A 56,013-nucleotide genomic window follows, 5' to 3' on the forward strand; every position below is an offset into this window, starting at 1 on the left:
CCTGCAGGCGCTGACCTGGGCCGCCTTCCTGGTGTGGCTGGCGCTGGGGCTGGTGATCTACTTCGCCTATGCGCGGCGCAATGCCGTGCTGCATAACCACGGTGGCTGAGGGTCAGCGCGCGCCGCGCTCCGCTGCCGCCTGCATGAATGCCACCGCGCGCGGCTCGTTGGCATAGGCGGCGTTGATGCGGATCCAGGCCGAGGTCTCGCCGCCCGGGCGGAAGTAGTTGCCCGGTGCCAGCGTCACGCCGAACTGCTCGCCCAGCGTCACCAGCTCGCGTGAGTCCTCGATGCCGGGCGGACGCGCCCACAGGAAGTTGCCGCCGGAGGGCTGGCAGAACACCTCCCAGCCGTTGCCGTGCAGCTGCCGCACCGCGTTGGCGACGGCTTCGCGCACGCGCAGCCGCAGCCGCTCCACGTACTTGCGGTAGCCGCCGCGCTCCAGCAGCGCCGCGGTCACCGCCTCGGCAAAGTGCGAGCCGGCCACGCTGGTCAGCACCTTCACGTCGACCAGGTCCTTGACCAGCGCCTTGTCGGCCACCAGATAGCCGATCCGCAGCGAGGCCGACACCGTCTTGGAAAAGCCGCCGATGTAGATCACGTGCTCGAGCTGGTCGAGTGTGGCCAGCCGGTCGGTGAAGTGGGTCTGGAAGTCCGAGAAGATATCGTCTTCGACAAAGCGGAAGCCATGGCGGCGCGCCAGCTCCAGCAGCCGGAACGCCACCGGCGGCGCCAGCGTCGATCCGGTCGGGTTCTGCAGCACGCTGTTGGTGAAGAACAGCTTGGGCTTGTGCTGGCGCAGCAGCGCCTCGGTGGCATCGGGGTCGGGTCCGTCGGGCGTGTGCGGCACGCCCACCAGCTGCACCCCGTGCAAACGCAGCAGGCCGAACAGGTTGTAGTAGCCGGGGTCTTCGACGAACACCGTGTCGCCCGGCTTGAGCAGGTGGCGCACCACCAGGTCCAGCGCCTGGCTGGCGCCGGTGGTGATCAGCACCTGCGGCAGCTCCGCCGCAATGCCCAGCTGGCGCACGCGCAGCAGCACCTGGCGGCGCAGCTCCGGATGGCCCATCGGCGTGGCGTAGTGGATCACGCTGTCGATCTCGTTGCGCGAGATCGCGCGGATCGCCTGGGTCAGTCCCTCCACGTCGCGCCAGTTCTCTGGGACGAAGCCGCCCGCCAGCTTGAGCGTGCCGCTGGGGTGGTTAAACTGCTCGAGGATATGGTCGGACAGGTCCTCGGCCAGGCTGGGGTCCGACCAGCCGCGCGCCGAGCGCCCCGCCAGCGGACTGTCCGCCACATAAAACCCCGAGCCCTGCCGCGAATCGAGCAGCCCCTGCGACACCAGTCGGTCATAGGCCTCGATCACCGGGAAGCGGCTGATGCCGTTCTCCGCCGCCAGCTGCCGGATCGACGGCAGCCTCGCGCCGGGGCGCGCCTCGCGGTTGCCGATCCACGCCTTCACGCCGTCGACGATCTGCTCGGTCAGTGGAATTCCGGTGGAAGCATCTAAGATGAGTTTCATGGGGGGAGCTGCCGGTGAGCTGCCGGTGCGGGGCGGTGGGCAGGCAACTGTCAGGAAAAACTACTGAACAGTCCATCGAAAACTGTTCACAACTGTACATGGGATTGTAGTGAGGGATGCGAATAATGGAAGCGTGGCGGACGAAGGCGCCGGCATCCGCATCCAGGATGCTCCGGCACCTGCGCTGACCGCCGGGCTGACAAGGAGTGCAACATGCGCGAACTACGGACTTTCGAACTGGACCAACCCGGACTGCCGGTGAGCTGGCGCGCCGGTTACGGGCAGACCGTCTGCGCGGTGGCGGGCAAGCTGTGGGTGACGGTGGAAGGCAATCCCAACGATATCTGGCTGGAACCGGGCCAGGAACTGGCGCTGCCCGAGGGCTATCGGGTCTGGCTGTCCGGCGATGGCGCGGGGGCACGCTTCACGCTGGCGCAGGTGCCGGCACCGTGGTCGATGCAGCGGCTGGCCGCGTGGCTGCGCGCGCTGCGGCATCGGGTTGACGAGCACAGCACCGATGCCTTCGGCGAGTGCCCGCGGATAGGAGCGCTGTGCCGGTGAATCGGCAGGCAGTCAATCAGGATGCGCCGCAAAGGCCACCGACACGGTGGCCTTTTGTTTGTCCGTAGCCCGCGGACACCTACTCTTATAAGGACGCCGGCGCCCTGCCGTCCGGGTTCCGCCCCATTGATTTACGTTAACGTCAACGTCATACAATCGATCCGCCCCAACCCCGGGGCGCAGCCCGCGCGTTTCCAGCCAAGCCGGCACAGAACGGCGCCGGCGGACGCCGCGGTCGCAGCCAACACCCCGACACGGTGGAGACAATGACCGACCTTTCCGATGTCCATGATGTGCGCCGCGGCGCGCCCCAGCCCAAGCCGGTGCAGCCGGGCACCGGCCCGGCCAACAAGGTGCGCTTCGTCACCGCCGCATCGCTGTTCGACGGCCACGACGCCTCGATCAACATCATGCGCCGCATCCTGCAGTCGCATGGCTGCGAGGTGGTCCACCTCGGCCACAACCGCTCGGTCGAAGAGATCGTGACCGCGGCGCTGCAGGAAGACGCGCAGGGCATCGCGATCTCCAGCTACCAGGGCGGTCATGTCGAGTACTTCAAGTACATGGTCGACCTGCTGCGCGACAAGGGCGGCGAGCACGTGCAGGTGTTCGGCGGCGGCGGCGGCGTGATCGTGCCCGACGAGATCCGCGAGCTGCAGGCCTACGGCGTGGCCCGCATCTACAGCCCCGAGGACGGCCAGCGCATGGGCCTGGCCGGCATGATTGCCGACATGGTGCAGCGCTGCGACCTCGACCTGAGCCGCTACGCGCCGACCTCGCTCGACCCCGTCGCCGCCGGCGACCGCCGCGCGCTGGCGCAGCTGATCACCGCGCTCGAAAACGGCAAGGCCGATGCGGCGCTGGTGGCGGCGATGCACGCCCAGGTGCAGCAGGCATCGATTCCCGTGCTGGGCATCACCGGCACCGGCGGCGCCGGCAAGTCGTCGCTGACCGACGAGCTGATCCGCCGCTTCCGGCTGGACCAGCAGGACGCGCTGTCGATCGCCGTGATCTCGATCGACCCGTCACGGCGCAAGTCTGGCGGCGCGCTGCTGGGCGACCGCATCCGCATGAACGCGATCAACCACCCGAACATCTTCATGCGCTCGATGGCGACGCGCGAGGCGGGCTCCGAGATCTCGCAGGCGCTGCCCGACGCGATCGCCGCGTGCAAGGTGGCGGGCTTCGACCTGGTGATCGTCGAGACCTCCGGCATCGGCCAGGGCGACGCCGCGATCGTTCCGCACGTCGACCTGTCGCTGTACGTGATGACGCCCGAGTTCGGCGCCGCCAGCCAGCTCGAGAAGATCGACATGCTCGACTTTGCCGACTTCGTCGCCATCAACAAGTTCGACCGCAAGGGCGCGCAGGATGCCTGGCGCGACGTGGCCAAGCAGGTGCAGCGCAACCGCGAGCAGTGGCACGGCAAGCCGGAGGACATGCCGGTGTACGGCACGCAGGCATCGCGCTTCAACGACGACGGCGTCACCATGCTGTACCAGGGCCTGCGCGAGGCGCTGGCCGGCCATGGCCTGAAGGTGGGTGCGGGCACGCTGCCGGTCCTGGCGGGGCGCATCTCCACCGGCCAGAACGTGATCGTGCCGCCGGCGCGCAGCCGCTACCTGGCCGAGCTGGCCGACACCGTGCGCGCCTACCATCGCCGCGTGGCCGAGCAGAGCCGCATCGCGCGCGAGCGCCAGCAGCTGCGCGAATCCAGCCGCATGCTGCAGGCCGCGCAGGGCGATGGTACCGCGCTGGACGCGCTGGCCGCGGAGCGCGACAGCGCGCTGGGCCAGGTCGAGCGCAAGCTGCTGGCAATGTGGCCGCAGATGCGCGAAGCCTACAGCGGCGACGAATACGTGGTGAAGATCCGCGACAAGGAAATCCGCACCGGGCTGGTCACCACCACGCTGTCGGGCACCAAGGTGCGCAAGGTGGTGCTGCCGCGCTTCGAGGACGACGGCGAGGTGCTGAAGTGGCTGATGCGCGAGAACGTGCCCGGCAGCTTCCCGTACACCGCCGGCGTGTTCGCCTTCAAGCGCGAGAACGAAGATCCCACGCGCATGTTCGCCGGCGAGGGCGATGCCTTCCGCACCAACCGGCGCTTCAAGCTGGTGTCCCAGGGCATGGATGCCAAGCGCCTGTCGACCGCGTTCGACTCGGTCACGCTGTACGGCGAAGACCCGCACGTGCGTCCCGACATCTACGGCAAGGTCGGCAACTCGGGCGTGTCGATCGCCACGCTCGACGACATGAAGGTGCTGTACGACGGCTTCGACCTGACCAGCCCGAGCACCTCGGTGTCGATGACCATCAACGGCCCGGCGCCGACCATCCTGGCGATGTTCATGAACACCGCCATCGACCAGCAGCTCGACAAGTTCCGCGCCGACAACGGCCGCGATCCCACCGCCGACGAAGAGGCCAAGATCCGCGCGTGGGTGCTGCAGAACGTGCGCGGCACGGTGCAGGCCGATATCCTGAAGGAAGACCAGGGCCAGAACACCTGCATCTTCTCCACCGAGTTCTCGCTCAAGGTGATGGGCGATATCCAGGAGTACTTCGTGCATCACCAGGTGCGCAACTTCTATTCGGTCTCGATCTCGGGCTACCACATCGCCGAGGCCGGCGCGAACCCGATCTCGCAGCTGGCCTTCACGCTGTCCAACGGCTTCACCTATGTGGAGGCCTACCTGGCGCGCGGCATGCATATCGACGATTTCGCGCCCAACCTGTCGTTCTTCTTCTCCAACGGCATGGACCCCGAGTACAGCGTGCTGGGCCGCGTCGCGCGCCGCATCTGGGCCGTGACCATGCGCGACAAGTACGGCGCCAACGAGCGTAGCCAGAAGCTGAAGTACCACATCCAGACCTCGGGCCGCTCGCTGCATGCGCAGGAGATCGACTTCAACGATATCCGCACCACGCTGCAGGCGCTGATCGCGATCTACGACAACTGCAATTCGCTGCACACCAACGCCTACGACGAAGCCATCACCACGCCCACCGGCGAATCGGTGCGCCGCGCGCTGGCGATCCAGCTGATCATCAACCGCGAATGGGGCGTGGCCAAGTGCGAGAATCCCAACCAGGGCAGCTTCCTGATCGAGGAGCTGACCGACCTGGTGGAAGAAGCGGTGTTGCAGGAGTTCGAGCGCATCGCCGAGCGCGGCGGCGTGCTCGGTGCGATGGAGACCGGCTACCAGCGCGGCAAGATCCAGGAGGAATCGCTCTATTACGAGCAGCTCAAGCACGACGGCACGCTGCCGCTGATCGGCGTGAACACCTTCCGCAATCCGGACGGCGACCCGGTGCCGCAGAAGCTGGAACTGGCGCGTTCGAGCGAGGCCGAGAAGCAGAGCCAGCTCGAGCGCCTGCAGGCGTTCCAGCAGGCGCATGCCGACGAAGCCCCGGCGATGCTGCAGCGGTTGCGCCAGGCGGTGATCGACAACCAGAACGTGTTCGCGGTGCTGATGGACGCGGTGCGGGTCTGCTCGCTGGGGCAGATCACGCATGCGCTGTTCGAGGTCGGCGGGCAATACCGGCGCAATATGTAGAGCCCGATCCACGCGCTGACCGGTAATCGCGCAGGGCGGCCGCGGTGAAGGGCCGCCCTGCGTTACACTCGGATGCTGCGCCGCATCCAAGCGCAACATAGCGCTGGCGGCAACCAATCCCGAGACAACCGCAACACAAGACCATGGACACCCAGTACAACCCGAACAATATCTTTGCGAAGATCCTGCGGGGCGAGATGCCCTGCATCAAGGTGTACGAGGACGACGACACCATCGCCTTCATGGACATCATGCCGCAGGCCGACGGCCATACGCTGGTGGTGCCCAAGGAAGCCGCGGTCAACCTGTTCGACCTGTCGGAGCGCGGCGCCCAGGCCGCCATCGTCGCCACCCAGCGCGTGGCGCGCGCGGTGCGCGCGGCCTTCAACCCCGACGGCATCTCGATCGGCCAGTTCAACGGCGCCGCGGCGGGCCAGACCGTGCCGCACATCCATTTCCACATCGTGCCGCGCTACAACGACCAGTCGCTGCGCGGCCACGCGCGCGACATGCAGGAGCCGGAAGTGCTCAAGGGGCATGCCGAGCGCATCATCGCCGCGCTCGCCCAGCAGCAAGGCTGACACCAGACATCGATCAATAACTACCAGAAAGAGGAAGAGAAGATGGCAATCAAGACTGTAGGCATCGTCGGTGCCGGCACCATGGGCAATGGCATCGCCCAGGCCTGCGCGGTGGTGGGACTGAACGTGGTGATGGTCGACATCAACGACGCCGCCGTGCAGAAGGGCGTGGCCACGGTGTCGGGCAGCCTGGACCGGCTGATCAAGAAGGAAAAGCTGACCGAGGCGCAGAAGGCCGACGCGCTGGCGCGCATCAAGGGCAGCACGTCGTATGACGATCTCAAGGCCGCCGACATCGTGATCGAGGCGGCCACCGAGAACTACGACCTCAAGGTCAAGATCCTCAAGCAGATCGACGGCATCGTCGGCGACAACGTCATCATCGCGTCGAACACCTCGTCGATCTCGATCACCAAGCTCGCCGCCGTGACCGCGCGCGCCGACCGCTTTATCGGCATGCACTTCTTCAACCCGGTGCCGGTGATGGCGCTGGTCGAACTGATCCGCGGACTGCAGACCAGCGACGCCACCCACGCCGCCGTCGAAACGCTGGCCAAGGAACTGGGCAAGTACCCGATCACGGTCAGGAACAGCCCGGGCTTCGTCGTCAACCGCATCCTGTGCCCGATGATCAATGAGGCCTTCTGCGTGCTGGGCGAAGGCCTGGCTTCGCCGGAAGAAATTGACGAAGGCATGAAGCTGGGCTGCAACCATCCGATCGGACCGCTGGCGCTGGCCGACATGATCGGGCTGGACACCATGCTGGCGGTGATGGAGGTGCTGTACACCGAGTTCGCCGATCCGAAGTACCGTCCGGCCATGCTGATGCGCGAGATGGTGGCTGCGGGGTATCTGGGGCGCAAGACGGGGCGTGGGGTGTACGTGTATAGCAAGTAAATCGGACCGGGACCGGCCCGTGCAATGGGCTGGTCTGGTCTGAGCGAGGCCGGCGGCTGGACTTGGGTCAGCGCCGGCCTTTTCGTTTGTAGTGCCCATCGACACGGTATCGGCACACTCTGCAACAAACCGGGCGATGCCTTCGGGTAGTCTATGGGGTCGTTCGCGATGACGCGATCAAGGAACTGGTAGAGGAATCCCGCCTATGCGTACTGGCGAACTCATCTTGTACACCACCGAGGACGGGGGGGCGCGGATCCGGCTGCGGGCCGAAGGTGGGACGGTCTGGCTGTCGCAGCTGGAGATGGCGGATCTGTTTCAAACGTCTGTTCCCAATATCAATATGCACGTCAAGAACGTGCTTGAAGAGGGCGAGCTAAGTGAGTCAGCAACTATTAAGGAATCCTTAATAGTTCGTCAGGAAGGCACCCGGCAGGTACGGCGCGCGGTCAAGCTCTACAACCTCGACATGATCCTGGCAGTAGGCTATCGGGTTCGCTCCCATCGTGGCACCCAGTTTCGCCAATGGGCCACCACCCACCTGCGCGAATTCCTGGTCAAGGGCTTCGTCATGGATGACGAACGGCTCAAGGACCCCGGCGGCTGGGATTATTTCGATGAGCTGATCCAACGGATCCGGGACATCCGGGCCTCCGAAAAGCGGTTCTACCAGAAGATTCGCGATATTTATGCGACGGCCGTCGATTACGACGGCACTACCGAACAGGCGCAGCGATTTTTCGCCAAGACCCAGAACAAGATGCTCTGGGCCATTACCGCGAACGTGAGGTCCTGACGCATGCCGGGAGGGTCTCAGCGGAAATGGCTGAGCAGTTGGCGCTCGAGCGCTATACCGAATTCGAGGCAAAACGGCGCGACGCCGAGCGCCTGGCCGCCGACGCCGAGGATGTCGCGGCGCTGGAACGACTCGAGCAGCAGCTTGAGGGTACCGTGGTCAAAAAACCGTGACCATCGCCTTTTCCCCAGGCTCGCCGTAATCCCGCTTACACCGCGTTATATACCGAAACAATCCGCCGCATCTGGTAACAGGAATGCGCGGTACAGTGCACCCATTCCTTTTACGACGACACCGCATCATGGCTCACCCGGTTCTCTTTGCAGCGCTGCTCGCTGGCGTTATGTCCCTGCTGGCGGCGCGTTCGGCGATGGCGCATGTGGATGTGGGGGTGCATATCGGCGCACCGGTCTATGCCGCGCCGGCGCCGGTCTATGTGGCGCCGCCGCCTCCCGTGGTGTACGCGCCGCGCTATCACGGCTGGCATGGCGACCGTTACTGGGACGGCCGGCGCTGGTATGGGCGGCATGAATGGCGCGGCCGGCATCACCATTACCGGCACCATCACCACCGGCATCACCACTATCGCCACCATGGCCATGGGCATCGTGGCCATCATGGTCACCATGGCCATCGCGGCCACGGGCATTGAACGTCCGGACGGCCGGCGTTGACCGGTCCAGCCGCCGCGGTTAGCGCAACAGCACCAGTCGCGGCACCGCGTCGGCGCCGCTCCACACGACGGCGTTCTGCTGGTAGGCCTGGCCCAGGGCCCGCGCTTCGGCCAGCGCCAGCCCGGGCACCAGGAAGCTTGGTTCGGCGGGCCAGCCGTTGTCGGGATGCTCGCCAGCGGCTTCGATCGCGCGCCGCCCAAGCGCGCTAAGTTCCTGCGCCAGCGCCTGTTGCCGGCACGCGTTGGCGGTATCGTCGCAGCGCTGGCTGAAGGGGTTGGCAGCGGTAATGAAGGCGCTGCAGTCCACGCCCAGCGCGCGGTGCAGCGCGGCCAGCGCGGCGCTGGGCTGGTCGATGCGCAAGGTCATCGGCGTGTCGCCCAGCACCCGGTAGTGCGTTTCGCGATACGCCCGCAGGGTCTCGGCGTCGATGGCGCTGGCCACCTTGTTCCCCACCTTACTCCCCGTACTGCCGTAGTCCGTCGAGGTCCAGCACCTCGATCACGCCGTAGTCCACCCGCACCAGGCCTTGCTGTTCCAGCACCTTGAGCGCCTGGTTGGCGCGCTGGCGCGAGATGCCCGCGAGCAGGCCGATTTCTTCCTGCGAGATCTCCAGCGTCTTGCCGATGCCCGGATACAGGTGCTCGTTGAACAGCGACGACACCGCGCGCGCCACGCGCGAATCGATGTCGAGCAGCCGTTCATATTCCACCGCCGCGATGAACTGCCCCAGGCGCTCGTTGAACTGCGTCAGCAGGAAGCGGGTGAACGGCAGGCTGGTATCCAGCAGCCACTGAAAAGTGTCGCGCGGCAGGAAGGCGATGGTCGAGCGGCGCAGCGCCATCACGTCGTACTTGCGGATCTCCGACTTCAGCACCGCGCCTTCGCCGAACCAGCCGCCGGTAGGCACGCCGGTGAAGGTGACCGACTTGCCCGACGGCGACACCGTGGTGATCTTGACGATCCCTTCGAGCACGCCCAGCCAGTGCTCGGCCTTGTCGCCCTTGTGGCAGACGTAGTCGCCCTGGCTGTACTCGTGCACGAACATGGCGCGGCGCACGCGCTCGCGCTGCTCCGGACTCAGGTCTGCTGCCCACACGCAGCGGTCGACAAAATCGTTCAGCATGGCCTTGCGGAAGCTCCGGTAGGGATTAACCCGGAATTGTCACCGGCGTGACAACCGGGGGTGTTGGCATGGGCTATCGTACGATCACAACGGAACCGCGGGTGCCACCAGGGGCACGCCGGGAAGGCAGAAGACGCTTCTCCCGGCCCCTCAACACAAGGCACAGACGGGCTTGATGCGATGCGGCAGATGCCGCCGGGCAAAGCAAGCCAAGTATAACGACCGGACCGGCGCTTGACACCGGGCGTGGACCCCCACGCCGGAGGGACAGGAGACAGCGATGCAGGAATCGTCGGCGACGACCTTCCCGCGATGGCTGCTGGCGCACGCCCAGCAGCGGCCGGAGCATCCGGCCTACCGCGAGAAGGATCTCGGCATCTGGCAGACATACAGCTGGGCCCAGACGGCACAGCAGGTGAGGGCGCTGGCATGTGGTCTGGCCGCGCTCGGCTTCAAGCGCGGCATGAACCTGGCAGTGGTGGGCGACAACCGTCCGCGCCTGTACTGGGCCATGACCGCGGCGCAGGCTTTGGGCGGCGTGCCGGTGCCGCTGTACCAGGACGCCATCGCCAACGAGATGGTCTACGTGCTCAACGATGCGGAGATCGAGTTCGCCATCGTCGAGGACCAGGAGCAGGTCGACAAGCTGCTCGAGGTCGAGGCGCAGCTGGCCGAGTCCGGCCGCGCCGTGCGCCACGTCATCTTCGAAGACCCGCGCGGCCTGCTCGACTACGACCATCCCTCGCTGATGTCGTACGAGCGCCTGCAGGAACTGGGGCGCGAGTTCGACCAGGCCCATCCGGGCTTCTATGACGAGGCCATCGCCGCCGGGCAGCCCGACGACACCGCGATCATCCTCTATACGTCCGGCACCACCGGCAAGCCCAAGGGCGTGTGCCATTCGCACCATGGCCTGATCGGATCGGCGCGCAACGGCTGCGCCTTCGACAAGCTCAACGCCGACGACGACGTGCTGTCCTACCTGCCGATGGCGTGGGTCGGCGACAACCTGTTCTCGTATGCGCAGGCGATGGTGGCGGGCTTTACGGTGAACTGCCCGGAATCGCGCGAAACGGTGATGACCGACCTGCGCGAGATCGGACCCACCTACTACTTCGCGCCGCCGCGCATCTACGAAGGCCTGCTGACGCAGGTGATGATCCGCATGGAGGATGCCGGCTGGATCAAGCGCAAGCTGTTCCACTGGGCCATGGACGTGGCGCGCCGCTGCGGCACCGCCATCCTCGACGGCCAGCCGGTGCCGCTGGCCGAGCGCGCGCGCTATGCGCTGGGCGAAGCGCTGGTCTATGGCCCGCTGCGCAATGTGCTGGGCATGAGCCGCATCCGCGTGGCCTACACCGCCGGCGAGGCGATCGGCCCGGACCTGTTCCGCTTCTACCGCTCGATCGGCGTGAACCTGAAGCAGTTCTACGGCCAGACCGAGACCTGCGCCTATGTGTGCCTGCAGCCCGACGGCAAGGTCAAGTTCGATTCAGTCGGCCCGGCGGCGCCGGGCATGGAAATCCGCATCGCCGACAACGGCGAGGTGCTGGTGCGCGGCGTGGGCCTGCTCAAGTCCTACTACAAGCGCGAGGACGCCACGCGCGAGGCCATCAACGACGAGGGTTATTTCATGACCGGCGACGCCGGCGTGATCGACGCCGACGGCCACCTGAAGATCATCGACCGCGCCAAGGACGTGGGCAAGCTGGCCGATGGCTCGATGTTCGCGCCCAAGTACATCGAGAACAAGCTCAAGTTCTTCCCGTACATCAAGGAGGCGGTGGCGTTCGGCAACGGCCGCGACCAGGTCTGCGCCTTTATCAATATCGACTTCGAAGCCGTCGGCAACTGGGCCGAGCGCCGCCACCTGCCGTATGCGGGCTATGTCGACCTGGCCGCGCAGCCGGACGTGCTGGAGATGATCGGCGAATGCGTGAACCAGGTGAACGCAGACCTTGCCAACGACCCGATGCTGGCCGGATCGCAGATCGCGCGCTTCCTGGTGCTGCACAAGGAGCTGGACCCGGACGACGACGAACTGACCCGCACGCGCAAGGTACGGCGCGGCTTTATCGCGGAAAAGTACGGCGTGCTGGTCGACGCGCTCTATGCGGGCAAGTCGGAGCAGTTCATCGAGACGCGCGTCAAGTTCGAAGACGGGCGCGAGGGCAGCGTGTCGGCCACGCTGAAGCTGGTGGATGCCAGGCGGCTGCCGGTAGCGGCGCGCGCGGCATAACGGCCATAACAGCACAGGTGGAGGCAGCAACATGACACAAGTGGCCTGGCAAGGCGCCGGCAAGCGCGAATGGACCGCGGCGGCACGCACCGATGCGAGCGGAGCCGGCGGTGGCGGGGCGATGGCGCCCGCAGGACCGCTGCCCCCGGCGGGGCTGGCGGATGACAGCGGCGTGCCTCCCGGTACGCGCCATGCGCAGCGCACCGGCGCGCAGGCGCGCACCGGCGGCGAGGTGATCCTGGACCTGCAGCATATCTCGCTGTCGTTCGGCGGGGTCAAGGCGCTGACCGATATCTCGTTCGACGTGTGCGAGCACGAGGTGCGCGCCATCATCGGCCCGAACGGCGCCGGCAAGAGTTCGATGCTGAACGTGATCAACGGCGTCTACCACCCGCAGCAGGGGCGCATCGTGTTCCGCGGCGAGGAGCGCAAGCAGATGCACCCTACCGCCGCGGCGCGCCAGGGCATTGCGCGCACGTTCCAGAACATCGCGCTGTTCAAGGGCATGACCGTGCTGGACAACATCATGACCGGCCGCAACACGCAGTTCCGCACCTCGTGGTTCGCGCATGCGCTGTGGTGGGGCCCGGCGCGCAACGAGGAGATGCGGCACCGGCAGAAGGTGGAGGAGGTGATCGACTTCCTCGAAATCCAGTCGATCCGCAAGACCCCGGTGGGGCGCCTGCCGTACGGCCTGCAGAAGCGCGTCGAGCTGGCGCGCGCGCTCGCCGCCGAGCCGTCGATGCTGCTGCTCGACGAACCCATGGCCGGCATGAACGTGGAAGAGAAGCAGGACATGTGCCGCTTCATCCTCGATGTGAACCGGCAGTTCGGCACCACCATCGTGCTGATCGAGCACGACATGGGCGTGGTGATGGATATCTCCGACCGCGTGGTGGTGCTGGACTATGGCAAGAAGATCGGCGACGGCACGCCGGAAGAGGTCAAGGGCAACCCTGACGTGATCAAGGCATACCTGGGCACTTCGCACTGAGGGTCTGAACCATGACGTTCTTCTTTGAAATCCTGCTCGGCGGCCTGCTGTCGGGACTGATGTACTCGCTGGTGGCGCTGGGCTTCGTGCTGATCTACAAGGCCTCGGGCGTGTTCAACTTTGCCCAGGGCGCGATGGTCTACTTTGCCGCGCTGGCGGTGGTCGGGCTGATGGACAAGGGCATGCCGATGTGGGCCGCGGTGATCGGCGCCTTCGTGGTGATGATCCTGGTGGGCATGAGCACCGAGCGCTTCGTGCTGCGCAAGCTGGTCAACCAGCCGCCGATCACGCTGTTCATGGCGACCATCGGGCTGTCGTTCTTCCTGGAAGGGCTGGGGCCGCTTTTGTTCGGCAATGAAGTGCGCCCGATCAACCTGGGCATTGTCGACGAGCCGATCGAATCGATCCTGACCACCTTCAACATCGTCATCTCCAAGTTCGACCTTGCCGCCGCGGCCATCGCCGGCGTGCTGGTGGGATCGCTGGCGCTGTTCTTCCAGTACACCAAGGTCGGGCGCGCGCTGCGCGCAGTGGCCGACGACCACCAGGCCGCGCTGTCGCTGGGCATCCCGCTGCAGAACATCTGGGCCATCGTCTGGGGCGTGGCGGGTTTCGTCGCGCTGGTGGCGGGCATGCTGTGGGGCTCGCGCAATGGCGTGCAGTTCGCGCTGACGCTGACCGCGCTGAAGGCGCTGCCGGTGCTGATCCTGGGCGGCTTTACCTCGGTGCCCGGCGCCATCGTCGGCGGGCTGATCATCGGTGCCTCGGAGAAGCTGGCCGAGATCTATATCCCGCCGGTGTTCCAGTCGATGTTCGGCGGCAACTTCGGCGGCATCGAGGGATGGTTTCCGTATGTGTTTGCCTTGCTGTTTCTGCTGGTGCGGCCGGAAGGGCTGTTCGGCGAGAAGCATATCGATCGCGTCTGACCGACTTCGCACAGGAGAGTTGCCATGTTTTATCGTGAAGCCGGCCAGTTCAAGACCAGCTACGTTACCGACAGCCAGATCTTCCCGATCCGCCAGGACCGCATCGGCTTTGCGGTGCTGATGGCGATCGCCTTCGTGGCGATCCCGTTCATCGGTTCGGAATACTGGTTCTCGGCCATCCTGATCCCGTTCCTGATCTTCTCGCTGGCGGCGCTGGGGCTGAATATCCTGACCGGCTATGCCGGCCAGCTGTCGCTGGGCACCGCGGCCTTCATGGCAGTAGGCGCGTATGCGGCCTACAACTTCCAGTTGCGCATCGAAGGCATGCCGGTGCTGCTGACCTTTATCCTGGCGGGCCTGTCGGCGGCGCTGGTGGGGGTGGCGTTCGGGCTGCCGTCGCTGCGCATCAAGGGCTTCTACCTGGCGGTGGCGACGCTGGCGGCGCAGTTCTTCGTGGTGTGGGCGCTGACCAAGTTCCCCTGGTTCTCCAACAACAGCTCGTCGGGCGTGATCACGGCGCAGCGGCTGGACCTGTTCGGCTACGCCATCGACACCCCGGTGAAGAAGTACCTGTTCGTGCTGGCCATCGTCACGGTGCTGGCGCTGGCGGCCAAGAACATGGTGCGCTCGGCCACCGGCCGCGCCTGGATGTCGGTGCGCGACATGGACGTGGCGGCCGAAGTCATCGGCATCCCGCTGATGCGCACCAAGCTGCTGGCGTTCGCGGTCAGCTCGTTCTACTGCGGCGTGGCCGGCGCGCTGTATGCGTTCTGCTACCTGGGCTCGGTCGAGCCGGACGGGTTCTCGCTGGACCTGTCGTTTCGCGTGCTGTTCATGATCATCATCGGGGGCGTGGGCAGCATCATGGGCTCGTTCCTGGGCGCCGCCTTCATCCTGCTGTTGCCGATCTTCCTGGACAACGTGCTGCCGCCGCTGGCCTCGCTGCTGCACCTGCCCTTTACCAATGCCACCGTGTCGCACATCCAGCTGATGGTGTTCGGCGGGCTGATCATCTTCTTCCTGATCGTCGAGCCGCACGGGCTGGCCCGGCTGTGGCAGATCGCCAAGGAGAAGCTGAGGCTGTGGCCGTTCCCGCACTGACGGAGCGGGGTCTTATTGTCTGAACGCAGGTCCTGAGTGAAGTACTGAAGCCTACGCATAACGAAACGCTCCACCGAGGGCGAAGGAGACTGTCATGACCAACCTGATCCGCAATGTGCAACGCGCCGCCCTGGTGGTCAGCGCCGCGGCTGCACTGCTGGCGCCGGCGGTGCCAGCACTGGCGCAAAGCAACGAGCAGTTCATCGCGCTGCCGAGCTATCGCGTGGGGCCCTATGGCGCCAACGGGCAGTCCTGGTATGGCGGCTTCATCGACTACCTCAACTACGTCAACCTGAAGGACGGCGGCGTCAACGGCGTCAAGCTCAGCTGGGAAGAGTGCGAGACCGAGTACAACAACGCCAAGGGCGTGGAGTGCTACGAGCGGCTGAAGTCCAAGAACGCCACCACCAAGGGCACCGCCTACCATGCCATGTCGACCGGCATCTCGTACGCGCTGGTGGACAAGACCGCCGCCGACAAGGTGCCGCTGGTGATGATGGGCTACGGCCGCACCGACGCGGTCGACGGCTCGGTGTTCCCGTACGCGTTCCCGCTGGTGACCACGTACCAGATGCAGGTCTCGGCCATCGTCAAGTACCTGGCCAGCAAGAGCGGCGGCTCGCTGGCGGGCAAGAAGATCGTCTACCTGTACCACGACTCGGCCTATGGCAAGGAGCCGATCGTGGCGCTGCAGGCCGAGGCGCGGCTGGGCAAGTTCAACCTGGTCGAGATCCCGGTGGCGCACCCCGGCAACGAGCAGGGCGCGCAATGGCTGAAGATCCGCCAGGAGAACCCTGACTACGTGATCTTCTGGGGCTGGGGCGTGATGAACCAGACCGCGCTGAAGGCGGCGCAGAAGGTGGGCTTCTCGCGCGAAAAGATGATCGGCTCCTGGTGGGCAGGCTCCGAGGAAGACACGGTGCCGGCCGGCGATGCCTCCAAGGGCTACATGAGCGCGACCTGGAACGTCGCGGGCAAGAGCGTGCCGCTGATCGCCGATATCGAGAAGGTGGTCTACGGCGCTGGCAAGGGCAACATGCAGGACAAGAACAAGGTCGGCTCGGTGCTGTACAACCGCGGCGTCTCGGCGGCGGTGGTGACGGTGGAGGCGGTGCGCGTGGCGCAGGCCAAGTTCGGCAAGGGCAAGCCCATGACCGGCGAGCAGATGCGCTGGGCCTTCGAGAACCTGAACCTGACCAATGCCCGCCTGCAGCAACTGGGCGCCACCGGCCTGCTGCCGGAAATCAAGACCAGCTGCGAGAACCACGAGGGCTCGGGCAAGGTGAAGATCCAGCAGTGGGACGGCAGCAAGTGGGTGGTGGTGTCGGACTGGATCGAGGGCAACAAGAGCCTGATCCACCCGCTGTTCAAGGCCACCGCGGCGCAGTACGCGAAGGAGAAGGGCATTACGCCGGGGTGTTCGAAGAGCTGATGCCGCACCAATCCCGATTGGTTTCTCCCCTCTCCCACTGGGAGAGGGGCGGGGGAGAGGGCAGCGCATCAACAGAGTGAGTGCCGTCGCCATGGCGAGCTCCTGCCCTCTCCCCCGGCCCCTCTCCCGCAAGCGGGAGAGGGGAGCAAACCGCCGCGACTGTGAAGTCCTAAGTTACCGCCACACCAACCCGAGCCGCACCATGAGCCTCCTGTCCGTCAACAACATCGAAGTCATCTACGATCACGTGATCCTGGTGCTCAAGGGCGTTTCGCTCGAAGTGCCGGAGGGCAAGATCGTGGCGCTGCTGGGCGCCAACGGCGCGGGCAAGACCACCACGCTCAAGGCCATCTCCAACCTGCTGCAGGCCGAGCGCGGCGATGTCACCAAGGGTTCGATCGAATACCGCGGCGACCGCGTCGACCAGCTCACCCCCAACGACCTGGTGCGCCGCGGCGTGATCCAGGTGATGGAAGGGCGCCACTGCTTCGCGCACCTGACCATCGAGGAAAACCTGCTCACCGGCGCCTACACGCGCGGCCTGTCGCGCGGGCAGACGCGCGACGAGCTGGAGAAGATCTACGAATACTTCCCGCGCCTGAAGACGCGCCGCAAGTCGCAGGCGGGCTACACCTCCGGCGGCGAGCAGCAGATGTGCGCGATCGGCCGGGCCATGATGGCCAAGCCCGCGATGATCCTGCTGGACGAGCCGTCGATGGGGCTGGCGCCGCAGATCGTCGAGGAGATCTTCGAAATCGTGCGCGGCCTGAATTCGCGCGAGAACGTCAGCTTCCTGCTGGCGGAGCAGAACACCATGGTGGCGCTGCGCTACGCCGACTACGGCTACATCCTCGAGAACGGCCGCGTGGTGATGGATGGCGACGCCGAGTCGCTGCGCACCAACGAGGACGTCAAGGAGTTCTACCTGGGCGTGGCCGCCAACGACGCCGACGGCCCCGGCCGCAAATCGTTCCGCGACGTCAAAAGCTACCGCCGCCGCAAGCGCTGGCTCGCCTAAAAGCGACCGTTTTCCACCCGGCTTGTCACCACGCGCACCCCGGCGCGGGGCAGGCCGCATCCCTTTCCCTGACGCACAGCACCATGCCAGAACACTTCGATCCGCTCGAAACCCGCGCGCCGGAAGTCCGCGAGCAGGCGCTCCTTGCCGCCCTGGCACGCCAGGTGGCCCACGCGCGCGACCAGGCGCCATACTTTGCCGAACTGCTGGATGGCGTCGATCCGCGCCTGCTGACCTCGCGCGCGGCGCTGGCCCAGCTGCCGGTCACGCGCAAGTCTGACCTGACCGCGCGCCAGCGCGCGCTGCCGCCGCTGGGCGGGCTCAACGCCACGCCGCTGGGCAAGCTGCGCCACGTGTTCCAGTCGCCCGGCCCGATCCACGAGCCCGACGGCCACGACGCCGACTGGTGGCGCACCGCGCGCGCCATGCACGCCGCCGGCTTTCGCGCCGGCGACCTGGTCTACAACACCTTCTCCTACCACTTCACGCCGGCCGGCATGATGATGGAAAGCGGCGCCCACCGGCTGGGCTGCTGCGTATTCCCGGCCGGCGTCGGCCAGACCGATTCGCAGGTGCAGGCGCTGGCCAGCCTGCAGCCGGCCGCTTATGCCGGCACGCCGTCGTTCCTCAAGCTGCTGCTCGAGCGCGGCGATGAGCTCGGCACGCCCTGCACCAGCCTGGCCAAGGCGCTGGTCTCGGGCGAGGCCCTGCCGCCGTCGCTGCGCAACTGGTTCCGGGATCGCGGGGTGCGCGTGCAGCAGATGTACGGTACCGCCGATGTCGGCCTGATCGCGTATGAAACCGAAGGCGGCGACGGCTGGGTGGTGGACGAGGGCGTGCTGGTCGAGATCGTCGAGCCCGGCGGCTCGCGCCCCATGCCCGAAGGCGAGACCGGCGAGGTGGTGGTGACGGTGCTGGGCAACGGCGACTACCCGCTGATCCGCTTCGGCACCGGCGACCTGTCGGCGGTGGTGCCGGCGTCGTCGCAGCGGCCCAGCCCGTGCGGCCGCACCAATATCCGCCTCAAGGGCTGGCTCGGGCGCGCCGACCAGGCCACCAAGGTCAAGGGCATGTTCGTACATCCCGGCCAGGTGGCCGACGTGCTGCGGCGCCATCCGGAGATCCGCGCGGCGCGGCTGGTGGTGACCGGCGATCCGGGTGCCGACGTGATGACGCTGCGCTGCGAGGCGACGCGTGAGGATGCCGAGTTGCAGCGCGCGGTGGCGGAGTCGCTGCGCGAGGTGATGCGGCTGCGGGGCGAGGTGGCGTTCGTGGCGGCGGGCTCGTTGCCGCAGGACGGGCGGCTGATCGAGGATGCGCGCAAGTACGATTGAAACTAATGGCGGCTGACGGCCAGACCTTGTTGATGCGCCGGCCCTCTCCCCCGGCCCCTCTCCCGCAAGCGGGAGAGGGGAGCAGACCGTCCGCCGGCGAGGGCGTTAGCGCTTGCCAGCACCCCACGCAATCGCTCCCCTCTCCCGCGCGCGGGAGAGGGGTGGGGGAGAGGGCAGGAGCCTCCACGAAGTAAAGGCCATCGACAGACCCCAACCCCTCAAGTCTTCCCGCCCCCAGCCGGCCGCGTCGGCAGCCGCACCATCCACACACTCACCCCCACCGCGCACGCCAGCAACGCCGCCGACACCAGCGGCCGCCCGCGCAGCAGCCACGCCGTGGTCCCCATCGACAGCCACATCATCGACAGCGCCAGGCATTTCGCCTTGAACGGGATGCTGCGGTGCCGCTGCCAGTCGCTGACCAGCGGACCGAAGCGCGGATGCCCCAGCAGCCATTCATGGAAGCGCTGCGAGCCGCGCGCGAAGCAGGCCGCGGCCAGCAGCACGAACGGCGTGGTCGGCAGCACCGGCAGGAAGATGCCGATCACGCCGAGCAGCAGGCACAGCCCGCCCAGTGCCACCCAGGCGGCGCGCAGCACGCGCTGGCGGTGGCTCGGCACGGCGTCAGGATCGGGCGAAAGGTCGGGGTTGGAAGGCGGCAATGGTCGGACAAAGGGCCGCCACGCGGCCCGGTGAGGGATCGGTCAGCGCGCGATGCCCAGCCGCGCCTTGGCGGCATCGTACTCCGACTTCATGCGCGCGACGATCTCGCCGGCGCTGGGGATGTCGTGGATCTGGCCCACGCCCTGGCCGGCGCCCCAGATATCCTTCCACGCCTTGGCCTTGGAACTGCCGCTGGAAAAGTCCATCTTGCTCTTGTCGGCCACCGGCAGGTTGTCCGGATCCAGGCCCGCGTTGCTGATGCTTTCGCGGATGTAGTTGCCGTGCACGCCGGTGAACAGGTTGGTGTAGACGATATCGGCGGCGGCCGAGCTGGTGATCGACTGCTTGTACGACTCGGCCGCGTGGGCCTCCTGCGAGGCGATGAAGCGCGTGCCTACGTAGGCAAAGTCGGCGCCCATCGCCTGCGCGGCCAGCACCGCCTCGCCGGTGGCGATCGAGCCCGACAGCGCGATCGGGCCGTCGAAGATCTTGCGCACCTCGCCCACCAGCGCGAATGGCGACAGCATGCCGGCATGGCCGCCGGCGCCCGCCGCGACCAGGATCAGGCCGTCGACGCCGGATTCGATCGCCTTCTCGGCATGGCGCAGGCTGATCACGTCATGCAGCACGATGCCGCCATAGCTGTGCACCGCGTCGATCAGCTCCCGGGGCGGCGCGCGCAGCGAGGTGATGAAGATCGGCACCTTGTGTTCGACGCAGACCTTGATGTCATGCTCCAGGCGCGCGTTGGAGGCGTGCACGATCTGGTTGACCGCGACCGGGCCCACCGGTGCGCCGGGATTGGCGGCCTTGAACGCGGCCAGTTCGTCGCCGATCCGGGTCAGCCACTCGTCGAGCAGCTCGGCCGGGCGTGCATTGAGTGCGGGGAACGAGCCGACGATGCCGGCCTTGCACTGCGCCAGCACCAGTTCCGGGTAGCTGACGATGAACATGGGCGAGGCAATCACGGGCAGGGCCAGGTTCTGCAGGGCCTGGGGCAGTTGCTTGGCGGCGGGCATGGTGTCTCCTGGACTACTGGCGGGCACGTCGTCGTGCCCTAAATGAACGGTCGTTCGATTATAGGGAGTTTCAGCGCGATCACGTTAGAAGCCCAAGTCTATGCCGGTCCGGCCGGCGTGGGGCTTTACGCCGCCGGCAGCACCAGCTCGGCCAGCGCGCCGCCGCCCGGGCGGTTGGCCAGCGTCACGTCGCCATGATGCAACGTTGCCACCTCGCGCGCAAAGCACAGGCCGAGGCCGGTGCTCTTGTCCGCACCATGCGGGCGCGGCAGCGAGTAGAAGCGCTCGAACACGCGCGGCAGCGCGTAGTCGGGAATGCCGGGGCCCTGGTCGGCCACGGCAATGGCGAGCGCGTCGCCGCGCCGCTCCAGCCGCACCGTGACCGCGGTGCCGGGTGGGGCGAAGTCGATGGCGTTGTCGAGCAGGTTGGCGATGGCCTGGCGCAGCAGGAACGGGTCCCCGGCGACGTGGCCGGCCTCGGTGCCGGCCTCGCACTGCAGCGCGACGCCGCGCTGCCGCGCGCGCGGCTCAAGTTCGGCGCACAGCTGCGCCAGCAGCGGCGCCAGCGCCACCGGCTCGCGCACTTCCAGGCGCTGGCGCTGTTCCACCTCCGCCAGCGCCAAAAGCTTGCGGATCATGGTTTCCAGCCGCCCGGACTGGGTGCGGATATTGGCGACGAAGCGCTGGCGGTCGGCCGCCGGCATCTCTTCCTGCAGCAGTTCCGCCGCGCCGCCGATGGCGGCCAGCGGGCTCTTCATCTCGTGCGTCAGCGTGTGGATGTAGTGCTCGACATACTGCTTGTCTTCCAGCCGCTCGCGCATGCCCTGCACCGCGCGCCCCAGCTCGGCCAGCTCGCCCGCGCCGCGCAGCGGCATCTCGGCGCGCTCGCCGGCCGCCACCGCGCGCGCGTAGCCGCGCAGGCGGCTCAGTCCATGCATCAGCCACAGCGTGCAGGCCAGCCCGATCACGCAGGCGGTGCCGATCAGCAGGCCGCCGTAGAGCAGGATCTTGCGCTGGCTGCGCGCGATGAACGGCGCCATCGCCGCATTGGGCTTGGCCACGGTCAGCACGCCGATGATGCGCTCGCCATTGCTGTCGACGTCGCGCACCGGCGCGGCCACGTGCATCACGGTGCTGGCTTCGTCGGCGGGGTCGGCGCGCGTGCTGCGCGCGCCGTACTTGCCGCGCAGCGTCAGGTAGACGTCATTCCAGCGCGAATAGTCGCGCCCCACGTCGGTGCCGGTGGAGTCGAAGCGCACGATGCCGTCGGCATCGGTGACGTAGACGCGGTAGCCGATGCTGTCCTTGTGCAGCCCCGAGACCTCGGCATTGACCGGCACCTCGCGCAGCGCCGCCATATGCCGCGCGAAAGCGCCGTCGGCGATGCGGCCCGCCTTGAGGTCGTCGGCGGCCAGCGCGGCCAGCACGTGCGCGGTATCGATTAGCGTGTCTTCCATGGCCTGGCGCACGCCCGGCTTGACCTCCTGCACGAACACGCGCAGCGTCAGCACCGTGGCCAGGCCCACGATCAGGAAGAAACCGAAGAAGATGCGCAGGCCGATATGCATGGCGCGCGCTCAGGGCTCCAGCGAATAACCCATGCCGCGATGGGTGCGGATGCGCTCGGCGCCCTCGGCAGACACCTCGCGCAGCTTGGCGCGCAGGGTCTTGATATGGGTGTCGACGGTGCGGTCGCTGGTGTCGAGTGCGCCGGCCCACACCGCGTCCATCAGCTGCGCGCGCGAGTAGATCCGCCCGGGATGCGCCACCAGCAGGGCCAGCAACAGGTATTCGTAGCGCGTCAGCGCCAGCCAGTGGCCATGGTAGGCCAGGCGCGCGCCGTCCTGATCGTGGGTGAAACCAGCGGCCTCGCCTTGCTTTGCCGTGGCGGCGCCGCGCGCCCGGCGCAGGATGGCGCGCACGCGCGCGGCCAGCTCGCGCGGCGAGAACGGCTTGACCACGTAATCGTCGGCGCCGATCTCCAGCCCGACGATGCGGTCGATTTCTTCGTGGCGCGCGGTCAGGAAGATCACCGGCGCATCGCTGAAGGTGCGCAGCGTGCGGCAGACCTCGAAGCCGCTCAGGTCCGGCAGCCCCACGTCCAGGATCACCAGGTCGGCTTGCGCGGCGCGCAGGCACGCGAGCGCGTCGCCGCCCAGCGTGCAGTGCTCGGCCAGCATGCCGTCGGTGCGCAGGGCATAGAGGATGGTGTCGGCGATGGCCTGCTCGTCTTCCACCACCAGGATGCGCGGTTGTTCCATGCCCGGCATTCTAGCCCGTCAGGCGCTGGCCGCCGCGCGCGCCGGCGCTGCCGGTTCCGCGCCGCGCCGGTGGAAATAGATCTGCTCCGCGGCCCGGCGCAGCGGCGGCGAATACAGCATCAGGTCGAACGGCCAGTCGCACTGGAAGCGCTCGAACATCCAGCGCAGCGCGCGCTTGGCGCGAAAGCGCGGCGCGCTGGCGCTGGCCACGGCTTCCGGCGCGGGCCCGCCGCGCAGCAGGTGCGCGGCCACGGCTTCGCCGACCGACTCGCCGTGGGCAAAGGCATAGTGGATGCCGCCCGCGGTCAGCGGCGACACGATGCCCGCGGCATCGCCGGTCAGGATCACGCCGTCGCGCGCCAGCGGCGACACCGGGCCGCCGCACGGGATCAGCCCCGCGCGCGTCGTCGCCGGCTGCGTCAGCTGCGGCAGGCCGGCGCGCTCGCGCACGTGCGCCAGCAGCCCGTCCAGGTCCGGCGCGCGGCCGCGCCGCGGCAGGTAGCGCAGCGCCAGCCCGGCCTGCACGCCGGTGGGGTTCTGCGCGATCCAGCCGATATAGCCGGGCGCGAAGCGGCGCGTGATGAAGCAGTGCAGCGCGTTCGGCTCGGGCAGTGCCAGTCCGGGGAATTCATATTCGACGCCGTACAGAAAGCTGTGCACGCGCCCGAGCCCGGCGCATTGCGCCACGCGCGATTGCGCGCCATCGGCGCCGACCAGATAGCGCGTGTGGCCGACGCCGGTGACATGCCAGCCGCCGTGACGCGGCACCGCGCCGACGAAGGCCTGGCCCAGCCGCAGCTCGACCCGGTGGCGCACCAGCTCCGCGGCCAGCCAGCGCATCAGGCGCGGCGTGTCGGTGGTATGGAAGTAATAGCCCGGCGCGCTGAGATCCAGGCTGCGCAGCCGCGGCGAGTACAGCTTCACCTGCTCGACGCGATGCACGCAGTCGGCCGGCGCCTGACCCAGCCAGGTCTGCTCGATCGCTTCCCTGACCAGGATGCCGGTGGTGTGGAGCTTGTCGCCCGGATCGGCCTTGCGTTCCAGCACCAGCACGCGCAGGCCGGCGCGCGCGGCGGCCAGGGCGCAGGCGGCGCCGGCAAAGCTGGCGCCGGCGATGACGAGGTCGTAGTCGAAGGAGGGCATGGCGGTTCCCGGAGAGCGAAGGGCTCCAGTCTGGCCAGCCGGGGTGAGGGCAATGTGTGGCGGGTGTGAAGCGGCGCGGCGGCGCCAGATCCGACCCGACCGCGCAAAAAAACGCCCCGCATGCGCGGGGCCATCAATTACCACGAAGACTGATACACACGGCGGGCACCTGCCAATGCCGCAGCCGCACACGAAGCATAGGCCGCCAATGTGACGGCGCCGTGGCAGCGCGATGAAGCGCGCATGACATCACAGCCCGTAGCGCTTGATCTTGTCGTAGAGCGTGGCCTTGCCCACCTGCAGCAGGTCCGCCGCCTGGCTGACCGCGCCGCCGGTGCGCGCCAGCGCGTCGGCAATCACGGCGCGCTCGAAGTGCTCCATGCGCTCGCGCAGCGGCGCGCCCTCGTCGGGGCCCGCCGCCTGCGCGCCGGCCTGGCCGCCCTCGGGCACGCCCAGCACCATGCGGTCGGCGGCATTGCGCAGCTCGCGCACATTGCCCGGCCACGGGCGCTGGGCCAGCGCCTGGCGCTGCGCCTCGGACAGGATGGGCGCGGGCCGCTGGTAGCGCACCGCTGACACCAGCGAGAAATGCTCGAACAGCGGCACGATGTCCTCGCGCCGCTCGCGCAGCGGCGGCAGCGCGATGGTGACGACGTTGAGCCGGTAATACAGGTCTTCGCGGAAGGTGCCTTGTGCCACCAGCGCATCCATGTCGCCCTTGGCCGCGGCGACGATGCGTACGTCGATCTTCACCGAAGCGTTCGAGCCCAGCCGCTCCAGCGAGCCTTCCTGCAGCACGCGTAGCAGCTTGACCTGCAGCGCCAGCGGCATGCTCTCGATCTCATCGAGGAAGAGCGTGCCGCCCGAGGCATGCTCGAGCTTGCCGATGCGGCGCTTGCCGGCGCCGGTGAAAGCGCCGGCCTCGTGCCCGAACATTTCGCTCTCGAAGATGGCCTCGGGCACCGCACCGCAATTCAGTGCGATAAAGGGACCCTCGGCGCGCCCGGACAGCGCGTGCAGGCTGCGCGCGACCAGTTCCTTGCCGGTGCCGGTTTCGCCGTTGATCATCACCGGCACGTCGGTGGGCGCGACATTCGCCACCAGCGCACGCACCTGCTCGATCGCGGGCGAGCGGCCGATGATGCGCGTGCCGGCGGCGGGCCCGGCCAGTTCGCGGCGCAGCGCCTGGTTCTCCAGCTCCAGCGCGCGCCGTTCGAGCGCGCGGCGCACGGTGTCGGTAAGGCGATCGGCGCCGAACGGCTTTTCGATGAAGTCATAGGCGCCTTCGCGCATCGCCTGCACCGCCATGGTGATGTCGCCGTGGCCGGTCACCAGGATCACCGGCACGCCGGGCGCGGCGTTGCGGCAGTGCTGCAGCAGGTCCAGCCCGCTGGCGCCGGGCAGGCGCACGTCGGTCACCACCACGCCGGCAAAGGCGCCGTGCAGGTGCGGGATCGCGGCCTCGGCCGAGGGCAGCGCCAGCACGCGGAAGCCGGCCAGCTCCAGGCTTTGCGCGGTGGCCTGCCGCACCAGCGGCTCGTCTTCGACAAACAGGACACGCAGACCGTCTTGCATCGCAGTACTCATGGTGACGCGGAAACCGAGGGCGCGGGATCGATGGCGGGCGCGCGCGCCAGCACCAGCGTGAACTGCGCGCCGCCGCCGGGGACGTTGGCGACGCTGAGCTGGCCGCCGAACTCGCGCACGATCGACGACGAGATCGCCAATCCCAGACCCAGGCCCTGGCCGGTTTCCTTGGTGGTGAAAAAGGGTTCGAACAGGCGCGGCAGCGCTTCCGGCGCGATGCCGGTGCCGTTGTCGCGCACGACGATGGTGACGGCGTGCTCGCCGGCCTGCACTTCCAGGTCGATGCGGCCGAGTTCCGGAGCGGCCGGCGCGGCCGCGGCGATGGCATCGAGCGCATTGCCGAGCAGGTTCAGCAATACCTGTTCCAGCTTCAGCTCGTCGGCGCGCACGGCGAGGCCAGGCACCGCATCCAGGCCAGCGAGGTGGATCGTGACCGCGCCCAGCCGCGGCGCCAGTAGCGCCAGCACGTGGTCGACGGCCGCGCGTAGCGCCACCGGCCGCTGCACCGGGCGCGCCTTGCCGGCAAACAGCTTGAGCTGGCCGGTGATCTTGCCCATGCGCTCGGTCAGGTCGGCGATCGCCGTCAGATTGCCTTCGGCCGCGTCCAGCTGGCCGCGCGCCAGCAGCACGCGGGTGTTGTCCGAGAACGTGCGCAGCGCCGCCAGCGGCTGGTTCAGCTCATGCGTGATGCCGGCCGCCATCTGCCCGAGCGCGGCCAGCTTGCTGGCCTGCACCAGCTCGTCCTGCGCCGCGCGCAGCTCGCTTTCGGCGCGGGTGCGCTCGGCCACTTCGTCTTCCAGCTTTTCGTTGATCGCCATCAGGTCGGCGGTGCGGGCCTCGACGCGGCGCTCCAGCTGGTCGTAGGCGGCCTCGAGCAAGCGGCGGCTGTACTGCATGTCGCGCGCGCGCTGGCGGCGCTGGCGCCAGTTGACCAGCAGCAGGCAGATGCAGGCATAGGCCAGCGCCGCGGCCACGGTGGCGTTGCGCGCGTTGGCCAGCACCGGGTCCAGCGGCGCCATCACCTGCATGGTCCAGCCGGCCGGGCCGACGGTGCGGTTCAGCGCCAGGTAGCGGTCGGCGCGCTCGGCGCCGTCCGGCGCGAAGGTGGTGCGGCCGGCCGCGCCCTCGTCGCGCACGCGCACCAGGCGCGCGCCGTGCGCCAGCGTGGTGTCGGCCAGCCAGCGCGTGAGCGGCGACGCCAGCGGTTCCAGCGGCAGCGGCGTGACCGCGCGGCCGTGGTACTGGCGGGTCCGCTCCATCTCCGCGCGCAGCGCCGGCGGCAGCGGGCGCAGCGTGCGGTACTGCCACGCCGGTACCGACGACAGGAAGATCACGCCGTGGTCGTCGCTGACCATCAGCGGCTCGGCGCCGCTGCCGGCGCGCTGGAACCACTCCAGGTTGAGCTTGACCACGGTCACGCCGATGACCTTGCCGCCGGTTTCGATCGGCTGCGCGATGTAGTAGCCGGGCTCGTCGCTGGTAATGCCGATGGCGTAGAAGCGCCCCATCTTGCCGCCCGCGGCGGTCTGGAAATAGGGGCGGAAGCGGTAGTCGGTGCCGACGAAGCTGCCGGGCTGGCCGTGGTTGCTGGCCGCCAGCGCGATGCCGTTGGCGGCGATCACGTAGGTGGCCGACGCATGCGCGCGCCGGTTGACCTCGGCCAGGTACTGGTTGGCGGCGGCGACGCGCTGCGCGTCGTCGGGCGCGGCGAGCAGCCCGCGCACGAAGGGATGCAGCGACACCAGCGCGGGCAGGAACTCGTAGCGGTCGAGCGTGCTTTCGAGCGTGGCGGCGTAGCGGTCGGCGCGCGTCGCGGTGCCTTGCTGCAGGCTGGCCAGGCCGCGCTGGACCGAGACCAGCCAGGTCAGCGCGCACAGCAGCAGCAGGCCCGCGGCGAGGGCGACGGCAAAGCCCCACCAGCGCCCGCTGCCAGCCGCCGGCGCGTGCACCGGGCGGGTGGCGGCGGGGTCATGCACGGCGAGAAAGTCGTCGGAGTGTGGCATCGGCGCGCGAGGGTGTCGCGCCGATGATACCCGCTGGCGCGCGGCCGCGAGTGGGGCCGTTTCAGGCGGCGCGCTGGCCGGCTTCGCCAAGCGCGTCGGCATCGTCGCCGGCACCGTGCTGCAGCACGCGCGCCAGGCGCTTGCGGTCCAGCTCGCGTTCCCACGCCGACACCACCACCGTGGCCACGCCGTTGCCGATGATGTTGGTCAGCGCGCGGCACTCGCTCATGAAGCGGTCGATGCCGAGGATCAGCACCATGCCCGCCACCGGGATGGTCGGCACCACCGCCAGGGTCGCCGCCAGCGTGATGAAGCCCGAGCCGGTCACGCCGCTGGCGCCCTTGGAGGTGATCATCGCCACCGCCAGGATGGTCAGCTGCTGCATCAGCGTCAGCTCGATGCCGGTGGCCTGGGCGATGAAGATCACCGCCATCGTCATGTAGATATTGGTGCCATCGAGGTTGAACGAGTAGCCGGTCGGCACCACCAGGCCCACCACCGACTTGGAGCAGCCCAGCTTCTCCAGCTTTTCCATCATGTGCGGCAGCGCCGCCTCGGACGAGCTGGTGCCCAGCACGATCAGCAGCTCTTCCTTGATGTACGAGATAAAGCGCACGATGCTGAAGCCGGTCATGCGCGCGATCGCGCCCAGCACCACCAGCACGAACACGATGGCGGTGAAGTAGAAGGTGCCGATCAGCTTGAGCAGCGGCACCAGCGAGCCCAGGCCGTACTTGCCGATGGTGAACGCCATCGCGCCGAAGGCGCCGATCGGGGCCACCTTGGTGATCACGTGGACGATGTGGAAGAACACCTTCGAGACCTGCTCGATCAACTGCACCACGATGCGGGCGCGTTCGCCCAGCACCGCCAGCGCGGCGCCGAAGAACAGCGACACCAGCAGGATCTGCAGGATGTCGCCGTTGGCGAAGGCGCTGAACACGGTGTCGGGGATGATGTGCATCAGGAACTCGACCGTGCTCTGGCCGTGCGCCTTCGACACGTACTGGGCGATGGCCTTGGTGTCGAGCGTGGCGGGATCGATGTTGAAGCCCACGCCCGGCTTGAGCAGGTGCGCGGCGCCCAGCCCGATCAGCAGCGCGAAGGTCGACACCACCTCGAAGTACAGCAGCGCCTTGCCGCCGACGCGGCCGACCTTCTTCATGTCGCTCATGCCGGCGATGCCGGTGACCACGGTACAGAAGATGATCGGGCCGATGATCATCTTGATCAGCTTGATGAAGCCATCGCCCAGCGGTTTCATGGCGACGCCGGTGTCGGGCCAGAAGTGGCCGAGCAGGATGCCGATGCAGATGGCGAACAGGACCTGCACGTACAGGATCTTGTAGAAGGGTTTCCTCATGATGTCGTCCTCGGTGTTGACCGTACCCGAGCGGGTCCGCGCGGGCGCGCGCCGTCACGCTTGCGGCGCGTTCAGGGGCGGGAATTCGCAACCGGCATGCCAGTCCAACCGGTATTGCTAACTGGTTGATTCACAAGGAAAGGCTGGCCGCGGGCAGGCGCCGGGCCTCCGGGATTCCGGAATCCCCGACGGGGCGGCTCCGGCGATCCGGAATGGCGGGCGGGCACAGGGTGCGCGAGGCGCCACCTGGCAGGGCCCCGGGGTGGATGGCAGTGCGCGCAAAGCTGCCGCATATCGCGGCCCGCCGCTCGCAACGCCGTATAATTCCGAGCTTCCGTTCAATGCCGTCCGGGCCGTGCCGCCGTCCGGGGCCGTCTTCACACCGTACGCATGCGCAGCTACTACCAGCACCACGTCTTTTTCTGCCTGAACCAGCGCGAGGCCGGCGAGAACTGCTGCGCCAACTACAACGCCAAGGCCATGCAGGAATACGCCAAGAAGCGCTGCAAGGAACTGGGCATCGCCGGCGGCGAAGGCCGCGTGCGCATCAACAAGGCCGGCTGCCTGAACCGCTGTGAACTCGGCCCGGTGCTGGTGGTCTACCCCGAGGCCATCTGGTACACCTATGTCGACGAGCATGACATCGATGAAATCATCGACAGCCATCTGCTCAAGGGCAAGCCGGTCGAGCGGCTGATGGTGGACCGCTGAACGAGAACGAAGTCCGCGGCGCTGCCGATGCCGCAGCGCCGATGCCAGACCCCGCCGCCCGCACGCCGGACGGTTTTTTCATTTTTGCCCCGGGATTTCCGGGCCTGAGCCAGCCGGTTCATCGCCATCCAGACCGCCCTATGAACGCGCATACCCAGGTACTTTCCATCGCCGGCCCCGTCGGCGCGATCGACGTGTCGGTGGACCTGCCGCAAGGCGAGCCCCGAGGCCTGGCGCTGGTGGCACATCCGCATCCGCTGTTCGGCGGCACCAAGGACAACAAGGTCGCGCAGACGCTGGCACGCGCCTTCGTGCAGCTGGGCTATGCCACCGTGCGCCCCAACTTCCGCGGCGTCGGCGCAACCGCCGGCGAGCATGACAACGGCATCGGCGAACAGGACGACCTGCTCGCCGTGGCGGCGTGGATGCGCCAGCAGACCGCGTGGTCGGCGCAGGCCGCGACGCTGCCGCTGGCGCTGGGCGGGTTCTCGTTCGGCAGCTTCGTCAGCACCCATGTGGCGCGGCGCCTGGCCGAGGCCGGCACGCCCGTGCAGCGCCTGGTGCTGGTGGGCACCGCCGCCAGCCGCTGGGAAGTCGCGCAGGTGCCGGCCGACACCATCGTCATCCATGGCGAACAGGACGACACCGTGCCGCTGGCCAGCGTGTTCGACTGGGCCCGCCCGCAGGAGCTGCCGGTGATCGTGATCCCCGGCGCCGACCATTTCTTTCACCGCAAGCTGCACCTGATCAAGCAGCTCGTCGTCAATGCGTGGGACCGGTAAGGCCGGCACGCCCGCCATCCCGGAATTTCCCGCGCCACCTTCTTACCGTCGGAAAAACAGAAACATGCTGAATCGAGCCACGACACGCCTTTCGTCCGCCTTTGCTCCCGCCGCCATCGCCGCCGCCATCGTGCTGGCTACCGCGCCCGCCGCCGTGCTGGCGCAGGGCGTGCCGATGCCGCAGGTCGCAGCCAAGTCGTGGATGCTGTATGACGTCACCAGCGGCCAGGCCCTGGCCTCGCAGAACGCCGATGCGCGCATCGAGCCGGCCTCGCTGACCAAGCTGATGACCGCCTACCTGGCGTTCGAGGCACTCAAGGAAAAGCGCCTGACGCTGGACCAGGCGGTGGTGCCGACCAACCTGGTGCTCAAGGTCAAAAGCGATGAGTCGCGCATGTTCATCGAGCCCAACAAGCCGGTCACGGTGCAGGACCTGCTGCTGGGCCTGATCGTGCAGTCGGGCAACGACGCCGCGCTGGCGCTGGCCGAGGCCGTCGGCGGCTCGGAAGAGGGCTTCGTCGCGATGATGAACCGCGAAGCCCAGCGCATGGGCATGAAGAACACCCACTTCACCAATACCGACGGCATCCCCGACCCGAACCACTACACCACCGCGGTCGACCTGGCGACGCTGACCACGCGCCTGATCAAGGACTTCCCCGAGTACTACAGCATGTACTCGCAGAAGGAGTTCACCTATAACAAGATCAGGCAGCCCAACCGCAACCGCCTGCTGTATATCGACTCGACCGTCGACGGCGTCAAGACCGGCCACACCAAGTCCGCCGGCTATTGCCTGATTTCGTCGGCCAAGCGGCCGCTGGCCAACGTGCCGGACGGCTCGCGCCGCCTGATCTCGATCGTGATCGGCACCACCACCGAACAGGTGCGCACCCAGGAAAGCCTGAAGATCCTCAACTACGGCTTCCAGTTCTTCGACACGCTGCGCCTGTACGACAAGGGCCAGGTGCTGGCCACGCCGGACATCTACAAGGGCAAGAGCGGCACGGTCAAGATCGGCGTGCAGAACGAGACCTTCGTCACCGTGCCCAAGGGCACCGGCGGGCGCCTCAAGCCGGTGCTGGAGCGCCAGGAACTGCTGATCGCGCCGATCTCGGCGGGCCAGCAGGTGGGCATGGTCAAGCTGATGGACGGCACCAACAAGGTGGCCGAATTCCCGGTGGTGGCGCTGGAAGAGGTGCCCGAGGCCGGCTTCTTCGGCCGCCTGTGGGACACCATCCGCCTGTGGTTCAAGCGCAAGTGACCTGAATGCGCGCGAGCCGGAGCGCCACGCGGCGCGCCGGCCTCGCGCCGGAGAATCCGAGATGACGACCGACAACCAAGGCAGCGGCAACAAGCCCGGCGATATTCCGCCGGAGCAGTCGCTGATCGAATACCCGAGCCATTTCCCGATCAAGGTGATGGGCGCGATGCAGGACGGCTTCGCCGAAGCCATCGTCGCGCTGGTGCAGGAGTTCGATCCGGACTTCCACGCCGGCAAGATGGAAATGCGCCCGTCGAGCAAGGGCAACTACCTGGGCCTGACCGTGACGGTATGGGTCACCAGCCGCGAGCAGCTGGATGACCTGTACCGGGCGCTGACTGCGCATCCGATGGTGAAGGTGGTGCTGTAAAGCGCCGGCGTTTGTTCCCCGCTCTGTTTGCTCCCCTCTCCCGCGCGCGGGAGAGGGGATGGGGGAGAGGGCAGGCGCGCGCATACTGACGCGCTTCACTTCGTCTGAAGCTTCTACCCTCTCCCCCAACCCCTCTCCCGCAGGCGGGAGAGGGGAGCCTTCCGCAGCCCTCGCAACGTGTCGGCTGCGGCATGCCAATTCCCATACCAACATGAACACCATCACCCTGAAACCCGGCAAGGAAAAATCCCTGCTGCGCCGGCACCCGTGGATCTATGCCACCGGCATCGCCACCACCGAAGGCCGCTGCGAGCCGGGCGCCACCGTGATCGTGCGCGCCGCCGACGGCCGCTTCCTGGCCAAGGCCGCCTACAGCCCCGAATCGCAGATCCGCGCGCGCGTGTGGACCTTCGACGAGAACGAGCCGGTCGACCACGCCCTGTTCAAGCGCCGCGTGGCCGCGGCCATCGCCTACCGGCGCCAGTCGGTGCAAGACAGCGACGCGGTGCGGCTGATCTTCGGCGAATCGGACCGGCTGCCCGGCCTGATCGTCGACTACTACGGCAACGGCGCCACGGGCCAGCTGGTGTGCCAGTTCAACTCGGCGGGCGTCGAGCACTGGAAGACCGCGATCGTGCAGGCGCTGGTCAAGGAGACCGGCTGCCCCAACGTCTATGAGCGCTCCGACGCCGCGGTGCGCCAGCGCGAGGGCCTGGAGCTGGTGACCGGCGTGCTCGCCGGCGCCGAGCCCGACCCGGCGCTGTCGGTAACCGAGCATGGCGTGCGCTATTACGTCGACGTGCGCAACGGCCACAAGACCGGCTTCTATGTCGATCAGCGCGACAACCGCAAGCTGGTCGGCGATCTCGCCGAAGGGCGCGAGGTGCTGAACTGCTTCTGCTATACCGGCGGCTTCTCTCTGGCCGCGCTGCGCGGCGGGGCGAAAGCGGTGACGTCGATCGATTCGTCCGGCGAGGCGCTGAAGATCGCCGCCGGCAACGTCACGCTGAACGGCTTCGATCCCGAGCGCGCGGCCTGGCTCGACGCCGACGTATTCAAGACGCTGCGCGAATTCCGCGCCGAGGGCCGCCAGTTCGACCTGATCGTTCTGGACCCGCCCAAGTTCGCGCCGTCGGCGCAGCATATCGACCGCGCCGCGCGCGCCTACAAGGAAATCAACCTGGTCGGCACGCAGTTGCTGCGCCCGGGCGGGCTGCTGTTCACGTACTCTTGCTCCGGCGCGATCAGCATGGAGCTGTTCCAGAAGATCGTCGCCGGCGCGGTGACCGATGCGCGGGCGGATGCGCGCATCCTGCGGCGCTTGTCCGCCGGCACGGATCACCCCATGCTGGCGGCGTTTCCAGAAGGGGAATATCTGAAGGGGTTGCTGCTCGAGAAGGTGGCCTGAGCTGAAGACTAACGAGCGGCGATGGCCTTAAGCCGACCGCTTGTTTTCTCGCCTCTCCCGCTTGCGGGAGAGGGGCGGGGGAGAGGGCAGGAGCTCCCACGAAGTGAGGCGCCTCATGGTTTCCACACGCCGGCCCTCTCCTCCCAACACCTCTCCCGCGCGCGGGAGAGGTGAGCACACCCGGGGAACGTTGAGCCTCACCGCCACATATTCCGCATCCGCCCAGCCAGGTCCACCGGCGCCAGCGCGGGTTTGACCGCGCCTTCCCCCGGCATCGGCGGCGGCGGCCACGAGCGGCTGTAGAAGTTCGGCATCACCTTGTTCGGCAAGAACCGCGTGCGCGACGCATACACATGCCGGTCGCCGAAGCCCACCTGCTGGTGCACATAGAACCGCTGCGGCACGATCACGTCGAGGTGGTCCCTGGCCCGCGTCATCGCCACATACAGCAGCCGCCGCTCTTCCTCGATCTCTTCGGTGGTGCCGGTGGCCAGGTCGCTCGGCATGCAGCCGTCGACGGCATTGAGCACGTAGACCGCCTTCCACTCCTGGCCCTTGGCCGAATGGATGGTCGACAGGATCAGGTAGTCCTCGTCGCGCGAGGGCACGCCGGATTCATCGCTCGAGGCACTGGGCGGGTCCAGCGTCAGCTCGGTCAGGAAGCGCTCGCGCGCGCCATAGGTGGCGGCGATGCGCTCCAGCTGCTGCAGGTCGGCATGGCGCGCGGGGGCATCGTCGTGCAGGCGTTCCAGGTGCGGCGCGTACCAGGCCAGCACCTGCTCGAATTCCGACGGCCATGGCGAGGTCGGCGCCATCAGCGCGCGCGCCAGCCCCAGCAGGTCGGCCCACGCCGGCGCGGCGGCCGGCGGCGGCTCGAATTCCTGCAGCGAAAACAGCGGCTCGGTCGCCAGCGCCATGGCATCGAGCACGCGCGCCGCGGTCTTGGGGCCGATGCCGGGCAGCAGTTGCAGCGTGCGGAAGCCCGCCATGCGGTCGCGCGGGTTCTCCAGCCAGCGCACCACCGCCAGCACGTCCTTGACGTGGGTCGATTCCAGGAACTTGAGGCCGCCGAATTTCACGAACGGGATATTGCGCCGCGCCAGCTCGATCTCGACCTGCGCGCTGTGGTCGGCGGCGCGGAACAGCACCGCCTGCGCCATCAGCGCCAGGCCGGCCTCGCGCCGCGCCAGCACCTGCTCGACCACGTAGCGGGCCTGGTCGGCCTCGTCGTTGACCACGATCACGCCCGGTTTTTCGGCCGACTGGCGGTCGGACCACAGGTCCTTGGTATAGCGCTCTGCCGCGAGCCCGATCACCGCGTTGGCGGCCTGCAGGATCGGCTGGGTCGAGCGGTAGTTCTGCGACAGCGTGACCTGCTGCGCCGCCGGCGTGAACTGCGCGGGGAAATCGAGGATATTGCGCACCGTGGCGCCGCGGAAGGCGTAGATCGACTGCGCGTCGTCGCCGACCACGGTCAGGCCGCGGCCATCGGGCCGCAGCGCCAGCAGGATCGACGCCTGCAGCGCGTTGGTGTCCTGGTATTCGTCGACCAGGATATGGTCGAAGCGCGCGCCCATGTCCTGCGCGATGGCGGGCTCGGCCATGGCCTGCGCCCAGTACAGCAGCAGGTCGTCGTAGTCGAGCACGTGCTGCTTCTGCTTGGCCTCGACATAGCCGGCGAACAGCGTGCGCAGCGCATCGGCCCACATCGCATAGCGCGGGAACTGCTGCCTGAGCACGTCTTCCAGCGGCGCCTGGGTGTTGACCACGCGCGAATAGATGGACAGGCAGGTTTCCTTCTTCGGGAAGCGGCTGGCAGTTTCGGATAGGCCCAGGTCGTGGCGCACCACGTGCATCAGGTCGGCGGAATCGCCGCGGTCGCTGATGGTGAAGGCCGGCGACAGGCCCAGCGTCTCGGCGTATTCGCGCAGCAGCCGCGCGCCGATGGCGTGGAAGGTGCCGGACCACTGCAGCGCCGCGCGCCCGGCGCCGGTGCTGGTGCCCAGCGCCTGGTCGACGATGCGCTCGACGCGCCGGCCCATCTCGGCGGCGGCGCGGCGCGAGAACGTCAGCAGCAGGATGCGGCGCGGGTCGGCGCCGCCCAGCATCAGGTGCGCGACCCGGTGTGCCAGCGTATTGGTCTTGCCCGAGCCGGCGCCGGCAATGATCAGCAGCGGCGCCTCGCTGCCGTGCTCGACCGCGGCGCGCTGCTCCGGGTTGAGCCGGGACAGGTAGGCGGGGAGCGCTGCGGCTTCGGGTGATGTGGCTTCGGCGGCTTCGGCGGCGGGGGCAAGGTCCAGGGTCACGGGCGGGGCGGGCAGGAAAGGCTCGGAAATGACTGGCGCCAACTGTATATCCATACAGCCCGCCGGCGCAACCCGCCGCGCGCCGGATCGCGTCAGCAAAGAAAAAAAGGTGCTCGATGAGCACCTTTTGTCGTCTGTTCGCAGCGCGGATGTTACACAGACTTTGCCAGCGCGCCGTCGAGCAGCTTGTGCAGCGCGTCCCATTCGGGCTCGCCGACATAGCGCTTCAGGATGCGGCCTTCCTTGTCGATCACGAAGGTGGTCGGCGTCAGACCCACATTGCCGAAGGCCTTGGCCGCGCTGCCGTCGCTGTCCATCGCCACCTTGAACGGCAGCCCGCGGGTCTTGGCGAAGTTCATCACGTACATGGGCGGGTCGTAGTTCATCGCCACCGCGACGAATTCCAGCCCCTTGCCCTTGAACTGCTCGTAGGTCTTGACCATGTCCGGCATCTCCTTGATGCAGGTGGCGCAGCTGGTGGCCCAGAAGTTGACCAGGTAGACCTTGCCCTTGAGGTCGGCGGTGCTGACCTTTTCGCCGGACAGCAGCGTGAAGGTGGCGGCCGGCGCGGTACCGGACGGCGACAGCGCGCGGTAGCCGAACCAGCCCAGCAGCGCCAGCACCACCACGGCGGCGACGATGGGCCAGGGCTTGCGGGAAGTCTTCGAGGCGGGGGTAGTGGTCATGGGAATCCGGCTGGAGCCGCTTTATTCGTGCAGGTAGGACCGGACAGGGCCGGTCAGCAGTGGGACATTCTAATGCGGCAGGCGTTCGCGCGCTGTGCGGTACCGCCTTGCGGCCACGTGCTGGAACCCTTTCGTCACTTGCGCGCGGCGACGGCGGCGCGCGCCTGCGCCAGCGCCTGCTCCAGGTAGGCGCCGTAGAAGTCGGTCTGCATGCCGCGCAGCGGGCTGGCGGCGGCGCGGCCGTGGCGGTCCAGGAACAGCACCGTCGGCGCCACCCTGACCTGGTGCGCGCGGGCCCAGGCGCGCGCGGTGGTCTGGCTGCCGTCGGCATCGCGCAGCGGCGTGTCGGCGGTCATGTCGAGCTCGCGCACGGCGATCTCGCCGGCGGCCGCCTGCGGGCCCAGGTAGTTGCGGCGCACCGCGTCGCAGTAACTGCAGCCCGGCATCGACACCAGCACCACCAGCGGCTCGCCGCGGCGCGCGGCGTCGGCGCCGTGGGCGGCGAGGTCGGTGGCCGGCGGCAGGTGCGGCGGGCTGGCGGCGGACACGCCGGCCACGACAGCCAGCAGCGCGCCCGCGGCCAGCCAGTGCAGGCAGGAGCGAGAGGTGGCAGCTCGGGCGAGGCGGGACGCAGGCATGGCGGATGTGGGGAGAAGGAGGCGGCGCGGCAAGCACTGGCGCGCCGCTTCCGGGATAATACCGGTTTCCGCGCGCCGGCGACCGCGCCAGCGCGCGCCGTCCCGAGCCTGTGCTTCCGTCCCGTTTTCCATGCGTCCCGTGCTGCCCCCGCCGAGTCCTGCTGCCGCGCCCCGCTGGTCCCTGACATGCTGTGCCGCGCTGCTGGCGCTGGCCCTGTGCGCCTGTTCGCCGCGCTATGACTGGCGCACCATCCAGTCGGGCGAGGGCGGCTACGCCGCGCTCTATCCCGGCAAGCCCACCAGCGCCGCGCGCGACGTGACCATAGCCGGGCGCAAGCTGCCGATGACGATGGAGGCCGCGCGCATCGACGACACGCTCTTCGCCGTGGGCGTGGTGACCCTGCCAGCAGACGACGAAGCGCTGCGGCGCGAGGCCGTGGCGGCGATGCAGGCCGGCCTGCTGGCCAACCTCGGCACGCTGTCGGGCGAGCCGCGCACGCGGCCGGTCACCATCATGAGCGCGGACCGGCCGGGCCGCCCGTTGGCCGGGCTGGAGCTGCAGGCCAGCGGCGTGTCGCCGCAGGACCAGTCGCCGCGCCGGCTCAGCGCGCGGCTGGTGGCGGTGGGCACGCGCGCCTTCCAGGCCGTGGTGCTGGAATCCGGCGAGGCCGCGCGCGACGCGCGCCAGGCCGAGCAGGTCGAGCAGTTCCTGGGCGGGTTCCACCCGTTCTGAGGCGCCGCCGCGCCGCAGCGAATCACAGATGCCGGGGGGCGATGCGCTGCCCCGCATGTTGCAGTCATAGGAGAGTTGAAATGCGTTGGGAAGTCTGGTTGGCCTATTTCGCCGCGTGCTGGGTGATCGCGGTGTCGCCGGGTTCAGGTGCGGTGCTGTCGATGAGCCATGGCCTGTCGTACGGGCTGCGCCGGACCACCACTACCATCTTCGGCCTGCAAGCCGGGCTGGTGATCGTGCTGCTGGTGGCCGGCGGCGGGCTGGGCGCGCTGCTGCTGGCCTCGGAGCAGGCCTTCATGGTGGTCAAGACCATCGGCGCGCTGTACCTGATCTATCTCGGCATCCAGCAATGGCGTGCCCGCGTGGAAGTGGATGCAGCACAGGACGGCGGACCGGTGCGCGTGGCGGTGATGAGCCGGCGCCGCCGTTTTGCGACGGGCTTGCTGACCAATGTGACCAACCCCAAGGGCATCATCTTCATGGTCGCGGTGCTGCCGCAGTTCATCGACCCGAACCGGCCGCTCGCGCCGCAGCTGGCGATCCTGGCGGCGACCATGTGCTGCGTCGACCTGGTGGTGATGCATGGCTACGCGCTGCTGGCGTCGCGTATGCAGGGGCTGTTCCGCAATGCCCGCGCGGTGCTGTGGCAGAACCGGTTTTTCGGCAGCGTGCTGATGGCGGTGGGTGCGGCGCTGTTCTTCGTGCGCCGCCAGCACGCCTGAGCGGCGCGGCATCCGCACTGGCGCGCGCGGGTGGGGTTTGCTTCAATGAGGAAGTAACCCCGCCACGGAGTCCCCGCATGCCTGCCTCGCTGAACCCGATCGCCGGTGCGCGCCTGCAGCCGCGCCATACCGTGCCCCCGGTGGAAGAGCCCGCGCCGCCGGGCGTGCCGCCCGATGTGCCGCTGTCGCCCGAGGACGACCCGCCCCCGCCGCCGGTGGAACCACCGGTGGCCGGCGCCGCCGGGCGCTATTGCTTCAGTTCGTAGAAGTCGTTCAGGCAGTACGCGTCGGTCAGCTCGACCGGCTTGTCGCCATGGGTGTAGCCAGTACGGTGGATATGCAGCAGCGGCTCGCCCGGCGCGATGCCCAGGCGCGCGGCCAGTTCCGCCGTGGCGACGACCGCGCGCAGCGTCTCGGTGACGCGCAGCACCGGCTTGCCGATCCGCTCCAGGTAAGCGTAGAGCGATTCGCCGATGGCGCTGGCGTCGGGCACCACGGCCAGCGCCAGCGTGGTCACATCCATCCAGTAGATCTGCCCGTCAGCCTTGCGCAGCCGCGTCAGCCTGACGATCTCGTCGCCCTCGGCCAGGTCCAGTTCCGCGCTTTCCTGCGCCGTGGCGCGGCGGCGCTCGAACCCCACCAGCTCGCTCGCCGGCGTCATGCCGCGCCGGCGCGCCAGTTCGCTGAAATTGTCAAGCCGCGCCGGCCTGGGCTCGGCGCGCGGGGCGATAAAGGTGCCCGCGCCGCGGTTGCGCGTGATGGTGCCTTCCTCGGCCAGCACCTGCAGCGCGTGCCGCGCGGTGACACGCGAAATCCCCAGCGAATCGACCAGCGTGCGCTCCGACGGCAGCGCATCGCCCGCCCGCCATTGCCCCGCCTGGATGGCGGCAGTGAGCTTGCGCGCTACCTGCAGGTAGATCGGCGTGGCATCGGCCTCGTTGGGCCGCAGCGCCTGCAACCTTTGATCCATGCGACTCGTCATGGGTACCAAAAGCCTGATGTCGGTGATACCACTTTAGGACTTTTAATCGCGTTGCGGGGAATCCTGCGCAGAGGGTGACGCCCGTGCCATGCGCACGGTATCCGTCAATTGGTACTGCATAGAGGCGCGTGCCCTGACGGTCTCTGCAGCCGTGCGCGTGCCGACGGCAGCCCTGCGGTTCGCGCACCTCTGTTTGGAACCGAACTTTCGCCCCAAGGCCTGCTGTGATATTGCCGCAGACGCGCTCGTTGAATACCAGATCGATACATCGTTGCTGAAGTGGCTCGTACCGGTATCCCCTTTTTGGCACGAACCGTTCATCGTTACGCTGAACCGGGCAGGAGTGGCGTGCCCCGACCGCTTGCGCCGGCCGTGTTCATGGCACGGATGATGCGGATGGTCCGATTGGCGTTTGCCGCTGTGCCGGCCGGCCAGCCGCAATACCTGCGCAACGTGACCGAGACATGCTGATCCGGCAGACTGCACGAACAACGCAAAACAATGCCGGCTTGCCCCTCCCCCGGCCAACCTCATCCGCCCATCGGCACGCAAGGAGCCCGTCATGCCAACCAACCGCACCGTCTCTGCTTTCGGCACTGCCGACGCCCGGCCGCTCGACCTCGTCATCTTCGGCGGCGCCGGCGACCTGTCGGCACGCAAGCTGCTGCCGTCGCTCTACATGTGCCACCGCGACGGCAACCTGCCCGAGGGTACCCGCGTCATCGGCGTGGGCCGGCACCGCTGGGACCGCGAGGCCTTTGTCAATTTTGCCGACGAAAGCGCACAACCGTTTGTCGATGCGCGCTATATCGAGCCCGCCAAATGGCAGGCCTTCCTGCAGCGGCTGGACTTCGTCCATCTCGACGCCGCGCAGGCGGCAGACTACCCGGCGCTGGCCGCGCAGCTGCGCAGCGACGCGCTGCGGATCTACTACATGGCGATGCCGCCGGGGCTGTTCGCCGCCACCTGCGACAACCTCGCCAGCCATGGCCTGATTGCCGACGATACCCGGCTGGTGCTGGAGAAACCGCTGGGCGTGGACCTGGCCTCGGCCATCGATATCGGCGAGGTGGTCAGCCGCTATTTCAGCGAGGACCGCACCTACCGCATCGACCACTACCTCGGCAAGGAGACGGTGCAGAACCTGATGGCGCTGCGTTTCGGCAATTCGATCTTCGAGCCGCTGTGGCGCACGCCGTTCGTGCGCAGCGTGCAGATTACCGTGGCCGAGACCGTGGGCGTGGGCACGCGCGGCGGCTTCTACGACGAGGCCGGCGCGATGCGCGACATGGTGCAGAACCACCTGCTGCAGCTGGTCAGCATCCTGGCGATGGAGCCGCCGGCGTCGCTCAACTCCGACGCGGTGCGCGATGAAAAGCTCAAGGTGCTGCGCTCGCTGCGACCGATGTCGCCCGAGGACGTGCGCCGCAACACCGTGCGCGGCCAGTACACCGCCGGCGCCATCGGCGGCGAGCTGGTGCGCGGCTACCTGCAGGAAGAGGGCATTCCGCCCGACAGCCGCACCGAGACCTTTGTCGCGATGCGGGCCGAGCTTGGCACCTGGCGCTGGAACCAGGTGCCGTTCTACCTGCGCACCGGCAAGCGCATGCAGGAGCGCGTGACCGAGGTGGTGATCCACTTCGCCGAGGTGCCGCATTCGATCTTCGACCCGGGCAGCACGCTGCAGCCCAACCGCATGGTGATCCGGCTGCAGCCGGAAGAATCGGTGCGGCTGACGCTGATGGTGAAGCAGCCGGGCGAGGGCATGCGGCTCAAGCCGCTGAGCCTGGCGCTGAATCTCGACTCGGCCTTCACCACGCGTCGCGCCGAGGCCTACGAGCGCCTGCTGCTCGATGTCATCCGCGGGCGGCTGGCGCTGTTCGTGCGGCGCGACGAGCTGCAGGCCGCCTGGACTTGGGTCGATCCGATCCTGGAGGCATGGCGCGCGCAGGACGAAGGCCCGCGGCCCTATACCGCGGGCACGTGGGGACCGGCGGCCTCGTCGGCGTTCATGGCGCGCGAGGGCGTGCAGTGGTCGGAAGAGGCCTGAGGCGGGGATCGCCCTAGCCGGCCATCCGCAGCGCGCGCCGGTACTGGATCGCCTCGCCCACGTGCGCGGCGTCCAGCACGTCGGCGCCGGCCAGGTCGGCAATGGTGCGCGCCACCTTCAGCACGCGGAAGTACGAGCGCGCCGACCAGGCCAGCCGCGTCATCGCGCCGCGCAGCAAGGCTTGCGCCTGCGGGTCCATGGCGCAGTGCTGCTCGATCTCGCGCCCGCCCAGCTCATTGTTGGGCTTGCCCTGGCGGGCCAGCTGCCGTTCGCGCGCGGCCAGCACGCGCGCGCGCACCGCGGCGCTGGCTTCGCCGGGCGGGCCGTCGAGCATTTCGCCCTGGTCCTGCGCGGGTACCTCGACCTGCAGGTCGATGCGGTCGAGCATGGGCCCGGAGATGCGCGACTGGTAGCGGCGCACCTGGTCGGGCGTGCAGCGGCAGGGCCGGTCGGGGTGGCCGAGGTAGCCGCACGGGCACGGGTTCATCGCCGCCACGAACTGGAAGCAGGCGGGGAAGTCGGCGTGGCCGTTGGCGCGGGCGATGGTGATGCGGCCCGATTCCAGCGGCTCGCGCAGGACTTCGAGCACGCGGCGGTCGAACTCGGGCAACTCGTCCAGGAACAGCACGCCGTGGTGCGCGAGCGAGATCTCGCCCGGGCGCGGATTGCCGCCGCCGCCGACCATGGCCGGGCCCGACGCGGTGTGGTGCGGCGCGCGGCAGGGACGCACGCCCCAGGCCTCGGCGCGAAAGCCGCCAGGGGTCAGGCTCATCACCGCGGCGGCTTCCAGCGCCTGCTGCAGCGACATCGGCGGCAGCAGGCCGGGCAGGCGCTGCGCCAGCATCGACTTGCCGGTGCCGGGGGGACCCACCAGCAGCACCGAATGTTGTCCGGCCGCGGCCACTTCCATGGCGCGGCGCGCCTGCGCCTGGCCGCGCACCTCGCGCATGTCGGGGCCGCGCTCGGCGGCGGCGGGCAGCAAGGCCGGCATGGCGCGGGGCAGCCGCGCCTCGGTCACGGGACCGAGGTGGTCGCAGGCCTGGCGCAGCGTGGCGGCCGCATGCACCGCCAGGTCTTCGATCAGCGCGGCTTCGGCGCCGTTGCCCGCGGCGACCAGGAATGCGCGCGGCGCCTCGCCCGAGCCGGCGCGGGCGGCATTGTCGCGCGCCAGCCCCATCGCCATGGCCAGCGCGCCGCGCACCGGGCGCAGCTCGCCGGACAGCGACAGCTCGGCGGCAAATTCATGCGCGTCGAGCGCGTCGGCCGGAATCTGCCCGCTGGCGGCCAGGATGCCCAGCGCGATCGCCAGGTCGAAGCGGCCGGATTCCTTGGGCAGGTCCGCCGGCGCCAGGTTGACGGTGATGCGGCGGTTGGGAAACTCGTAGCCGCTGTTGAGGATGGCGGCGCGCACGCGCTCGCGGCTTTCGCGCACGCCGGTGTCGGCCAGGCCGACGATGGTGAAGGCCGGCAGGCCGTTGGCCAGGTGGGTCTCGACCCGCACCGGCGGCGCGGCGATGCCGGTCAGGGCCCGGCTGCGTAGGACGGCAAGGCTCATGGCATCGAACCGCACGGAACTGTTAACGAAAAAGGCCGCCAGGACTGGCGGCCTTCAGGCAGGCTGGGGGATGGCGGCGGGACCGGCGTGCTCACGCGCCCCCGGTCGAATCCACCGAACCGGCGCCGGGCGGGATGCCGGCGCGGCGCTCCAGCTCGGCCACGCGGCTTTCCAGTTCCTCCAGGCGGGCGCGGGTGCGCGCCAGCACCTGTGACTGGACGTCGAATTCCTCGCGCGTGACCAGGTCTAGCCGGGCAAAGCCCTGGGTCATCATGCTGCGCACGTTTTTCTCGATGTCCCTTGCCGGCGAATTGCGCAGCGCCTCGCTGACCTTGTTCTGCAGGTCGTTGAAGAGGTCGGTCGGTTTCATGGTTTCTCCTTTGCGCACCTGACTGGTGCCAATCCGGTTGGGCATCTGGCGTATGGCGCGCTTTCGCACAGGAATTGGGCGCCCTGAATGCGGGCGGTTCCCGTGCGCGCTGGCCCTACGCAGCCACTGTCAGATCTCGATTATCGCCCCTGCGGCACGCCGGCGAAAGCTCCGGCGCCGCGCCGTTCACACCTTTTAACCCGATCTGGCGTCGCTGCGGGGCCGATTCAAGCCCGCGCGCGATGCTGGCCGGTGCGGACCGTGGCGCATGGACCGCTGCTTACGGTGGGGTGGCACGGCAGTTGCAGTAGTGAGGGCGAGCTGCCTCAAAGCTTTACCGGAATCCAACGAAACGAAATCCGAGCCACAGGAAAAGGAGAAAAACCCCATGAAGAAGTTGGCCCTTGCAGTCAGCGCGATGGTCCTGGCCAGTGCCGCCGGCGGCGCCCTGGCGCAGAGCACCGACGCCGCGGCCCCGGCTGCCGCGCCGGCCTCGCCGCATACGTTCACGGCCAACGTGTCGCTGGTCACGGACTACCGCTATCGCGGCATCAGCCAGACCAACCTGCGCCCGGCGATCCAGGGTGGTTTCGACTACGCGCACGAAAGCGGCTTCTACCTGGGCAACTGGAACTCCAGCATCAGCTGGCTCGAAGACGCCAACCCGGCAGTCTCGGCGCCGGTCGAGATGGACTTCTACGGCGGCTTCAAGAACACCTTCAAGGTGGCCGGCACCGAATTCGCCTATGACCTGGGCGTGCTCGAGTACTACTACCCGGGCGGCTACAACAACCCGCGCCCGTACACCACCGAGCTGTATGCCGGGGTTGGCTGGGGCCCGGTGTTCCTGAAGTACTCGCACTCGGTCACCAACCTGTTTGGCTGGGCCGACAGCAAGAACAGCTACTACGTCGACCTGAGCGCCAACGTGCCGCTCAACTTCTGGGACCTGACGCTGAACGCGCACGTCGGCTACCAGGGCGTGAAGCACAACAGCGACGCCTCGTACACCGACTGGAAGATCGGCCTGACCAAGGACCTGGGCAAGGGCTTTGCGCTGGCGGTCGCCTATGTCGACACCAACGCCAAGGAAGTGGCCTACACCAGCGCCAACCGCGGCCGCTACCTTGGCAAGGCCGCGGCCTGGGCCTCGATCACCAAGACTTTCTAACTCTGAAGCAGCCCGGGCGGGCTGATGCCGGTCCGCTCCCAGGAGAATCCTGATGAAACTCATCATCGCAGTCATCAAGCCGTTCAAGCTCGACGAGGTGCGCGAAGCGCTGTCGGACGTGGGCGTGTCCGGCATCACCGTGACCGAAGTGAAAGGCTTCGGTCGCCAGAAGGGCCATACCGAGCTGTACCGCGGCGCCGAATACATCGTCGACTTCCTGCCCAAGGTGAAGATCGAGGTGGCGGTGCCCGACGACGTGGTCGAGCGCGCCATCGAGGCGGTCGAGAAATCGGCCCGCACCGGAAAGATCGGCGACGGCAAGATCTTCGTGGCCCCGATCGAGCAGGTCATCCGCATCCGCACCGGCGAGACCGGCGGCGATGCCCTGTGACCCAAGACAGCATAGAGACAAAGGTGAATTCCATGAAAACCTGGATCAAGCGATTCCTGGCGGCGGGCGCGGTGGCGCTGGCCGTCGGCACGGCCGGCGTGGGCATGTCGACCCCGGCCGCGGCGCAGGACAAGCCGGCCGCCGAGGCTTCGGCCGCCGCCACTTCCGCGCCGGCCGCCGCAGCGGCTGCGGCGGCTCCCGCTGCGGCCCCGGCAGCGACCCCTGCAGCACCCCCCGCCGCGGCCGCACCGGCTGAAGCGGCCGCCGCGCCGGCCGCGCCCGTGCCCAACAAGGGCGACACCGCGTGGCTGCTGGTCTCGACCGCGTTCGTGATCCTGATGACGCTGCCTGGCCTGGCGCTGTTCTATGGCGGCCTGGTGCGCTCCAAGAACATGTTGTCAGTACTGATGCAGTGCCTGGTGATCTTCTCGCTGGTGGCGCTGCTGTGGGCCATCTACGGCTACAGCTTTGCCTTCACCGAGGGCAATGCCTTCTTCGGCGGCACCGACCGGCTGTTCATGAAGGGGCTGACGGTCGACGCCGTGGCCGCCACCTTCAGCAAGGGCGTGGTGCTGCCGGAACTGGGCTACTTTGCCTTCCAGTGCGCCTTCGCCTGCATCACCTGCGGCCTGATCATCGGCGCCTTCGCCGAGCGCGCGCGCTTCTCGGCGGTGCTGGTGTTCGTGGTGCTGTGGTTCACCTTCGCCTACCTGCCGATCGCCCACATGGTGTGGTTCTGGCCGGGCCCTGACGCCTACACCGACGCCGCCGCCGGCACCGCCGCAACGGCCAAGGCCGGCTGGCTGTTCCAGAAGGGCGCGCTGGACTTTGCCGGCGGCACCGTGGTGCACATCAATGCCGCGGTGGCCGGCCTGGTGGGCGCCTTTATGTTCGGCAAGCGCATCGGCTTCGGCCGCGAGGCGATCCGTCCGCACAGCCTGACCTTCACCATGGTGGGTGCCTCGCTGCTGTGGTTCGGCTGGTTCGGCTTCAACGCCGGCTCGGCGCTGGAAGCCAACGGCTCGGCCGCGCTGGCCTTCGTCAACACGCTGCTGGCGACCTGCGCCGCGGTGCTGTCGTGGACCTTCGGCGAGTGGATCGGCAAGGGCAAGCCGTCGATGCTGGGCGGCGCCTCGGGCGCGGTCGCCGGCCTGGTGGCAATCACCCCGGCCGCGGGCTTCGTCGGCCCGATGGGCTCGATCGTGATGGGCCTGGTGGCCGGCCTGCTGTGCCTGTGGGGCGTGACCGGACTGAAGCGCATGCTGGGCATGGACGACTCGCTCGACGTGTTCGGCGTGCACGGCGTGGGCGGCATCGTCGGCGCGCTGCTGACCGGCGTGTTCGCCGCGCCCAGCCTCGGCGGCACTGGCATCTACGACTACGTCGCCAACAAGGTGGCCGACGACTATTCGATCGCCGGCCAGCTGTGGGTGCAGTTCGAAGGGGTGCTGACCACCGTGGTGTGGTCCGGCGTGGTGGCCTTCGTCGCCTACAAGCTGGTGGACATGCTGATCGGGCTGCGCGTGCCGGAAGACGAAGAGCGCGAAGGCCTGGATATCACCTCGCACGGCGAGACCGCGTACGAAGGCTGATCGCAAAGGTGTTGTGCTGGAGAGCTGATTGGGAATCTGCTCTCAGGAGTTTTGCCCGGCTGCGTGCCGGGCTTTTTTACTTTGTTGCGTTGAGCGGGGTTGCAGACATTTGCCTGCGGCCAACAGACGTCGCACGCGCGGACAGGGCCCATCACGACGCTCATCCCAATTGCCAGTGAAACCCGCTAGCCCAGTGCCGGCGCGGGCAAGCCGGCAATCCCGCGCGCCGCGCGCGGGCTTTTCGCAAAGTGCTTAACTCCGATCTTAAAAAGCTTCAATTGTCTTTAATGTGCGGCGCACATACATTGCCATTGAGGCAGTTTCCTCCACCTGCAGAACGCTCCCCGTATCTGTCAGGCCATTTAAAAGCGCGGCATCGCCGCGCTTTTTTTTTGCCCGGACGCGGTCGCCGGCGCGGCCTCTTTATTTCGCGCCGCCCATCCCCATATGGTTATCCCTTATGCCAGGCGCTGCATATCCTTATAAAGGGTGCGCCAGCGCCTGGTTGGACGTTCCTCTACAATCGGGGCGAACGATTAAGACGATCTATAGGATGGATATGGTCCCGCATCTCATCACCGCGCTGAACGGTCCGCTGCTCGAACTGGAAAAGAAGATCCTGGACGCGACGCCGTCCATCGAGCGCTGGTTCAGGCTGGAATGGCAGGAGCATACGCCCCCGTTCTATTGCTCGGTGGACCTGCGCAACGCCGGCTTCAAGCTGGCGCCGGTCGATACCAACCTGTTCCCGGGCGGCTTCAACAACCTGGCCCCCGAGATGCTGCCGCTGGCGGTGCAGGCGGCGATGGCCGCGATCGAGAAGATCTGCCCGGATGCCAAGAACCTGCTGCTGATCCCGGAGCGCCACACCCGCAATATGTTCTACCTGCAGAACGTGGCGCGGCTGTCGCTGATCATGCGCCAGGCCGGGCTGAACGTGCGCCTGGGCTCGCTTTCCGAGGAAATCACCGAACCGACCCCGATCGAACTGCCCGACGGCCAGACCCTGGTGGTCGAGCCGCTGGCGCGCCTGGGCACCAAGGGCCGCCGGCTGGGGCTGAAGGACTTCGACCCCTGTTCGATCTTGCTCAACAACGACCTGTCGGCCGGCATTCCGCCGATCCTGGAAAACATCAACGAGCAGTACCTGCTGCCGCCGCTGCACGCCGGCTGGTCCACGCGCCGTAAGAGCAGCCACTTTTCCGCCTATGACGAGGTGGCGAAGAAGTTCGCCAAGCTGATCGACATCGACCCGTGGATGGTCAACCCGTACTTCGCCCGTACCACCGGCGTGAATTTCCACGAACGCGTGGGCGAGGAGGAACTGGCCGACGCGGTCGAAGGCGTGCTGAAGAAGATCGCCAAGAAGTACCGCGAGTACGGCATCAAGGAGACGCCGTACGTGGTGGTCAAGGCCGATGCGGGCACCTATGGCATGGGCATCATGACCGTGCGCGACCCGTCCGAGATCAAGGGCCTGAACCGGAAAGAGCGCAACAAGATGAGCGTGGTCAAGGAGGGCCTGGAGGTCAGCGACGTCATCATCCAGGAGGGCGTGCACACCTTCGAGAAGGTCAACGAGGCGGTGGCCGAGCCGGTGGTCTACATGATCGACCGCTACGTGGTGGGCGGCTTCTACCGCGTGCACACCGGCCGCGGCAACGACGAGAACCTGAACGCGCCGGGCATGCATTTCGTGCCGCTGGCGTTTGCGCCCAACGGCATTCCGGACAGCCACGCCAAGCCCGGCGCGGCGGTGCCGAACCGCTTCTACATGTATGGCGTGGTGGCGCGGCTGGCGTTGCTGGCGGCGTCGCTGGAGCTCGAGAAGACCGACCCTAACCCGATCATCTGAACGCCGCCATGCGCATCCTTTTCATCACCGATCCGCTGGAGACCTTCAAGACCTACAAGGACTCCACCTACGCCATGATGGCCGAGGCCGCCGCGCGCGGCCACGAGCTGTACTGGTGCCTGCAGCCGCAACTGGCGCTGTCCGGGCGCACGGTCGAGACCGTGGCCACGCGCCTGCACCTGACCGGCGACGATGGCGGCGAACGCGGCGCCTGGTACCGCGAGGGCAACAGCGCGCTCGAGCCGCTGTCGGCCTTCGACGCGGTGCTGATGCGCAAGGACCCGCCCTTCGACATGGAATACGTGACCAGCACCTGGCTGCTGGAGCTGGCCGAGGCGCAGGGCGCGCGCGTCTTCAACAAGCCGCGGGCGATCCGCGACCATTCCGAGAAGCTGGCGATTGCGCAGTACCCGGAATTCATCACGCCGACGCTGGTCACGCGCGACCTGGCGCGTATCCGCGATTTCCACGCCGAGCATCGCGACATCATCGTCAAGCCGCTCGACGGCATGGGCGGCATGGGCGTGTTCCGGGTCGGCGCGGACGGCATGAACCTGGCCGCGATCGTCGAGACGCTGGGCCAGGACGGCGCCCGCTCGCTGATGGTGCAGCGCTATATCCCGGCGATCAAGGACGGCGACAAGCGCGTGCTGCTGATCGGCGGCGTGCCGGTGCCGTATTCGCTGGCTCGCGTGCCGATGGCCGGCGAAGTGCGCGGCAACCTCGCCGCGGGCGGCACTGGCCGTGCCCAGGAGCTGAGCCGGCGCGACCGCGAGATCGCCGAGGCGCTGGCGCCGGGGCTGTGGGAGCAGGGCCTGCTGCTGGTCGGCCTGGACGTCATCGGTGACTACCTGACCGAGGTCAATGTGACGAGTCCGACCTGTTTTCAGGAGATCACGCAGCAGACCGGCTTCCATGTCGCGGCGATGTTCATCGACGCGCTCGAGCACGCGGTCGGCGCTGCCGGCAGCTAGGCCCGACCCGCCCGGGCGGGCAGCGGGAGCGCCGGGGGGCGCCTGCTACAATCGGGGCAATCCAACGGATTCACCATCATGGCAGGCATCCTGATCATCGCGCACACCCCGCTGGCGTCAGCCCTGCGCGATTGCGCCGCCCACGTCTACTGTGGCCAGCCGCAGCGGCTGGAAGCCATCGACGTCCTTCCCGATGCCGATCCCGCCGCCGTGCTGGCCGAGGCCAGGCGCCGGCTGGATGCCATCTGCGAAGACAACGGCGCGCTGGTCCTGACCGACATCTTCGGCGCCACTCCCGCCAATATCGCCGCGCGCCTGGCCGAGCCGGGCCGTGTGCGCGTGCTGGCCGGCGTCAACCTTCCCATGCTGGTCCGTGCCATCTGCTACCGGGCCGAGAAGCTGGACCAGCTTGCCACCAAGGCGCTGGCCGGCGGCTCGCAGGGCGTGCTGCAGGTCGGCACCACCACCGTCCAGAATCAAACCGCCAATCATCCCGACAAATATGCTGCAGAGGGACACCACCATCATCAATAAACTCGGACTGCATGCACGCGCGTCCGCCAAGCTGACCCAGCTCGCCGGCAGCTTTGTCAGCCAGGTCAAGATGTCCCGCAACGGACGCCAGGTCGATGCCAAGAGCATCATGGGCGTGATGATGCTCGCCGCCGGGATCGGCTCGACCATCACCATCGAAACCGAGGGTCCCGACGAACAAGAGGCGATGGACGCGCTGCTGGCACTGATCGCCAACCGCTTTGGTGAAGGGGAGTGAGGCCGGCGGCCTTGACCCGAATTGATAAACGTTCCTGACGGAGCGGTACATGCCTTTCGCCTTGCACGGCATCCCGGTCTCGCGCGGCGTCGCCATCGGGCGCGCGCACCTGCTTGCGCCCGCGGCGCTGGACGTGTCGCACTACCTGGTCGATGAAGAGCAGCTCGACGCCGAGGTGGAACGGCTGCGCGCCGCGCGCGCCGCGGTGCGCGCCGAACTGGCCGCGCTCAAGCGCGACCTGCCGCGCGACGCGCCCGAAGAGATGGGCGCCTTCCTCGACGTGCACGCGATGATCCTCGACGACGAGGCGCTGGCGCGCGAGCCTGAGGCGCTGATCCGGGGCCGGCGCTACAACGCCGAATGGGCCCTGACCACGCGCCTCGAAGAGCTGATGCGCCAGTTCGACGAGATCGAGGACGAATACCTGCGCGAGCGCAAGGCCGACATCCAGCAGGTGGTGGAGCGCATCCTGAAGGCGCTGGCCGGCGCCCCGGTGCTGGTGCCGGCGCCGGTGCCCGCGCTGGCAGCCGACGGCGAGCCCGCGCCCGGCGTGATCGTGGTGGCCCACGACATCGCGCCGGCCGACATGCTGCAGTTCCGCCACACCGTATTCCACGGCTTTGTTACCGACCTGGGCGGACGCACCTCGCATACCGCGATCGTCGCGCGCAGCCTCGACATCCCGGCCGCGGTCGGCGTGCAGAGCGCAAGCGAGCTGATCCGCCAGGACGACTGGATCATCATCGACGGCGACGCCGGCCTGGTGATCGTCGATCCCACCGCCATCATCCTCGAGGAATACCGCCACCGGCAAAGCGAGCGCGTGCTGGAGAAGAAGCGCCTGCAGCGCCTGCGCCATACGCCGGCGGTGACGCTCGACGGGATCGAGATCGAGCTGCTGGCCAATATCGAGATGGCCGAGGATGCCGGTGCCGCGCTGGCCGCCGGCGCGGTCGGCGTCGGCCTGTTCCGCTCCGAGTTCCTGTTCATGAACCGGCGCGACGAGCTGCCGGGCGAGGAAGAGCAGTTCCAGGCGTACCGTGGCGCAGTCGATGCCATGCACGGGCTGCCGGTGACCATCCGCACTATCGATATCGGCGCCGACAAGCCGCTCGACGCCCGCGGCGACGGCCGCGCCGATGACTTCGAGACCGCGCTGAACCCGGCGCTGGGCCTGCGCGCGATCCGCTGGTCGCTGTCGGAGCCCGGCATGTTCCTGACCCAGCTGCGCGCGCTGCTGCGCGCCTCGGCCTTCGGCCCGGTGCGGCTGCTGGTGCCGATGCTGGCGCACGCCAGCGAGATCGACCAGACCCTGGCGCTGATCGCCAAGGCCAAGCGCCAGCTCGACGAGCGCGGCGAACCGTACGACCCTGGCATGAAGGTCGGGGCCATGATCGAGATCCCGGCAGCGGTGCTGCTGCTGCCGCTGTTCCTGCGCAAGATGGATTTCCTGTCCATCGGCACCAACGACCTGATCCAGTACACGCTGGCGATCGACCGCGCCGACAACGCGGTGGCGCACCTGTTCGACCCGCTGCATCCGGCGGTGCTGCAGCTGGTGGCGCGCACCATCCGCGAAGCCAACCGCGCCGGCGTGCCGGTGGCGGTGTGCGGCGAGATGGCGGGCGATCCGTCGATGACGCGGCTGCTGCTGGGCATGGGGCTGCGCGAATTCTCCATGCACCCGGCGCAACTGCTGCGGGTCAAGCAGGAAATCCTGCACGCCAACTGCGAACGGCTGGAACCGCTGGTCGACCAGCTATTGCAGGCTTACGATCCCGAGGAACAGGCCGCTGTCCTGCGGCAGATTGCACGACCCTGACGACGTCAGGGTTTTCCGAGCCAAAAGGCGGCTGACGCGGCACTTCCCCACGCAGGAAAGTGCGGCGCCAGCCGCCTTCTTTTTACGTCCTGTGACGCCTTACCGACCTTCGTCGATGTGGCTTAATGGGAATTGTTATCATTATTGATCTCTGATATTCTGACGTTCATTCGCAGGGACATGCCGGTGTCCCGCGCCCCAACGGAGGGACTTGTGTACGTCTGCATCTGCAACCAGATCACCGATCGTGAGATTCACGGTGCCGCGCACCTGGGCGTCGAGACCCTCGACGAACTGGCTGAAACGCTCGGCGTCGGCACGTGCTGCGGCCGCTGCCGCGAGTGCGCGCAGCAGGTGTTGCAGGAAGGCGTGGCCGCGGTACGCAATGTCACGGTGGCGACCCTCGCTAGCATCCAGGTTGTGGAGATTTCTTCCTGTTCCGCTTCGGGCCCATGTACCATAATGGACACTCGGGACCCGGCAGTCGCGAACGACCAGCGCAAGGCGCTGGTGGCCTGAACGCGCCCATGAACTGAAAAGTTCAGTTCACGGCGCGTTTTTGCGCATTCCTTTTTTCTGACTGCACGGCGCCATTGGCGCCGTTTCGTATTTTTGCGCGGGCCCGATGCAACAGGAGCCGCCAATGAAAGGTGACAAGAAGGTCATCCAGCATCTGAACGCCCAGCTCAAGAACGAGCTGACCGCGATCAACCAGTATTTCCTGCACGCCCGCATGTATCGCCACTGGGGCCTGAAGAAGCTCGGCGACGTGGAGTACAAGGAATCGATCGGCGAGATGAAGCACGCCGACCGCCTGATCGACCGCATCCTGATGCTGGACGGCCTGCCCAACCTGCAGGACCTGCACAAGCTGCTGCTCGGCGAAGACACGCCCGAGATGCTCAAGTGCGACCTGAAGCTGGAACAGACCGCGCACACCACCGTCAAGGAAGGCATTGCCTATTGCGAATCGGTCGGCGATTACGTCAGCCGCGAAATTCTGGTCGATATCCTCACCGATACCGAGGAACATATCGAGTACCTGGAAACGCAGCTGGACCTGATCGACAAGGTCGGGCTGCAGAATTACCTGCAGTCGCAGATGGAGCCGGGCGAGCAATAAGCCGCCGTCTTCGGCGCGGCCGCTCCTACGGGCGGCCCGCCCCAGCGCGCGGCGCCGATCGGTGCCGCCCGGTTGCTCGCCTGCAGGCAGTAACCCTTCTCATTCCAATTCCTCTCTTCATCCAGGCGTCGCCGGCGGGGCCAAGGCTCCTGACCCGCCGGCGCGCCGCGCGGAGCCCACGCCCATGACCAGTCCCATCCGCCTGACGCAGTACAGCCACGGTGCCGGCTGCGGCTGCAAGATTTCCCCCAAGGTGCTCGACGTGATCCTGGCCGGCAGCGGCGCCCAGCACCTGGACCCGCGCCTGTGGGTCGGCAATGCCTCGCGCGATGACGCGGCGGTGTATGCGCTGGACGGCGCCGATGGCCCGCGCGGCGTGGTGTCCACCACCGACTTCTTCATGCCCATCGTCGACGATCCGTTCGACTTCGGCCGCATCGCCGCTACCAATGCGATCAGCGACATCTACGCCATGGGCGGCGACCCGCTGATGGCCATCGCCATCCTGGGCTGGCCGGTCAACGTGCTGCCGCCCGAGGTGGCGCGCGAAGTGGTGGCGGGCGGGCGCCGCGCCTGCGACGACGCCGGCATTCCGCTGGCAGGCGGGCATTCGATCGACGCGCCCGAGCCCATCTTCGGCCTGGCGGTGACGGGACTGGTCGAGCGTGCGCACATGAAGCGCAACGACACCGCCACGCCCGGCTGCCGGCTGTACCTGACCAAGCCGCTCGGCATCGGCGTGCTGACCACGGCCGAGAAGAAGGGGCTGCTGCGTGACGACAACCGCCACCTGGCGCGCGACTGGATGTGCGTGCTGAACCGGCCCGGCAGCGCCTTCGGGCGCTTGCCCGGCGTGCGCGCGATGACCGACGTCACCGGCTTCGGGTTGCTGGGCCACCTGGTCGAAATGGCCGACGGCAGCGGCCTGACCGCACGCATCGACTATGCGGCGGTGCCGGTGCTGGATGACGTGACCGACTACATCGGCCAGGGCTGCGTGCCGGGCGGCACTCAGCGCAACTTCGACAGCTACGGCCACCGCATCGCGCCGCTCAGCGAGACCCAACGCGCGCTGCTGTGCGATCCTCAGACCAGCGGCGGCCTGCTGGTCGCGGTCGAGCCCGCCGGCGAAGGCGCGTTCCTGGCCGAATGCCAGCGCCTGGGGCTGGCGCTCGCCCCGATCGGCGAGATGGTGGCGCGCGCCGCGCTGGCCGTAGAGATCCGCTGATGCGCCCGATGATGCGTCCAGATACCGCCGACTTCCGCAAACTGTTCCTCAGTGGCGTCGCCATGCTGGACGTGCGCGCGCCGCTGGAGTTCGCGCGCGGGGCCTTTCCCGGCGCGGTCAACCTGCCGCTGATGGACGATGCCGAGCGCCACGAGGTGGGCCTGTGCTATGCGCAGAAGGGCCAGCAGGCGGCGATCGAACTCGGCCACCAGCTCGTGTCCGGCCAGCGCAAGGCGGCGCGCATCGCCGCCTGGGCGGAGTTTGCGCGCGCGCATCCGGACGGCTACCTGTATTGCTTTCGCGGCGGCCTGCGCTCGCAGCTGGTGCAGCAGTGGCTGCGCGATGCGGGCGTCGACTATCCGCGCGTGACCGGCGGCTACAAGGCGATGCGCGGTTTCCTGATCGAAACCATCGATACCGCGGCGACTACGCAGCCGTGGTTCGTGGTGGGCGGGCTGACTGGCAGCGGCAAGACCGACGTGCTGGCCGACGTGCCCGCGTCGATCGACCTGGAAGGCCACGCGCGCCACCGCGGCTCCGCCTTCGGCCGCCGCGCGCTGCCGCAGCCGCCGCAGATCGATTTCGAGAACGCCCTCGCCATCGACGTGCTGCGTCATCTCGACGCCGGCTGGCGCGCGCTGGTGGTGGAAGACGAAGGCCGCTTCATCGGCAGCCGCGACGTGCCGCAGGCGCTGTCGCAGCGCATGCAGGCCAGTCCGCTGGTATGGCTGGAAGCGCCGTTCGACGCCCGCGTCGAACGCGTGCTGCGCGACTACGTGCAGGGACTGGCGGCGGAATTCATCGACACCAAGGGCAGCGCGGAAGGCTTCGATGCCTACGCCACCCGCCTGCGCGAAGCCATGGCCGCGATCGCGCCGCGGCTTGGCGGCGCCCGCTACGGCAAGCTGTCTGCGCTGCTGGACCAGGCGCTCGCGCGCCAGGCCGAGTGCGGCGAGGTAGCGCTGCACCGCGGCTGGATCGAAGTGCTGCTGCGCGACTACTACGACCCCATGTATGACTACCAGCGCGCCCAGCGCGAGGCGCGCATCGTCTTCCGCGGCGACCGCGATGCCGTGACGGACTGGCTGCTGGCGCACACGGCACGGCAAGGGGAATAGGGCGGCGTTACACCGCCCCGGGTCGCAGCCGGATGGAGTCGATGATGGCATCCCATAGCTGCAGCGCCTCATCATCGGACTGGAATGCTGGCTGATACGGTGTCTGCGGACTGTCCACCGGCTGCTCGAGCACGCGCAGGCCTGCCGACACGTTTTGCTCGGATAAGGACTTGTTTTTTCCTTGGGATTCCCAGGCGAATACATAAACACGCTGGCCATTGCCCGTCGCGGCGGTTGCGTACTCTTCCGCGGGAATCGCACCGACATTGCGTTCGCGCTTGCGCAATACCTTCAGGCCGGCGAGCGGACCGAGTACTGCCTTGGTCAGGAAGTTGTCAACGCGTTCGAGCAGACGGTCTTCCTCGGCGCCGGTGCTGGCGTCAAAGCTGATGAAGGCGTTGGGGTGTTGGGGCAGCGTGATGCCGACCTGGACGCTCTCCGAACGGTAGTCGTTGCCGGCGATGAATGCCTTGTCGATGCAGAAGCCGGGGCCCGTGGGGATTTCATTATCGGCGCGGGAGCGGATATTGGCGGCGAGCGTGTTCAGGAACGCGACCGCCATGGCCTGCCTGCTAGCCGAGATGTCCCCGCTGTAC

The 56,013-nt window shown here is 67.9% G+C and carries 54 protein-coding genes (1 of these 54 only partly in view); 36 read left to right on the forward strand and 18 right to left on the reverse strand.

Features of this window, described 5'->3' with window-relative positions; genetic code table 11:
* The coding region (locus C7416_RS27380; RefSeq protein ID WP_146604311.1) for an amino acid permease C-terminal domain-containing protein at positions 1–109 on the forward strand (109 nt) is incomplete at its 5' end.
* 3 nt (positions 110–112) lie between these two features.
* On the opposite strand, the gene C7416_RS27385 is transcribed toward C7416_RS27380, so the two are convergent.
* Positions 113–1,522, reverse strand: a complete 1,410-nt coding sequence (locus tag C7416_RS27385; protein ID WP_111521785.1) for an aminotransferase-like domain-containing protein — start codon at positions 1,520–1,522, stop codon at positions 113–115.
* 213 nt (positions 1,523–1,735) lie between these two features.
* On the opposite strand from C7416_RS27385, the gene C7416_RS27390 reads away from it, so the two are divergent.
* The 7 genes from C7416_RS27390 to C7416_RS29365 all read left to right on the forward strand — a co-directional run bounded on the left by C7416_RS27390 (position 1,736) and on the right by C7416_RS29365 (position 8,566).
* On the forward strand, positions 1,736–2,083 hold the full coding sequence (locus C7416_RS27390) for a DUF2917 domain-containing protein (protein WP_111521786.1): 348 nt from the start codon (positions 1,736–1,738) through the stop codon (positions 2,081–2,083).
* Positions 2,084–2,349: 266 nt separating this feature from the next.
* Positions 2,350–5,640, forward strand: coding sequence for a fused isobutyryl-CoA mutase/GTPase IcmF (gene icmF, locus C7416_RS27395; protein ID WP_111521787.1), 3,291 nt, complete (start codon positions 2,350–2,352; stop codon positions 5,638–5,640).
* A 143-nt stretch (positions 5,641–5,783) separates the two neighbouring features.
* Complete coding sequence (locus C7416_RS27400; protein WP_111521788.1) at positions 5,784–6,221, forward strand: HIT family protein; 438 nt, start codon at positions 5,784–5,786, stop codon at positions 6,219–6,221.
* 42 nt (positions 6,222–6,263) lie between these two features.
* Positions 6,264–7,118, forward strand: a complete 855-nt coding sequence (locus C7416_RS27405; protein WP_111521789.1) for a 3-hydroxybutyryl-CoA dehydrogenase — start codon at positions 6,264–6,266, stop codon at positions 7,116–7,118.
* A 205-nt stretch (positions 7,119–7,323) separates the two neighbouring features.
* Complete coding sequence (rhuM, locus tag C7416_RS27410) at positions 7,324–7,914, forward strand: RhuM family protein (protein WP_240988134.1); 591 nt, start codon at positions 7,324–7,326, stop codon at positions 7,912–7,914.
* Positions 7,915–7,940: 26 nt separating this feature from the next.
* On the forward strand, positions 7,941–8,087 hold the full coding sequence (locus C7416_RS29360) for a hypothetical protein (protein WP_240988135.1): 147 nt from the start codon (positions 7,941–7,943) through the stop codon (positions 8,085–8,087).
* Between the two features lie 128 nt (positions 8,088–8,215).
* Positions 8,216–8,566: a hypothetical protein gene (locus tag C7416_RS29365; RefSeq protein WP_111521790.1), complete on the forward strand. Its 351-nt coding sequence runs from the start codon at positions 8,216–8,218 to the stop codon at positions 8,564–8,566.
* Between the two features lie 40 nt (positions 8,567–8,606).
* Here C7416_RS29365 and C7416_RS27420 read toward each other — a convergent pair whose 3' ends face one another.
* Entirely contained in the window at positions 8,607–9,029 is a 423-nt protein-coding gene (locus C7416_RS27420; protein ID WP_111521815.1) for a DUF3293 domain-containing protein, read from the reverse strand.
* A gap of 13 nt (positions 9,030–9,042) precedes the next feature.
* Positions 9,043–9,711 (reverse strand): Crp/Fnr family transcriptional regulator, encoded by a 669-nt coding sequence (locus C7416_RS27425; protein ID WP_012351564.1) that lies wholly within the window; start codon positions 9,709–9,711, stop codon positions 9,043–9,045.
* A 280-nt stretch (positions 9,712–9,991) separates the two neighbouring features.
* On the opposite strand from C7416_RS27425, the gene C7416_RS27430 reads away from it, so the two are divergent.
* From C7416_RS27430 to C7416_RS27460, 7 genes are all read left to right on the forward strand, one after another.
* Positions 9,992–11,950: an AMP-dependent synthetase/ligase gene (locus C7416_RS27430; protein ID WP_111521791.1), complete on the forward strand. Its 1,959-nt coding sequence runs from the start codon at positions 9,992–9,994 to the stop codon at positions 11,948–11,950.
* Positions 11,951–11,981: 31 nt separating this feature from the next.
* Positions 11,982–12,944, forward strand: coding sequence for an ABC transporter ATP-binding protein (locus C7416_RS27435; RefSeq protein WP_062796480.1), 963 nt, complete (start codon positions 11,982–11,984; stop codon positions 12,942–12,944).
* An 11-nt stretch (positions 12,945–12,955) separates the two neighbouring features.
* A complete protein-coding gene (locus tag C7416_RS27440) occupies positions 12,956–13,870 on the forward strand; it encodes a branched-chain amino acid ABC transporter permease (RefSeq protein WP_062796483.1) in 915 nt (304 codons plus the stop codon).
* Positions 13,871–13,894: 24 nt separating this feature from the next.
* Entirely contained in the window at positions 13,895–14,971 is a 1,077-nt protein-coding gene (locus C7416_RS27445; RefSeq protein WP_111521792.1) for a branched-chain amino acid ABC transporter permease, read from the forward strand.
* Positions 14,972–15,065: 94 nt separating this feature from the next.
* Entirely contained in the window at positions 15,066–16,403 is a 1,338-nt protein-coding gene (locus C7416_RS27450) for an ABC transporter substrate-binding protein (RefSeq protein WP_111521793.1), read from the forward strand.
* A 202-nt stretch (positions 16,404–16,605) separates the two neighbouring features.
* Positions 16,606–17,421, forward strand: a complete 816-nt coding sequence (locus C7416_RS27455; RefSeq protein WP_018003769.1) for an ABC transporter ATP-binding protein — start codon at positions 16,606–16,608, stop codon at positions 17,419–17,421.
* Between the two features lie 83 nt (positions 17,422–17,504).
* Positions 17,505–18,755, forward strand: coding sequence for a phenylacetate--CoA ligase family protein (locus C7416_RS27460; RefSeq protein ID WP_111521794.1), 1,251 nt, complete (start codon positions 17,505–17,507; stop codon positions 18,753–18,755).
* 218 nt (positions 18,756–18,973) lie between these two features.
* Here the strand turns inward: C7416_RS27460 and C7416_RS27465 are convergent, their stop codons facing one another.
* The 8 genes from C7416_RS27465 to C7416_RS27500 all read right to left on the reverse strand — a co-directional run bounded on the left by C7416_RS27465 (position 18,974) and on the right by C7416_RS27500 (position 28,794).
* Positions 18,974–19,375 (reverse strand): YbaN family protein, encoded by a 402-nt coding sequence (locus C7416_RS27465; protein ID WP_111521816.1) that lies wholly within the window; start codon positions 19,373–19,375, stop codon positions 18,974–18,976.
* An 84-nt stretch (positions 19,376–19,459) separates the two neighbouring features.
* The gene (locus C7416_RS27470) at positions 19,460–20,437 is read right to left on the reverse strand and encodes an NAD(P)H-dependent flavin oxidoreductase (protein ID WP_111521795.1); all 978 of its coding nucleotides are present in this window, start codon (positions 20,435–20,437) and stop codon (positions 19,460–19,462) included.
* Between the two features lie 125 nt (positions 20,438–20,562).
* Positions 20,563–22,005: a two-component system sensor histidine kinase CreC gene (creC, locus tag C7416_RS27475; RefSeq protein ID WP_111521796.1), complete on the reverse strand. Its 1,443-nt coding sequence runs from the start codon at positions 22,003–22,005 to the stop codon at positions 20,563–20,565.
* A gap of 9 nt (positions 22,006–22,014) precedes the next feature.
* Positions 22,015–22,707: a two-component system response regulator CreB gene (gene creB / locus C7416_RS27480; protein ID WP_290367821.1), complete on the reverse strand. Its 693-nt coding sequence runs from the start codon at positions 22,705–22,707 to the stop codon at positions 22,015–22,017.
* Positions 22,708–22,716: 9 nt separating this feature from the next.
* Complete coding sequence (locus tag C7416_RS27485) at positions 22,717–23,841, reverse strand: NAD(P)/FAD-dependent oxidoreductase (protein ID WP_111521797.1); 1,125 nt, start codon at positions 23,839–23,841, stop codon at positions 22,717–22,719.
* Positions 23,842–24,090: 249 nt separating this feature from the next.
* Positions 24,091–25,416 (reverse strand): sigma-54-dependent transcriptional regulator, encoded by a 1,326-nt coding sequence (locus C7416_RS27490; RefSeq protein ID WP_062796507.1) that lies wholly within the window; start codon positions 25,414–25,416, stop codon positions 24,091–24,093.
* Positions 25,417–25,424: 8 nt separating this feature from the next.
* On the reverse strand, positions 25,425–27,431 hold the full coding sequence (locus tag C7416_RS27495) for a sensor histidine kinase (RefSeq protein ID WP_111521798.1): 2,007 nt from the start codon (positions 27,429–27,431) through the stop codon (positions 25,425–25,427).
* Between the two features lie 61 nt (positions 27,432–27,492).
* On the reverse strand, positions 27,493–28,794 hold the full coding sequence (locus tag C7416_RS27500; RefSeq protein WP_111521799.1) for a dicarboxylate/amino acid:cation symporter: 1,302 nt from the start codon (positions 28,792–28,794) through the stop codon (positions 27,493–27,495).
* Positions 28,795–29,184: 390 nt separating this feature from the next.
* Here C7416_RS27500 and C7416_RS27505 point away from each other — a divergent pair, with 390 nt between their 5' ends.
* The 5 genes from C7416_RS27505 to C7416_RS27525 all read left to right on the forward strand — a co-directional run bounded on the left by C7416_RS27505 (position 29,185) and on the right by C7416_RS27525 (position 33,329).
* Positions 29,185–29,505 carry a (2Fe-2S) ferredoxin domain-containing protein gene (locus tag C7416_RS27505; RefSeq protein WP_012351580.1) on the forward strand — a complete coding sequence of 107 codons (321 nt, stop codon included), beginning with the start codon at positions 29,185–29,187 and terminating at the stop codon, positions 29,503–29,505.
* Between the two features lie 140 nt (positions 29,506–29,645).
* Positions 29,646–30,287, forward strand: coding sequence for an alpha/beta hydrolase (locus C7416_RS27510; protein ID WP_012351581.1), 642 nt, complete (start codon positions 29,646–29,648; stop codon positions 30,285–30,287).
* A gap of 64 nt (positions 30,288–30,351) precedes the next feature.
* Complete coding sequence (locus C7416_RS27515; RefSeq protein WP_111521800.1) at positions 30,352–31,551, forward strand: D-alanyl-D-alanine carboxypeptidase family protein; 1,200 nt, start codon at positions 30,352–30,354, stop codon at positions 31,549–31,551.
* 61 nt (positions 31,552–31,612) lie between these two features.
* Positions 31,613–31,921 carry a YbeD family protein gene (locus C7416_RS27520; protein ID WP_111521801.1) on the forward strand — a complete coding sequence of 103 codons (309 nt, stop codon included), beginning with the start codon at positions 31,613–31,615 and terminating at the stop codon, positions 31,919–31,921.
* A gap of 211 nt (positions 31,922–32,132) precedes the next feature.
* The gene (locus C7416_RS27525) at positions 32,133–33,329 is read left to right on the forward strand and encodes a class I SAM-dependent rRNA methyltransferase (RefSeq protein WP_111521802.1); all 1,197 of its coding nucleotides are present in this window, start codon (positions 32,133–32,135) and stop codon (positions 33,327–33,329) included.
* Positions 33,330–33,526: 197 nt separating this feature from the next.
* On the opposite strand, the gene C7416_RS27530 is transcribed toward C7416_RS27525, so the two are convergent.
* From C7416_RS27530 to C7416_RS27540, 3 genes are all read right to left on the reverse strand, one after another.
* Entirely contained in the window at positions 33,527–35,635 is a 2,109-nt protein-coding gene (locus tag C7416_RS27530; protein ID WP_111521818.1) for an ATP-dependent helicase, read from the reverse strand.
* A gap of 152 nt (positions 35,636–35,787) precedes the next feature.
* Positions 35,788–36,321 carry a TlpA disulfide reductase family protein gene (locus C7416_RS27535; protein ID WP_062796523.1) on the reverse strand — a complete coding sequence of 178 codons (534 nt, stop codon included), beginning with the start codon at positions 36,319–36,321 and terminating at the stop codon, positions 35,788–35,790.
* A gap of 134 nt (positions 36,322–36,455) precedes the next feature.
* Positions 36,456–36,959, reverse strand: a complete 504-nt coding sequence (locus C7416_RS27540; RefSeq protein WP_111521803.1) for a thioredoxin fold domain-containing protein — start codon at positions 36,957–36,959, stop codon at positions 36,456–36,458.
* Between the two features lie 130 nt (positions 36,960–37,089).
* Here C7416_RS27540 and C7416_RS27545 point away from each other — a divergent pair, with 130 nt between their 5' ends.
* From C7416_RS27545 to C7416_RS27555, 3 genes are all read left to right on the forward strand, one after another.
* Positions 37,090–37,692, forward strand: coding sequence for a hypothetical protein (locus C7416_RS27545; protein ID WP_111521804.1), 603 nt, complete (start codon positions 37,090–37,092; stop codon positions 37,690–37,692).
* Between the two features lie 80 nt (positions 37,693–37,772).
* Complete coding sequence (locus tag C7416_RS27550) at positions 37,773–38,414, forward strand: LysE family transporter (RefSeq protein WP_111521805.1); 642 nt, start codon at positions 37,773–37,775, stop codon at positions 38,412–38,414.
* Positions 38,415–38,491: 77 nt separating this feature from the next.
* Positions 38,492–38,680, forward strand: a complete 189-nt coding sequence (locus C7416_RS27555; RefSeq protein WP_111521806.1) for a hypothetical protein — start codon at positions 38,492–38,494, stop codon at positions 38,678–38,680.
* On the opposite strand, the gene C7416_RS27560 is transcribed toward C7416_RS27555, so the two are convergent.
* Positions 38,662–39,384: a GntR family transcriptional regulator gene (locus C7416_RS27560; RefSeq protein ID WP_111521807.1), complete on the reverse strand. Its 723-nt coding sequence runs from the start codon at positions 39,382–39,384 to the stop codon at positions 38,662–38,664. The two genes, C7416_RS27555 and C7416_RS27560, sit on opposite strands and share 19 nt — an antisense overlap.
* A gap of 574 nt (positions 39,385–39,958) precedes the next feature.
* Between C7416_RS27560 and zwf the strand changes: the two genes are divergently transcribed.
* A complete protein-coding gene (gene zwf, locus C7416_RS27565; RefSeq protein ID WP_111521808.1) occupies positions 39,959–41,446 on the forward strand; it encodes a glucose-6-phosphate dehydrogenase in 1,488 nt (495 codons plus the stop codon).
* Between the two features lie 13 nt (positions 41,447–41,459).
* Here zwf and C7416_RS27570 read toward each other — a convergent pair whose 3' ends face one another.
* Positions 41,460–43,001 (reverse strand): YifB family Mg chelatase-like AAA ATPase, encoded by a 1,542-nt coding sequence (locus C7416_RS27570; protein WP_111521819.1) that lies wholly within the window; start codon positions 42,999–43,001, stop codon positions 41,460–41,462.
* A 91-nt stretch (positions 43,002–43,092) separates the two neighbouring features.
* The gene (locus C7416_RS27575) at positions 43,093–43,371 is read right to left on the reverse strand and encodes an accessory factor UbiK family protein (protein WP_012351595.1); all 279 of its coding nucleotides are present in this window, start codon (positions 43,369–43,371) and stop codon (positions 43,093–43,095) included.
* A gap of 388 nt (positions 43,372–43,759) precedes the next feature.
* Here C7416_RS27575 and C7416_RS27580 point away from each other — a divergent pair, with 388 nt between their 5' ends.
* The 12 genes from C7416_RS27580 (at position 43,760) to mnmH (ending at position 55,417) form a co-directional block, all read left to right on the forward strand.
* A complete protein-coding gene (locus C7416_RS27580; protein ID WP_111521809.1) occupies positions 43,760–44,542 on the forward strand; it encodes a TorF family putative porin in 783 nt (260 codons plus the stop codon).
* 52 nt (positions 44,543–44,594) lie between these two features.
* Positions 44,595–44,933 (forward strand): P-II family nitrogen regulator, encoded by a 339-nt coding sequence (locus C7416_RS27585; RefSeq protein ID WP_010814843.1) that lies wholly within the window; start codon positions 44,595–44,597, stop codon positions 44,931–44,933.
* A 32-nt stretch (positions 44,934–44,965) separates the two neighbouring features.
* Positions 44,966–46,525 (forward strand): ammonium transporter, encoded by a 1,560-nt coding sequence (gene amt, locus C7416_RS27590; protein WP_111521810.1) that lies wholly within the window; start codon positions 44,966–44,968, stop codon positions 46,523–46,525.
* 559 nt (positions 46,526–47,084) lie between these two features.
* Complete coding sequence (gshA, locus tag C7416_RS27595; RefSeq protein WP_062802025.1) at positions 47,085–48,380, forward strand: glutamate--cysteine ligase; 1,296 nt, start codon at positions 47,085–47,087, stop codon at positions 48,378–48,380.
* Positions 48,381–48,388: 8 nt separating this feature from the next.
* Complete coding sequence (gene gshB / locus C7416_RS27600) at positions 48,389–49,354, forward strand: glutathione synthase (RefSeq protein ID WP_111521811.1); 966 nt, start codon at positions 48,389–48,391, stop codon at positions 49,352–49,354.
* Between the two features lie 78 nt (positions 49,355–49,432).
* Positions 49,433–49,888, forward strand: coding sequence for a PTS sugar transporter subunit IIA (locus tag C7416_RS27605; protein WP_062796549.1), 456 nt, complete (start codon positions 49,433–49,435; stop codon positions 49,886–49,888).
* Positions 49,857–50,126 carry an HPr family phosphocarrier protein gene (locus C7416_RS27610; RefSeq protein WP_018008656.1) on the forward strand — a complete coding sequence of 90 codons (270 nt, stop codon included), beginning with the start codon at positions 49,857–49,859 and terminating at the stop codon, positions 50,124–50,126. Before C7416_RS27605 ends, C7416_RS27610 begins: the two co-directional genes overlap by 32 nt.
* A gap of 49 nt (positions 50,127–50,175) precedes the next feature.
* A complete protein-coding gene (ptsP, locus tag C7416_RS27615; protein WP_018008657.1) occupies positions 50,176–51,948 on the forward strand; it encodes a phosphoenolpyruvate--protein phosphotransferase in 1,773 nt (590 codons plus the stop codon).
* Between the two features lie 213 nt (positions 51,949–52,161).
* Complete coding sequence (locus C7416_RS27620) at positions 52,162–52,467, forward strand: (2Fe-2S)-binding protein (RefSeq protein WP_026164535.1); 306 nt, start codon at positions 52,162–52,164, stop codon at positions 52,465–52,467.
* A 124-nt stretch (positions 52,468–52,591) separates the two neighbouring features.
* The gene (bfr, locus tag C7416_RS27625) at positions 52,592–53,071 is read left to right on the forward strand and encodes a bacterioferritin (protein WP_012351604.1); all 480 of its coding nucleotides are present in this window, start codon (positions 52,592–52,594) and stop codon (positions 53,069–53,071) included.
* A gap of 184 nt (positions 53,072–53,255) precedes the next feature.
* Positions 53,256–54,299: a selenide, water dikinase SelD gene (gene selD / locus C7416_RS27630; protein ID WP_111521812.1), complete on the forward strand. Its 1,044-nt coding sequence runs from the start codon at positions 53,256–53,258 to the stop codon at positions 54,297–54,299.
* A gap of 11 nt (positions 54,300–54,310) precedes the next feature.
* Complete coding sequence (mnmH, locus tag C7416_RS27635) at positions 54,311–55,417, forward strand: tRNA 2-selenouridine(34) synthase MnmH (RefSeq protein WP_111521820.1); 1,107 nt, start codon at positions 54,311–54,313, stop codon at positions 55,415–55,417.
* 7 nt (positions 55,418–55,424) lie between these two features.
* Here mnmH and C7416_RS27640 read toward each other — a convergent pair whose 3' ends face one another.
* Positions 55,425–56,013: the 3' portion of a T6SS immunity protein Tli4 family protein gene (locus tag C7416_RS27640; protein ID WP_240988136.1), read on the reverse strand. It continues 392 nt past the right edge of the window; the window shows 589 of its 981 coding nt (coding positions 393–981); the start codon falls outside the window, past its right edge — the gene reads right to left on this strand; it ends in the stop codon at positions 55,425–55,427.

The organism is Cupriavidus phytorum, assembly GCF_003254285.1.
Taxonomy (GTDB): domain Bacteria; phylum Pseudomonadota; class Gammaproteobacteria; order Burkholderiales; family Burkholderiaceae; genus Cupriavidus; species Cupriavidus phytorum.

What these genes read in the sequence shown, in the direction of transcription:
- icmF (WP_111521787.1), top strand. Translation starts at nt 2,350, where the DNA reads ATGACCGACCTTTCCGATGTCCATGATGTGCGCCGCGGCGCGCCCCAG.
- mnmH (WP_111521820.1), top strand. Translation starts at nt 54,311, where the DNA reads ATGCGTCCAGATACCGCCGACTTCCGCAAACTGTTCCTCAGTGGCGTC.
- C7416_RS27405 (WP_111521789.1), top strand. Translation starts at nt 6,264, where the DNA reads ATGGCAATCAAGACTGTAGGCATCGTCGGTGCCGGCACCATGGGCAAT.
- C7416_RS27490 (WP_062796507.1), bottom strand. Translation starts at nt 25,416, where the DNA reads ATGCAAGACGGTCTGCGTGTCCTGTTTGTCGAAGACGAGCCGCTGGTG.
- gshA (WP_062802025.1), top strand. Translation starts at nt 47,085, where the DNA reads ATGGTCCCGCATCTCATCACCGCGCTGAACGGTCCGCTGCTCGAACTG.
- C7416_RS27435 (WP_062796480.1), top strand. Translation starts at nt 11,982, where the DNA reads ATGACACAAGTGGCCTGGCAAGGCGCCGGCAAGCGCGAATGGACCGCG.
- C7416_RS27605 (WP_062796549.1), top strand. Translation starts at nt 49,433, where the DNA reads ATGGCAGGCATCCTGATCATCGCGCACACCCCGCTGGCGTCAGCCCTG.
- C7416_RS27390 (WP_111521786.1), top strand. Translation starts at nt 1,736, where the DNA reads ATGCGCGAACTACGGACTTTCGAACTGGACCAACCCGGACTGCCGGTG.
- C7416_RS27525 (WP_111521802.1), top strand. Translation starts at nt 32,133, where the DNA reads ATGAACACCATCACCCTGAAACCCGGCAAGGAAAAATCCCTGCTGCGC.
- C7416_RS27455 (WP_018003769.1), top strand. Translation starts at nt 16,606, where the DNA reads ATGAGCCTCCTGTCCGTCAACAACATCGAAGTCATCTACGATCACGTG.
- amt (WP_111521810.1), top strand. Translation starts at nt 44,966, where the DNA reads ATGAAAACCTGGATCAAGCGATTCCTGGCGGCGGGCGCGGTGGCGCTG.
- C7416_RS29365 (WP_111521790.1), top strand. Translation starts at nt 8,216, where the DNA reads ATGGCTCACCCGGTTCTCTTTGCAGCGCTGCTCGCTGGCGTTATGTCC.
- C7416_RS27505 (WP_012351580.1), top strand. Translation starts at nt 29,185, where the DNA reads ATGCGCAGCTACTACCAGCACCACGTCTTTTTCTGCCTGAACCAGCGC.
- selD (WP_111521812.1), top strand. Translation starts at nt 53,256, where the DNA reads ATGACCAGTCCCATCCGCCTGACGCAGTACAGCCACGGTGCCGGCTGC.
- C7416_RS27460 (WP_111521794.1), top strand. Translation starts at nt 17,505, where the DNA reads ATGCCAGAACACTTCGATCCGCTCGAAACCCGCGCGCCGGAAGTCCGC.
- zwf (WP_111521808.1), top strand. Translation starts at nt 39,959, where the DNA reads ATGCCAACCAACCGCACCGTCTCTGCTTTCGGCACTGCCGACGCCCGG.
- C7416_RS27610 (WP_018008656.1), top strand. Translation starts at nt 49,857, where the DNA reads ATGCTGCAGAGGGACACCACCATCATCAATAAACTCGGACTGCATGCA.
- C7416_RS27585 (WP_010814843.1), top strand. Translation starts at nt 44,595, where the DNA reads ATGAAACTCATCATCGCAGTCATCAAGCCGTTCAAGCTCGACGAGGTG.
- C7416_RS27520 (WP_111521801.1), top strand. Translation starts at nt 31,613, where the DNA reads ATGACGACCGACAACCAAGGCAGCGGCAACAAGCCCGGCGATATTCCG.
- C7416_RS27450 (WP_111521793.1), top strand. Translation starts at nt 15,066, where the DNA reads ATGACCAACCTGATCCGCAATGTGCAACGCGCCGCCCTGGTGGTCAGC.
- C7416_RS27535 (WP_062796523.1), bottom strand. Translation starts at nt 36,321, where the DNA reads ATGACCACTACCCCCGCCTCGAAGACTTCCCGCAAGCCCTGGCCCATC.
- C7416_RS27440 (WP_062796483.1), top strand. Translation starts at nt 12,956, where the DNA reads ATGACGTTCTTCTTTGAAATCCTGCTCGGCGGCCTGCTGTCGGGACTG.
- creC (WP_111521796.1), bottom strand. Translation starts at nt 22,005, where the DNA reads ATGCATATCGGCCTGCGCATCTTCTTCGGTTTCTTCCTGATCGTGGGC.
- C7416_RS27550 (WP_111521805.1), top strand. Translation starts at nt 37,773, where the DNA reads ATGCGTTGGGAAGTCTGGTTGGCCTATTTCGCCGCGTGCTGGGTGATC.
- C7416_RS27445 (WP_111521792.1), top strand. Translation starts at nt 13,895, where the DNA reads ATGTTTTATCGTGAAGCCGGCCAGTTCAAGACCAGCTACGTTACCGAC.
- C7416_RS27485 (WP_111521797.1), bottom strand. Translation starts at nt 23,841, where the DNA reads ATGCCCTCCTTCGACTACGACCTCGTCATCGCCGGCGCCAGCTTTGCC.
- C7416_RS27470 (WP_111521795.1), bottom strand. Translation starts at nt 20,437, where the DNA reads ATGCCCGCCGCCAAGCAACTGCCCCAGGCCCTGCAGAACCTGGCCCTG.
- C7416_RS27545 (WP_111521804.1), top strand. Translation starts at nt 37,090, where the DNA reads ATGCGTCCCGTGCTGCCCCCGCCGAGTCCTGCTGCCGCGCCCCGCTGG.
- creB (WP_290367821.1), bottom strand. Translation starts at nt 22,707, where the DNA reads ATGCCGGGCATGGAACAACCGCGCATCCTGGTGGTGGAAGACGAGCAG.
- ptsP (WP_018008657.1), top strand. Translation starts at nt 50,176, where the DNA reads ATGCCTTTCGCCTTGCACGGCATCCCGGTCTCGCGCGGCGTCGCCATC.
- C7416_RS27510 (WP_012351581.1), top strand. Translation starts at nt 29,646, where the DNA reads ATGAACGCGCATACCCAGGTACTTTCCATCGCCGGCCCCGTCGGCGCG.
- rhuM (WP_240988134.1), top strand. Translation starts at nt 7,324, where the DNA reads ATGCGTACTGGCGAACTCATCTTGTACACCACCGAGGACGGGGGGGCG.
- C7416_RS27425 (WP_012351564.1), bottom strand. Translation starts at nt 9,711, where the DNA reads ATGCTGAACGATTTTGTCGACCGCTGCGTGTGGGCAGCAGACCTGAGT.
- C7416_RS27570 (WP_111521819.1), bottom strand. Translation starts at nt 43,001, where the DNA reads ATGAGCCTTGCCGTCCTACGCAGCCGGGCCCTGACCGGCATCGCCGCG.
- C7416_RS27430 (WP_111521791.1), top strand. Translation starts at nt 9,992, where the DNA reads ATGCAGGAATCGTCGGCGACGACCTTCCCGCGATGGCTGCTGGCGCAC.
- C7416_RS27575 (WP_012351595.1), bottom strand. Translation starts at nt 43,371, where the DNA reads ATGAAACCGACCGACCTCTTCAACGACCTGCAGAACAAGGTCAGCGAG.
- C7416_RS27515 (WP_111521800.1), top strand. Translation starts at nt 30,352, where the DNA reads ATGCTGAATCGAGCCACGACACGCCTTTCGTCCGCCTTTGCTCCCGCC.
- C7416_RS27495 (WP_111521798.1), bottom strand. Translation starts at nt 27,431, where the DNA reads ATGCCACACTCCGACGACTTTCTCGCCGTGCATGACCCCGCCGCCACC.
- C7416_RS27540 (WP_111521803.1), bottom strand. Translation starts at nt 36,959, where the DNA reads ATGCCTGCGTCCCGCCTCGCCCGAGCTGCCACCTCTCGCTCCTGCCTG.
- gshB (WP_111521811.1), top strand. Translation starts at nt 48,389, where the DNA reads ATGCGCATCCTTTTCATCACCGATCCGCTGGAGACCTTCAAGACCTAC.
- C7416_RS27560 (WP_111521807.1), bottom strand. Translation starts at nt 39,384, where the DNA reads ATGGATCAAAGGTTGCAGGCGCTGCGGCCCAACGAGGCCGATGCCACG.
- C7416_RS27500 (WP_111521799.1), bottom strand. Translation starts at nt 28,794, where the DNA reads ATGAGGAAACCCTTCTACAAGATCCTGTACGTGCAGGTCCTGTTCGCC.
- C7416_RS29360 (WP_240988135.1), top strand. Translation starts at nt 7,941, where the DNA reads ATGGCTGAGCAGTTGGCGCTCGAGCGCTATACCGAATTCGAGGCAAAA.
- C7416_RS27385 (WP_111521785.1), bottom strand. Translation starts at nt 1,522, where the DNA reads ATGAAACTCATCTTAGATGCTTCCACCGGAATTCCACTGACCGAGCAG.
- C7416_RS27400 (WP_111521788.1), top strand. Translation starts at nt 5,784, where the DNA reads ATGGACACCCAGTACAACCCGAACAATATCTTTGCGAAGATCCTGCGG.
- C7416_RS27555 (WP_111521806.1), top strand. Translation starts at nt 38,492, where the DNA reads ATGCCTGCCTCGCTGAACCCGATCGCCGGTGCGCGCCTGCAGCCGCGC.
- C7416_RS27580 (WP_111521809.1), top strand. Translation starts at nt 43,760, where the DNA reads ATGAAGAAGTTGGCCCTTGCAGTCAGCGCGATGGTCCTGGCCAGTGCC.
- bfr (WP_012351604.1), top strand. Translation starts at nt 52,592, where the DNA reads ATGAAAGGTGACAAGAAGGTCATCCAGCATCTGAACGCCCAGCTCAAG.